Origin of the sequence: Actinoplanes utahensis, from assembly GCF_016862455.1 — a bacterium.
Taxonomy (GTDB): Bacteria; Actinomycetota; Actinomycetes; order Mycobacteriales; family Micromonosporaceae; genus Actinoplanes; species Actinoplanes utahensis.
This window is the reverse complement of sequence record NZ_BOMZ01000078.1, coordinates 54,527-110,035: the sequence shown is the minus strand read 5'-3', so window position 1 is coordinate 110,035 and position 55,509 is coordinate 54,527. Positions and strand designations below refer to the sequence as shown.

Here is a 55,509-nt window from a genome sequence, read left to right as displayed (position 1 = left end):
CCGGCCCGCATCACGGCCCTGCTGCGCCGCTACCGCGCCCAGCGAAGATAGGACCTGTGGCCCTGACCGGGCGGCCCGGGCGAACGCGAGGATCCTGGTGGGCAGCCGGTCACAATGGGGGCGGACGGTGGGAGAGGTCTTGGTCGCACGGCGGCAGCGGGACGGGTACGGGACGGACACACCGGGCGGGTCTACTCGGCCGGTGCAGAAGTCGTGGGCCGAGGCCTATGCGACCGCGCGGGACAGCGCCAAGCCACTGCCCGGTGAGCCGACCCCGGTGGGTGCGGCGGCCGGACGGGTGCTGGCGGCGGCGGTGCGGTGCGAGCGGCCGGTTCCGGCGTTCGACAACGCGGCCATGGACGGGTACGCGGTGGCCGGCGCCGGGCCGTGGACGATCCGGGGGCGGGTGCTGGCCGGTGCGGTGACGGGCGGGCCGGTCGTGACGCCCGGGTGCGCGGTGGAGATCGCGACGGGGGCGCCGGTGCCGGCGGGGACCGAGGCGGTGATCCCGTACGAGCGGTGTGCGGTGGACGGTGGCGTGGTGAGCGCGGGGCGCCCGGAGCGGGCCCACATCCGCCGGGCCGGTGACAGTCTCGCCGTCGGCGCCCTGGTCGTGCCGGCCGGGCGGACCGTGACGGCGACCGTGGTGGCGGCCGCCGAGCAGGCCGGGGCCGAGCAGGTGCTGGCTCATCGGGCGCCGACGGTGACGTTGCTGGTCACCGGGGACGAGGTGATCTCCGACGGGGTGCCGGGGCCGGGTCAGGTGCGGGACACGTTCACCGGCCTGGTCACCGCGGTCACCGCCCGTGCCGGTGGTGTTCTGGACGGGCGGCGGCTGCTGCCGGACCGGCGGGATCTCCTCGACGCCGCGCTGCGGGAGGCGGGCACCGACGTCGTCGTGGTCAGCGGATCGTCGTCGGCGGGCGCCGCGGACCACCTGCACGAGCTGCTGAGCGCGGGCGGGGCGACCTGGCTGGTCCGCGGTGTCGCCTGCCGGCCCGGGCATCCCCAGGCCCTGGCGGTGCTGCCGGACGGGCGCTGGGTGGTCAGTCTGCCCGGGAACCCGTACGCCGGCCTGGTCGCCGCCCTGACCCTCCTCGAACCGCTCCTGACCGCCTTGGCCGGGCGCCCCGCCGCCGTTCTGCCGTGCGCCCCGGTCTCCGGAAGCCCGAAGCTGATGCCCGGCGGCGTCCGCATCGTCCCCGCCGAGGCGGACGGGACGCTGATCGGCGCCGGTTCCGTCGGCCTGCACGCGGCCGCGAACGCCGACTTCCTCGCCGTCCTGCCCGGCGACTGGACGCCCGGTTCACCCGCCACCCTGCTGCGGGTGCCCTGAGAGAGCCGCCCCGCTGCGGATACCCTGAGAGAGCCGCCCCGCTGCGGATACCCTGAGGGATCCGCCCGGGAGCGGCCACCGGCATGTCGCTCGTCATCCCCTGACGCCAGGAGCGGGGTCGTGGTGACCACCGGCGCAACATCGATAGGGATACATTGCCCGGGTGACAACCCGCACCGATCTGAACATGCTCGTCGCGCTGGACGCGCTGCTGGAGACCAGCAGCGTGACCGCCGCCGCCGAGCGCCTGCACACCTCGGCGCCCGCGATGAGCCGCACGCTCGGCCGGTTACGCCGGCACTTCGGCGACCCGCTGCTGGTCCGCGCCGGGCGCCGGCTGGTGCCGACCGAGCAGGCCGTGCGGCTGCGGCCCCGGGTGCGGGCGCTGATGGAGACGGCCGGCGCGCTGCTCGCCGACGGCGCCGGCGCGGATCCCGCGTCGTGGCGGCACACGGTGACCGTGCAGATGAGCGACGTGCTCACCGCCGACCTGGTGCCCGGGCTGCTCACGGTGATGCGGGCGGAGGCGCCGGGGGTACGGCTACGGCTCGCCGCCGACCACACCGAGGGCACCGCGGCGCTGCGCGACGGACTGATCGATCTGGAGGTCGGCGCGATCGACCACACCGACCCGGAGACGCTGACCGAGAGCCTGGGGACGCTCACCCCGGCGCTCGCCGTCCGGCCCGATCATCCGCTCACCCGGGGTGACCTGACCGCGGAGCGGATCGCCGCGGCCGGGCACATCGGCGTGTCCCGCAAGGGCCTGGCCGCCGGGCCGCTCGACGAGCACCTGGCCGGGCTGGGGTTGCGGCGGGACGTGGTGATGGTCGTGCCGGCGCACGCCCCGGCGCTGCTGCTGGCGGCGTCCACGGATCTGGTCTGTCTGGTCCCGGACCGGCAACGCGACGCGGCCGGGCGGGCCGGGCTGCGGGTGCTGCCGTTGCCGTTCGCGCTGCCGGCCACGACGATCGGGATGGCGTGGCATCCGCGGACCGACACCGATCCGGTACGGCGGTGGTTGCGCGGCCATGTGCGTACGGCGGCGCGGGCGCTGCTGTGACCGGTGAAACGGGTGGACCGTGCCCGGGACGGCTCGTAGAGTGCTGGGCACGGTGGGCGGCCATCGCGGCGCTTCCTTCTCACATCCGGGAAATCCGGCTGATGACCGGGCTGATTCAGCGCGGCGGCTCCCCGCCCACCGCCACGTCGTAAAGTTCGGCGAACCGCGCCCGCCGTTCCGCGTAATGGCCGGCGTGCGCGGCTCGCGGCTCGAAGGTCACCCCGGTGGTCCGGGCCGCGCGGTCGACGCCCGGCGCCAGCACGTCCAGGGCGAGCAGCGCCGTCCCCCGCTGGGTGGCACGCCGCCGGGTCACGTGGGTGACCGGCCGGCCGAGCACGTCGGCGAGCACCTGGAGCCACTCCGGCTGGTCGTTGCTGACCCGGCCGGCCGCCGCCACCTCGAGGACCTGCGGGGCGGCCGGGTGCAGCTCCTCGGCGACCCGGGCGTAGGTCATGGCCACCCCTTCGACGATCCCGCGGAACAGCGCGTCACCGTCGGCGGCCACCGACACCCCGGCGAACATCGCGCGGACCCCGCCGGCCCAGCCGGGCGCGCGTTCCCCGGTCAGGTACGGCAGCACCAGCGGGGTGGCCGCGCTCGGTGGCGCGGACAGCACGGTTCCCAGCGCCGGGCTGAGCCGTAACGTGCTCTGCGCCCAGCTGACCGCCCGCCCGACGTCGTTGATCGCCCCGCCGAGCAGGGTGCGCCCGCCGTCGACCCGGTAGTTCCACAGGCCGAACGGCAGCGGGTCGGCCGGGCCGTCGAGCAGCACCCGCAGCGCGCCGCTGGTGGCGGTCGCCGCGGTGAGCACCGTCGCGTCGGTCGCCCCGGATCCGATGTTGCTGGCCAGACCGTCGGTGATGACCGGGAACCAGACCGCCCGGGCCAGCGCGGGCCAGCGCGCCGGAGCCACCGCCGGCGCCGGCCGGGTCACGTCGAGCGGCGGCGAGAGCTGGCCGGCGCCGATCCCGGCGGCGGCGAGCAGCTCGCCGTCGAACTCGCCGGTCCGCCGGTCGAGCAGGCCGGTCCACGCGACGGTGGACGTCCCGGCGAGCGGCTGCCCGATCAGGCGGGCCCACACGTACTCCCCCAGCGACCACCAGAACGCCGCCCGCGCCACCACCTCCGGCTGGGCGCCGGTCAGCCAGCGCAGGCGCGGGGCGTGGTAGCTGGTGTGCACCCGGGTGCCGGTGCGCTGCTGGACCGCCGCCTCGTCCACCTCGGACCGCAGCGCGGTGACGGCGGCGGCGCTGCGGGAGTCGGCGTACGTCAGGCACGGGGTCAGCGCCCGCCCGGCCGCGTCGACCGCGATCAGCGAGGCGGCGAAGGTGTCCATCGCGACGCCGGCGATCCGGGTGCCGAGCCGCGGCTCGGCGGTCACCGCGTCGAGAACCCGCTCCACCTCGGTCGCCACCTGGTCGGGGTCGATGACCGAGGTGCCGTCGGGCGCGACGGTGAACGCGTGCGCCACTTTGAACTGCCGGCCGCGGACCCGCCGCCCGGTGGCGTCGTGCACACCGCCACGGGTCGCGGTGGAACCGATGTCCAGCGCCAGGACCAGCGGGTCCTGTGCCGAGTCCAGGGTGACGTCATCGTCGGAGCGGGTCATCGGGGTCCTCGTCGTCTACGCCGGAGATCTCCGCTCGACCCTAACCGACCCGGAACCCGCCCGCCGGGACACGGATAGACTCCGGCCGCTGTCACGATCACGGGGAGAATTCATGACATCGCGATGGAGCCGTCTGCTGGCCGGGATCGCCGGGACGGTCCTGGTCGCCGGCTGCGGCACTCCCGCCACACCGGACACACCGGACGCCATGCCGGAGAAGAGCGTCGCCGCCACGAGCCCGGCGCCGGCCGCGTTCGATCCGCCGCGCACCTTCGGCCCGCTCGGCGCGCCGCTGCCGCCGAGCGTGCGACGCGGGAAGAACGGCCGGCTGCCGGTGCTGCTGGCCGGCGCCCGGGCGTACGTGGCCTCGGTGGACCAGCTGCTGGTCGTCGACCTGCCGAGCGGGGCGAGCACCGGCGCCCTGACACCGCGCAACGAGCCGGCGTTCGACACCGACATGATCGACTGGTCGGGCCGGTACGCTCCGACGCCGCCGGTGCTGGTCGACGACGGCGGGCGGGCCCGGGTCGTCACCGCGTTCGCGGCCACCGTCCGGGGCGAGGGCACGACCGCTCCGCGCCCGGTCGTCGAGGTGCTGACCGTCGACGCGGCCGGCGGTGAGGAGGTCGCCCGGGCGGAGCTTCCGGCCGATCCGGACGCCGACCGGGAGCAGCCGGCCGTCGTCGGGGCGCACGGCTCCACCGTCGTGCTGCGGATCGGTGCGGACACCACCGCGGTGGACATCACCACCGGGAAGGTGGTGTGGAAGCGGGCCGGGTTCACCGCCCAGGCGGTCGCGGACGGCCTCGTCGTGGGAGAGAACGAGGACCTCACCGTGATGCGGGCCCTCGACGTGGCCGGTGGTGGCCAGAAGTGGCAGTCGAAGCCGTACCGGCTGGTGGAGGTGGCGCCGGCCAGCCCGAAGGTGTTCACCGCCACCGGGACCGACAGCGCCGGCCGGGAGGTGTTCCAGCTGGTCGAGGCGGCTTCCGGCCGGGTGCTGGACAGCAGTGTCGCGGACAGCCCGATCGCGTACGAGGTGGACTGTGTCTGGGATCAGGCGAGCGTGACCGTCTGCCAGACCGGCCGCCCGCAGCAATGGGTCAGCGCCTTCGACGACACCGGCAAGTGGCTGTGGGAGCTGCCGGCCGACGGCCGTGTCGCGCCCCGGGTGACGACCGCCTGGCACGGCGCCGTCTACGGCACCACCGACAACGGGCCGGTGGTGCTCGACGCCCGGAGCGGCGCGGACCGGGAGACCCGGCCCGGCGCGGCCCCGGTGCTGGTCAACGAGTCGTTCGGGGTGGGCCCGCTACCCGAGACCGATGTGCAGCAGGCACACCCGGCGCTGTCCTGACGATCAGTCGCGGGTGGCTCGGCGGGCGCGTTCCTCGTACGCCTCGCGGGCGGCCGGGTCGGCCCGGCTCAGCAGCCCTCCGGCGTCGGACAGCCGGTCGAGCACGCCCGCGACCCGCCGCGGCAGGGCCTGGGTGACCTTCGTCGGCGCCTGGACCCACCGCGGCACCCACAGCTCCGGCTGCGGCTTGCGCAGGGCGGACTCGATCACCTCGGCCACCTGCTCCGGGCTGACCGAGGTGACGCCGCGGCCGGTGGGGATGCCCGCGGACAGCTCGGTGCGTACCACGGTGGGCAGGATGACCGTGACGTCGACGCCGGCGGGCGCGAGTTCGGCCCGGATCGCCTCGCTGAACCCGACGACGGCGAACTTCGACGCCGAGTAGCTGGCCGCGTTCGGGACGGCGATCCGGCCGACCGCCGAGGCGACGTTGACGATGTGGCCGCGGCCCCGTTCGACCATGCCGGGGGCGACCGCCTTGGTGCCGTTGATCGCGCCGAAGACGTTCACGTCGAAGATGGCCCGGGTGAGCTGGTCGGGTTCCTTGAGCAGCGACCCGAGCGGCATGATCCCGGCGTTGTTGATCAGCGCATCCCACGGTCCCAGGTGGCCGGTGCCGGCCAGGAAGTCGGCCCAGGAGCCGGGGTCGGTGACGTCGAGGCGGGCGGCGGTGACCCGGTCGCCGAACGGCGCGGCGACGGTGGCGGCGAGATCGGCGTCGAGGTCTCCGATGGCGACCGACGCCCCGAGCCGGGCCAGGCGTTCGGCGGTGGCCCGGCCGATGCCCCGCGCGCCGCCGGTGACGATCACGGCCATCCCGGCGATCTTACGAGTCATCGCGGTCTCCCGGGGCCAGCAGGTCGCGTACCGCCCGGCGATTGATCTTGCCGACGCTGGTCAGCGGCACCGCGTCGAGCACCCGCACCTCGCGGGGGTACTTGTACTTCGCCAGCCGGTTCCGGGCGAACTCGATCAGCTCCGCGCCGTCCACCCGCTGACCGGGCACGAGCTGCACGACGGCGACCACCTCCTCGCCGTGTTCGGTGTCCGGCCGGCCCACGCACGCGGCGATCTGCACGGCCGGGTGCTCCAGGAGCGCGTCCTCGACGTCGCGCGGGTAGACGTTGAACCCGCCCCGGATGATCAGGTCCTTGATCCGGTCCACCACGTAGAGGAAACCGTCGGCGTCGAGGTGCCCGACGTCGCCGGTGTGCAGCCATCCGTCCCGGACGGTCCGCGCGGTCAGGTCCGGATCGTTCCAGTAGCCGAGCATCACATTCGGGCCGCGTACGCAGATCTCGCCGTCCGCACCGGTCGGCAGCTCCGTGCCGGACAGGTCGACGATCGCCACCTCGGCGTGCGGCAGTGGCTTGCCGACGCTGCCGGGCCGATGGTCGGTGAGGGTCTCCGCGGAGATCACCGCGCTGCTCTCGGTGCAGCCGTACCCCTGCAGGACGGTGACGCCGAACGCCTTCTCGGCGGCGGCCCGGATCGCCGGTGGCAGGGTGGCGCCGCCGGAGCCGAAGGACCGCAGCGACGACAGGTCGTGGTCGCCGTACGGCTGGGCGAGCAGCATCTGCAGCATGGTGGGCACGAGCGGGCTGGTCTCCAGGCGGTGTTCGGCGACCAGCCGCAGCCAGCCGGCCGGGTCGAACCAGCGCTGGAGCACCGAGACGAGCCGGCGGTCGGAATGCAGGCCGCTGATCACGACGATCAGGCCGTAGGCGTGCGACAGCGGCAACGGCAGCAGCGACCGGGTGGTGTCGCTGGTCCGGGCGGCCTGCTGGAGCCCGTGACCGGACTCCCACAGTCCGCGGTGACTGAGCATGACGCCTTTGGCGCGGCCGGTGGTGCCACCGGTGTAGAGCAGTGCCGCCATGTCGTCGTCGGCGCGCGGCTCGATCCCGGCGGGTTCGCCGGCCTCCAGGTCGGCGTAGTTCTCGCCGATGACGAAGGTGGCGATGTCGAGGCCGGCGGCGGCGGCCCGGAACAGGGTGGCCAGCTCCGGGCTGATGATCGCGGCGGTGGCGCCGGAGTCGGTGAGGATGTGTCGCAGCTCCGGCTCGCTCTGCAGGAAGATCACCGGGGTGACCACGGCGCCGGCCCGCCAGATGGCCCGGTAGGCGATGAACACCTCGGGCGTGTTCATCGTCATCACGATCACCCGGTCGCCGGGGCGGACCCCGTGTGCGCGCAGACCGCCGGCGGTCCGGGTGGACCGTTCGTGGATCTCGGTGGAGGTCAGCCACCGGCCCTCGAAGAACAGCGACTCGTAGTCGCCGAGCCGTTCGTACGCCTGCTCGGCGAGGAGGCCGAGATGGTGCTCCCCCACCGAGGTCATGACGCCGCTCCCATCGCGAGCCGGGCGACCTCGTCGAAGGCCGCGGTGTCGTCGCCGAGCAGGAACCGGTCCACCTTGGCCCGCCGCCAGTACAGGTGCGCGTCGTGTTCCCAGGTGAACCCGGCGCCGCCGTGCACCTGGATCGCCGTCTCGGCCGCGTGTTCCAGGGTGGTCGCGGCGGCGGCCTTGGCGGCGGCCGCGGCCAGCGGCAGTTCGCCGGGCGCGTGGTCGGCGGCCCAGGCGGCCCACCAGACCAGCGACCGCAGCTGCTCCACCTCGACGTACACGTCCACGAGCATGTGCTTGACGGCCTGGTAGGAGCCGATGGCCCGGCCGAACGCCTGGCGCTGTCCGGCGTACGCCACGCCCATGTCGAGCAGGCAGGCGGCGGCGCCGAGGCCTTCGGCGGCGAGGATGGTACGGCCCACCCGATCGGCCCGCCGCCACCGCGCCGCCGCGTCGGGTACCAGGACCGTGGTCTCGCCCAGGGCGACGTCGCCGAGCCCGCGGGTCGCGTCGATCGGCGCCCGCACGGTGACCTCGCCCGGCCCGCAGACCAGCGCCCCGTCCCGCAGCGCCAGGAAGGTGGTGGCCCCGGCCGCGTCGAGGACCGGCCCGTCGTCGTCGACGACCGCCACGGCCAGGCTGCCGTCGGCGATCCCGGCCAGTCGCTCCTCGTCGCCGTCGAGGAGCACGGCCGCCCGCGCGTACGTCACCAGCGACGGTCCGGCGAGGACCCGGCCGGCCTGTTCGGCGACCACGGCGAGGTGCAGGACGCTGCCGCCGCTGTCCGGCCAGGTGATCGTCGCGAATCCGCTCTTGACCAGTTCCTCCCGGCCGGGCCGGACCGCGGCGCCGCCGTCGAGGGCGGCCCGGGCGGCCGCCGGTGACGCCGACGCCGACAGGAACTCCCGGGCCGCGGCGGCCAGGTCGAGGTGCTCGGTGTCCAGGTCGAAGTTCATCCGATGCTCTCCCTGAAGGTGACGCCCTTGTCGGCTCGGGGCTCGGCGGGCAGGCCGAGGACCCGCTCCCCGATGATGTTGCGCAGCACCTGGTCGCTGCCGCCGGCGATGGCCATCCCGGGCAGCACGGCCTGGGCGTTCTGCCAGATGTCACCGGCGACGCGGGCATCCTCGCCGAGCACCCGTACGGCCAGGTCGGTCAGGTCGCGGGCGGATCGGGTGCCGCTCAGTTTGCCCGCGGACGCCTCCGGGCCGGGCAGTTCGCCGCGGCTGATCCGGGACAGCTGCCGGTAGCCGGTGTAGCGGGCGCCGAGCGCGGCCACGTACCCCCGGCCGAGCTGCTGGCGGGCGAGGGCCTGCCGGTCGGCGGACAGCGCGCCGAGATGGGCGGCGACGTGCCGGGCCACCGCCTCCGGTTTGGGGCCGATCCCGGTGCCGCCGCCACCGAGCGACAGCCGTTCGCTCATCAGCGTGGTCAGCGCCACCCGCCAACCGTCGCCGGGCTCGCCGAGGCGTTCACTGTCGGGGATCGCCACGTCGTCGAAGAACACCTCGTTGAAGTGGGCATCGCCGTTCATCTGCCGCAACGGCCGCACGGTGACGCCGGGCGCCGACATGTCGACGACGAACATGGTGAGGCCGCGGTGTTTCGGGACGCCGGGATCGGTACGGGTGAGCAGGATCCCGTAATCGGCCAGGTGCGCGAGGGTCGTCCACACCTTCTGGCCGGTGATCCGCCATCCGCCGCCCGGTTCGCGTACCGCCCGGGTCCGCAGCGCGGCCAGGTCGCTGCCGGCCTCCGGCTCGCTGAACAGCTGGCACCACAGGTCGTCGGCACGCAGCAGCCGCTGGAGATAACGGCTCTTCTGATCCGCGCTGCCGTGCATGATCACGGTGGGCCCGCACATCCCGATGCCGATCAGGTTGATCAGGGCGGGCAGCCCGAGCCGGGCCATCTCCTGGTCGACGATCGCCTGCTGCATCAGGGTGCCGCCGCGGCCACCGGCCTCCACCGGCCAGGCCACCCCGACGAAGCCGGCCTCGTACAGGGCGGCCTGCCAGCCCCGCGGATCGTCCGGATCGGGTCGGCTCTGTTCGAGGAACGCGCGGACCCGGGTGCGCCAGGCCGCCTCGTCGGGAGTGTCGTCGAAATCCACACTGATCCCTTCTGCTCACCGGATACCGGGGGTCACCGGATGCCGAGCCGCCGCAGCAGCCGCAACTGTCTGTTGCCGAGGTTCACGAACGATTCCGCCGGCCGGCCCGGCGGCGGGCCGATCGGCCCGAGACGGGACACCGCCACCGTCTGCGCGTCGGTGAACCGGCGGATGCCCTCCGGGCCGTGCCGGCGGCCCAGCCCGCTGTCGCCGCGGCCGCCCATCGGCGCCTCCACCGTGCCGATGGCCAGTCCGGCCCCGTCGTTGACGTTGACGGCGCCGGCCCGGATCCGGCGGGCCATCGCCTCGGCCGCGGCGGTGTCCCGGCTGAAGACGGCGGCGGACAGGCCGTGCCGGCCGCGGTTGGCGGCGGCGATCGCGGCCGCGTCGCCGGACACCCGGTGCAGCGCCAGGACCGGCCCGAACGTCTCGCCGAGGCACAGGTCCATGTCGTCGGTGACGTCGGCCAGGACGGTGGGCTGGTAGGCGTACGGGCCGATGTCGGGGCGGGCCCGGCCACCGGCGAGCACCGTCGCGCCCTTGGCGACCGCGTCGGTCACGTGCGCGCCGACCTTCTCCAGCTGGGCGCGGGTGGCGAGCGGCCCGATGTCGTAGCCGTAGCCGAGACCCTGGCCGAGCCGTTGCCCGCTGGTGGCGGCCAGCAGCGCGGCGGTGAACGCGTCGTACACCGCGGCGTCCACGATCACCCGCTCGATGTGGACGCACATCTGGCCGCTGTTGGCGAACGCGGCCTCGACGGTGCCGCGGGCGGCCAGGTCCGGGTCGGCGTCGGCGCGGACGATCAGCGGGTTCTTGCCGCCGAGTTCCAGGGAGACACCGATGAGGCGGCGGGCGGCACGTTCGGCCACCGCCCGTCCGGTGGCGGTGGAACCGGTGAAGCACAGGTGGTCGACGGCGTCGACGACCGCCGAGCCGATGGTCGGCCCGTCCCCGGTGACGACCTGCCAGACGTTCTCCGGCAGGCCCGCCTCGGCCATCAGGGCACGGGCCCACAGCAGGGTCAGCGGGGTCTGGCCGTCGGCCTTGCCGAGCACGGCGTTACCGGCCAGCAGCGCCGGGATCAGGTCGCCGACGCCGAGGTAGAGCGGATGGTTCCAGGGCGCGATGATCCCGACGACACCCTTGGGCAGGCGCAGCTCCCGGGCCCGGGTGAGCAGCGGGACGGCCGGGCGCACGGTCCGGTCGGCCAGGTAGGAGCGGCCGTGCCGGGCGTAGTGGCGGGCCACCGTGCCCAGCAGCAGCACCTCCTGCCAGGCGTGCAGGCGGGCCTTGCCGGTCTCCCACTGGATCAGGTCGAGCACCTCGTCCTGGCGCGCGACGAGAAGATCATGGAAGCGGAGTACGACCTCCGCGCGGGCGCCGTACGACAGTCCGGCCCACGGTTCCTGCGCGGTCCGGGCCCGTGCGGCGGCGCTCTCGACGTCCTCGGGGGTGCACACCGGCACGGCGACGGTCGGCAGGGCGTCGTACGGCGCGATCGGGGTGTGCGTGGTCTTGCCGCCGGAGGCGGGCACGGCGACCCAGCGGCGCAGCGAGGCGAGCCGGGCCCCGGTCAGCCAGGCGGGCCGATGGGCGCTGACCGGTCCGGTGTCCACAGCCGGCCCCCGTTCAGTTCCGGACCAGGACGATGGGCTGGCCGTCCTTGGGGAACGGCAGCGCGTGCTGGTCCATCGGCGGCACGTAGCCGGGGTCGACGTTCCAGTGGTGGCCGCGCAGCAGCCGGTGCATGATCGCCTTGACCTCGAGGCCGGCGAAATGCAGGCCGATGCACTTGTGCACGCCGCCGCCGAACGGCTCCCACGCGAACCGGTGCGAGCGGTCCTCCCGGCGCCCGGGCCCGAACCGCTCCGGGTCGAAGACCATCGGGTTGGTCCAGTGCTCCTCCATCAGGTGGGTGAACTGGAGCCCGAGCGAGCAGAACGTGTCCGCCGGGATCCGGACGCCCTCGACCACGGTGTCCTTGACCGTGTAGCGGACCAGCACCGGCACCGGCGTGCGCAGCCGCAGCGCCTCCCGCATCACCAGGTCCAGCGAGACGAGCGACTCCAGCGCGGCCCGGTCCGGCGCCGGGCCGAGCGCCCGCGCCTCCGCCCGGCAGCGTTCCTGCCAGTCCGGATGCTGGCCCAGGTACTGCAGGATCGCGGTGGTGGTGATCGTCGACGTGTCGTGCGCCGCCATCATCAGGAAGATCATGTGGTTGATGACGTCGTCGTCGGAGAACCGGTCGCCGTCCTCGGTCTCGATGTGGCACAGCACGGAGAAGATGTCGTCGGTGGCGGTGGCCCGCTTGGCCGGCAGGTAGTGCCGCAGGAAACCTTCGAGGACCCGCCGGGCGCGATAGGCACGACCCCAGCGGGTGAACGGCACATCGGCCCGGAGCATCCCGCCGGCGGCCTGCACGCAGGCGATGAACGCCCGGTTGACCCGGGCCATCTCGGCCGCGCCGGTGTCGCGCGCGCCGCCCATGAACAGGTCCGCGGCGATGTCCAGGGTCAACTGCTTGAGCCGCCGGTACGCCGGGAACCGCCGGCCGGTCTCCCAGTCCGCGGTGCCGTGGGCGATCGCCGGGTGCAGCCGGCGGGTGTAGCCGTCCAGGCGCTGCGGGGTGAACGCCTCCTGCATGATCCGCCGGTGCCCGTGGTGGTCGTCGAAGTCGAGGAGCATCAGGCCGCGGCGGAAGAACGGGCCGACCAGCTCCGACCAGGCCGGCCCGTTGGCGAACGCCTTGTCCCGGTTCTGCAGCGCCGCGCCGCAGGCGTCCGGCCCGAGCAGCATCACCGTGGTCCGGCCGAGCATGCGGGACGGGGCGACCGGCCCGTACCGCGCCCACTGCCGCCGGTAGTAGGCGACCGGGTCCTTCTGGTAGACGAACAGGTTGCCGATCCAGGGCAGGCCACGGTCCTCGCGGCGCAACTCGGGGAGGGCTCTCGGGGTCCGCGTCTCCGCCGTCATGGGCTCACCTCGCTCGCTCATCTCGCGATGGCGTCCGTATCGGCCAGCCTGGATCTGGAAGAGAGCCCTGTCAATGTTTCGGGCCTGTTGTGGCATGGTTGCGGACATGGCGGTCTACCGTGGCGTCAGCGCCGTCGACCGGGTGGCCCGGCGCCGCGCCCGGCTGCTCGCCGCCGCCCTCACCGTCTGGGCCGACCCGCGCGCCCGCACCACGATGACCGCGGTCTGCGCCGAGGCCGGCCTCAGCGAGCGGTACCTCTACGAGAGTTTCACCGGCCTCGACCAGCTGCTCGAAGCGGTGATGGACGCGATAGCGGCCGAGATCGAGGAGACCAGCCGGGCCGCCGCCGAGGCCGCCGGCGACGACCCGGTGGCGCGGGGCCGGGCGGCGGTGCGGGCGTTCATGGAGCTGCTGCTCGCCGACCCGCGCAAGGGCCGGGTCGCGATCGTGGAGTCGGTGGCCGTGCCGGCGTTACGGCAGCGCCGCACCGCCCTGCTGCGCCACCTGGCCCATCAGTCGGCCCTCGAGTCGCGTGCGGGCCTCGGCGCCGCGGGCCGCAGCGCCGTGCAGGACGAGATCGGCGGGATGCTGTTCATCGGCGGCATGGCCGAGCTGATCACCGCCTGGCTGGACGGCGCCCTGGAGGCGACCACCGACGAGATCGTCGAGGCCGCCTCCCGGGCCCTCCTGGGCATCTACCGTTAGGCCTGGCGGGACGCCAGTTGCACGATCGTCACGTCGGACGGGGCGCCGACCCGCACCGGCGGTCCCCACGCCCCCGCGCCACGGCTGACGTAGAGCTGGGTGTCGCCGTACTGTTCCAGACCGGCCAGGGTCGGGTTCGCGGCGTCGGCGATCATCGTGGCCGGCCACATCTGGCCGCCGTGCGTGTGCCCGGACAGTTGCAGGTCGACGCCGTACCGGACCGCCTCGTCGATGAGGACCGGCTGGTGCGCCAGCAGCACCGACGCGCGCGCCGGATCCCGGTCGCCGAGCGCCTTGCCGAAGTCCGGCCCCGCGCCCGAGTCCGCGCCCGCGACGTCGTTGACCCCGGCCAGATCGAAACCGGGCAGCGGGGTCCGCGCGTTCTCCAGGGGCTGCCAGCCCAGCTCACGCACCTTGGCCACCCATTCGTCGGCGCCGGAGAAGTATTCGTGGTTGCCGGTGACGAAGAACGTGCCGTGCCGCGACCGCAGCCCCCGCAGCGGCTCCACCGACGCCCCGAGCTCGTCCACGTCGCCGTCGACCAGGTCGCCGACGACCGCGATCAGGTCCGGCTGGGTGGCGTTGACGGTGTCGGTGACCCGCTGCGCGAACCCCCGCCCCAGCACCGCGCTGAGGTGGACGTCGCTGACCACGGCGATCCGGAACCCGTGCGCGCTGCGGGGCAGCTTGGCCAGCGGCACGGTGATCCGCTTGACGGCGGGACCGTCGAGCACGCTCCAGGTGCCGAGCCCGACCGTCCCGACCGCGGCCACGGCGGCGCCGGCGCCGACCACCCGGGAGACGAACATGCGGCGGTTGAGCTGCGGCGGCGCGGGCGCGGTCGCGGGCTCTTCCTCGGGGGTACGGGTGTCGCCCACCGCCCCCACGAGCAGCGGCGCGGTTCCCGGTTCTTCCTCCGGGGTACGGGTGTCGCCCACCGCCCCGACGAGCGCCGGCGCGGCCTCCCGGCTGCGCAGCCAGCGGGTCAGCAGTGGCCGTACCAGTTCCCCGGCCAGCACCGCGAGCAGCAGGTACAGGAAGATCGCCAGCCACATGTAGCCCGGCCAGGCGAACGCGGTCTTCACCGCCAGCGGCAGCGGCGGCGACTCGCCGCCCATCGCCGCGACCGCCAGGATCGGCGCGGCGGTGAAGAGCACCGTCCCGGCCCGCCGCCACCGGCTTCCCGGCGTGGTGGTCGCCGCGACCAGGCGCCGCCACAGGTACCAGTGCAGCGCGCCGAAAACGGCGAAGACGAGAACTGCCGCCAGCACGGCTAAAACGATCATGGGTTGGTGCCCGTCCTCCGACTCGATTGACGGCGAAAACTACCAGCGGCCGCCTGTCGAAACGCTGAGAACGTCCCGCCGTAGCGTGGCTCACACCGGTAGGTTGGGCCGGTGACCCATCACGTGTATCGACTGACCGAGGTCGTCGGCAGCAGCCCGACGAGCGTCGACGACGCCATCCGGACCGCGATCAAGAAGGCCGCGGAGACGGTGCGCAACATCGAGTGGTTCGAGGCCAAGGAGATCCGTGGCCAGGTGGTGGACGGGGAGGTGGCCCACTACCAGGTGCTGGTGAAACTCGGCTTCCGCGTCGACGACTAGGCCGGACGCGCTGGATAGGGCTCGGGGACGTCCGCGGTGCGCCGCCGGTCGTACCCCGGCTCCAGCGTGCCGAAGAGCCGGTCCCACACGGTGGTGTAGAAGCCCAGGTTGTAACGGGGTTCGGCGTGGTGCCCGACGTGCATGGCGGGCGTGGCCACCCAGCGGAAGACGACATTGCGGCGCACGGCCGGCGGCAGCGGCTCCACCCCGAGGTGCCCGAGGATCCCGAAGATCAGATTCAGTGCGGTGTACGCCGCCAGCGCCCCCACCGTGAACGGGTGCACCGCCAGCACCACCAGCCACATCGCCCCGAACCCGATCGCCTCCAGCGGATGCAGCGCGAACAGGGTGATCGGCCGGGCGTCGGCGAACACGTGGTGCAGCCGGTGCACCCACGGGAACAGCGCCCGCAGGTGCACGGTGGCGTGCCCCGCGTACATCAGCACGTCCATCACCAGGACCAGCACGGCCAGCTCGACGATCGTGCCGGCGCCGGCATCCGTCCGCAGCACGATGACGCCGTCCTTCCACAGCCACCACCCGGCGACGGTGACGGCCGTGTTCAGCAGCGTGGTGCTGCCGACCAGCGCGAGCTCCAGGGGGTTCACCGGGCCGGGGTCCGGGGTGAGCCGCCGCGCGCCGGGCAGCCGCAACGCGACGTGCCCGAGCAGCGCGCCCACCCCGACGAGCAGGATGTTCTCCACCAGGGCCAGGAGGGCGAACCAGCCGGGGTGCAGCGTCGCGAGGAACTCCAGCATGCCCGCCATCCTGCCGCCGGCCGTCAACCCGCGGTGATCGAGGCGGGCCCGCGCCCGCGCAGTTCCCGGCGTTCGGACTCGGGGATCGTCATCGACTCGGCGAGCACGGCGGCGGCCGCGCCGACGTGATCGCCGTCGACGTCGGCCGGGAACGTCCAGCGCAGGTTCTCGTCCCGGGTGATCAGGTCGATCGCCGGGCGGGGCGTCTTGTCGGCGACGGTGGTCACCCGCACGTACCGCACCTGGTCGACGGGGATCTCCCGCTGGACGTCGCCCTCCTCGAGGAACGGGTTCGTCCCGGTCACCAGGATGCGGCGGTCGGTGACGGCGACCATGGTCCGCGCCGGCGCCTTCTCCTTCGCCGCCCCGAACATGCCCCGCGCGCCGCCGATGATCGTGGAGACGACGTCCGGGCTGTCGGCCGGGTCGGCGAAGGCGAGGACCTCGAGTCTCTCGTCGTCGGCGAGGAACCAGCGCAGGATCCGCAGGTACGGTTCCGGATCGAGGGAGTCGGGCGCGCAGACGACGTCCGGGACCGCGAGCGGCGAGGCCGGTGGGTGCAGGGCGTCGGCGAGCGGTTCGAGCACCGACAGCAGGCTTGCGGAGATGTCCCGGGCCGCTTTCGCGTCCTTGCGTTTCCCGGGCAGCGGCAGCGTGTCCCGGCCGGGCAGTTCGGCGAGGATGCGCAGCTCCCGGGTCAGCGCGTCGACCAGGCGCCGGGTCTCGGCGAGCGCGCTGTCCAGTTCGGTCCGGGTCTGGCGCGCGAGGACCTCGACGAGTCCGGCCTCGGCGGCGTCGTCCGCGCCGGTGGCCCGGGCCCGGGCGGCGTGCAGCGCCTGGTATCCGATCCACGCCTTCACCGACGACAGCAGGGCGTGCGCGTCGAAGACGATCGCCTCGGCGTTGGTCTCCAGGTACTCCCGGCGGGCCCGCGTGCCGAGCCGGTCGATCTGCTCGATGTGGCCGCGCACGTTGCGCTGGTACTGGTCGCGTTGTTTGAGCAGCAGCGCCTTGCTGCCGGCGACCCCCTCCCACACCGACGCGGGAACCGTCTCGACCGCGCGGGCCTGGTCGATGGCGCCGTCCACGGTGGCGACCAGGCCGGTCAGCTCGGCCCACTGCTCGTTGCGGATCTCCCGGAGCACCTGGCCGGTCAGCGCGATGTTGGTCCGGACGAACCCGGTGATCTCGCTGAGCTGCATCTGCAGGGCGACCATGGCGAGGACCGGCCCGACCGCGGCCAAGGCGCCGGCCGCGGTCACCGTCGCCGCCGGGATGAGGCGGGCCTGGTGCACGATGCGGCCGTTCAGGAAGACCGCGCCGAGGTTCGCGCCGTCCTTGACGGCGAGGGTTCCGCCCGCCCGCAGGACGGCCTGGGTCGCGTCGCTGAGCCGGTAGAGGCCCTGCGCTCCGGCGATCGCGCTGCCCAGGTTGCCGGCCACGGCCGCGGTGTTGCCGACGGCGCCGAGGACGGTGGAGATCCGGGTACGGTCGCCGGCCGGCACCAGCCCGAATTCCACCAGATCGCCTTTCAGGTCCGGCGGAACCTCACCGAAGACGATCGCGACGCCGGGAAGTGCCTCCACCAGAACCGTCGTCACCTCTTCACCGGAATGGGAATCCCCATTTCCGTCGGACTCGGCCGATTCCGTTGATTCCTGCATACGTGCCCCTCCCCCACCCGAACGCGTCACCGCCGTCGTTCGCCGCCGCAGTCTACGGTTTCCACCGGGGCGCGGGGATTCCGGATACGCCATTTCAAGAATGCACCGCGATGGCATGAATGGTTAAACTGCGCCAATGGTCCGGGATGAACTGCTGCGGCTGCGCGCGGAGGCGGAGATCGAGGTGGCGACGCTGGCCCGCGATCTGGAGGCCCTGTTCTCCGCCTCCCGCGACTCCAACGCCGACGACGAGCACGACCCGGAGGGCGCCACCGTCGGTTTCGAGCGCGCCCAGCTGACCGCCCTGCTGAACGCGGGCCGCCGGCGGGTCGCCGAGGTCGACGACGCCCTGGCGCGCCTGGACGCCGGCGCCTACGGCGTCTGCGAGTCCTGTGCCCGCCCGATTCCGCCGGAACGGCTCGCGGTCCGCCCGTTCGCCCGCCGCTGTGTGGCGTGCTCCGCCTGATCGGTCACGGCGCCGGTTGCGGCGCCAGCGCCGACACCAGCGGGTGGTCGTACGGCAGGGGGCCGATCCGGGCGGCTCCGCCGGGCGTTCCGAGGTCGGTGAAGAACTCGGCGTTGACGGCCTCGTACACCTTCCACTCGGCGGGCAGATCGTCTTCGTAGTAGATCGCCTCGGTGGGGCAGATCGGCTCGCAGGCGCCGCAGTCGATGCACTCGTCGGGCTGGATGTACAGCGTCCGTTCACCCTCGTAGATGCAGTCGACGGGGCATTCGTCGACGCAGGCCTTGTCCTTGACGTCCACGCAGGGCAGAGCGATCACATAGGTCATGCCGACGGAGGCTAGGACCTCAACCCCGCTTGACCTCAAGCGTTGTTGATCTCCCTCACTCCGCCGGCGACCCGCGCCGGGCCGGCCGGGGCGGTTGCCCTACCAGACCGTCAGGGATGCCTTCGCCCGCGGAGGGTCAGTGGGCCGGATGAGCGGCGGGCCGGCCGGTCAGCAGGGCGGGCAGGTCGGCCATGGCGGTGAAGATGTGGGTGGCGCCGGCGTCCAGCAGCACCTGCGGGGCGTTGTGCGACGGGCTGTCCGGCGGGCAGAACCCGTAGACGGTGGCGCCGGCGGCGACACCGGCCCGCACGCCGGTCGGGGTGTCCTCGACGACGGCGGAACGGGCCGGGTCGACGCCGAGAGCGGCCGCGGCGGCCAGGTAGACGTCCGGCGCCGGTTTGCTGCGCGGCGTCTCCATCCCGCTGAAGATCTTGCCGGCGAACGTGCCGTCCAGGCCGACCTTGGCCAGTTGCAACTCCACCTTGTGCCGGTCGGCGCCGCTGGCGCAGGCGATCCTGCCCCGGTACGCGAGGTCGATCTCGCGGGCCGCGCCGACCGCGCCGGGGATCGGCAGCAGGTTTCGGAGGAGAGCGTCGTTGCGGCGCAGGCGGAAGGTGTCGAGCCATTCGCCGGTCACGGTGAAGCCGGTGTGGGCGGTGATGACGGCGGTCTCGTCGCGCAGCGCCCGGCCGACGAACAGCCGGAAGCAGTCGGCTTCGGAGATCTGCCAGCCGAGTTCGTGCAGCATCGTCCGGAGCACCGTGTTGGTGATGCGTTCGGAGTCGACGAGGACGCCGTCGCAGTCGAACAGGACGGCGTCGTACGCGAGGGTGGCGGTTTCCAGCACGGCGGTGACCCTAACGGCCGGCTCGCGCCCTCCCGCGCCGCCCGGTCCGGACGGTGACGGCGATCTCCCCGGGCGCAGCGCGGGCGCGCCCGGCCCCACCTCCGGCGGTTCGGGGTGCGGGCCGGGCGGCGCCCGGTCAGCCGAAGGCCTTCACCTCCAGCAGTCCGACCGAGGCGGTTCCGCTGGTCAGCGCGACCCGCAGGCGGGTCGTGGCGACCGGGGCGAAGGTGACCTGGTTGTAGCGGTCGGCCGCGATCGGATAACCGCCGGCCGCGGGCACGTCGGCGTACGCGCTGCCGGTCCAGTACTGCAGCTTCCACGAGGCGGGCAGGTCGATGCCCTGGCCGTCGTCGAAGAAGTACACCTGGGCCGACGTCAGGGTCTGCGCGGCCGGCCAGGTCAGTTCGGCCCACTGCTGGCCCTGGTTCGGCCAGGTGCCCCAGCGCCGGTTGACGGTGTCGTTGGACGACGGCGGGTCGATGCCGTCGTTGATCGCCGCGACGCTCTCCCACGACGAGGTGGAGGAGGCGCTCGGCGTGGCCGTTCCGGCCAGGTTCACCGGTCCGGGGTCGACGCCGCCGCCGCGGCTGTACAGCTTGAGCTCGGTCAGGCCGGTCTTCGCGCTGCCGGACGGATGGGTGAACACGATCCGCAGCCGGGCCGTGCCGACCGGGGTGAACCTGACCTTGTTGTAGTTGGCCCGCGGCGTGCCGGGCGTCTTGACCTGGGCGGCGGCCGCGACCCAGGCGGAGCCGTTCCAGTACTGGACGGTGTACGCCGACGGCGGCCGGTACCGGTTGCCGGCCCGGTCGTCACGGAAGTACAGCCGCGCCTCGTCGACCGTCCGGGCCGTCCCGAAGTTCACCTCGTACCAGTCGGTCGCGTTGGGGCTGCCGTAGCTGCCCCACAGCGGCGCGTCGGTCGGCAGCCCGTCCGCCGCGCCCGCCGCCGAGGTGCCGGCGGTGGTGTACGACGCCGACACGCTGCCGCCGGCGACCAGGTTCGGCGCGGTCGAGGTGAGGTCCACGCCCGCCTTGGCCGCGATGTCGACCATCCGGGCGCTGGACTGCACGACGTTCTGCGGGGCCTGCAGCGACGGGAACGCGGTGCTCGCCGCGACCGTTCCGGTGGTGGTGACGGCCCCGGTCGCCGGGTTGTAGGTGAACGGCACGAGCTGATCGACGGTCGCCACCCGGGTCCCGTCGAGGAAGATCGAGTAACCCTGCGGGACACCGGCGTATCTGGTCACTCCGTCCGCCGGATCGTCCCACACCACCGACAGGTCGGCGTTGCGGTAGCGCAGGTTGTTGACGGCGAAGTGACTCCAGCCGATGTTGATCGGGGACAGTTCGATCTGAGTGTCGGTACGCGGCCGCAGCCCCGCCACGTCCTCGATGATCGTCCAGTTGCTGCTGCCGAGGATGTTGTGGTGGATCCACGACCGGTAGGTGATGGCGCTGCCATTCCAGTCGGCCCAGAACTCGTTGGCGTCCGGCCACGCCGTGTCACCGTTGACGTATTGCGCCCAGGCGTTCCAGTACAGCAGCTTCTTGTAGTCCTCGTTGTTCATCCACGTGTTCGGGTAGTTGCGCAGCACCGACGAGTAGAGCCGGAACTGCACCGTCGAGTTGATCGTGGAGAAGTTGTTGCTGCCCGGGTTCCCGGCGGCCGCCGCGGCCGCCTTGTCCACCTGGTTGGCGGTGTAGAACGGGAAGATCGGGTACTGGGCGGCGTCGCCGAACAGGCGCAGCGCCTGCCGGTACTGCTCGGTGTTCGGCATCAGCCCCACCGCGTACGGATAGTAGTTGTTGATCTCCTTCCACGGCACGTGCGTGTTCGTCGCCACGTGCTTGTGCTCGAGGAGCTGCCGCGCCGGGTTCCACAGGGTGCCGACCACGCCGTTGCGGATCCGGTCGGCGAGCGTCCGCATCTCGGCCGCCTTGGCGGTGTTCCCGAGCAGGGTGTACGCCTGCTGGGCGGCGATCGCGGCCGACCACACGTACGCGGTCTCGGCCCGGTCGAGGTTCCCGGCGCGCCAGTGGAACGACACGGCGTCGGCGTCGTTGCCGGTCATCGCGCCCCAGTCGTACTCGATCACGCCGTTGCCGTTGGTGTCGTACGTCGCCAGTTGCCCCTTCACGTCGCCTTCGGCGTACCGGGCGAAGTTCGTCAGCATGGCCGGCTGCCCGCCGTGGATCTGGTAGGCCCGCCACGCCGCCTCGGCGATGTACTGGGTGTACGAGTTCGACCAGTTCTCCGGGTCTCCCGGGTTGTCCTTGAACCTGCCGTTGCCCGAGTACTGCCCGACGGCCAGGTACGGACCGAACGAGTATTCCGCGCTCCGCAGATACTTGAGGTCGTCGATGTGCATCGGCTGGGTCAGCGCGATCGCGTTGTTGTACCCGGTGACGCCCTCGATCGACTGCGGGAACTGGAAGTCCTGGCCCGGGATGTCGGCGTCCAGGTGGTTGAACCGCATCAGCCACCAGCGGTAGTAGACGTTCTTCTTGATCGCAGGGTCCGGCACGTCGATGTACGGGACGTTCTCGGCCCACCAGCGGTTGTAGTCGCGGACGTGGGTGGCGAACGCGTCGGCGGCGGTCCGGGCGCGGTACGCGTCGTACTCGGTCCGTGACGCCGGGATCTCGGTGGCGACGAACCCGAGCTGCACCTTGACCGTCACCGTCTGCCCGGCCGCGACCGAGACCGATCGGCTCAGCGCCCCGTTCGCGGCGGTGAAACCGTCCCCGGACAACCGCGGGTACAGCGTCGTCAGGTTGTTCTTCACGGCCCGGGTGCCGGTGAGCTCGGTGCCGCTGACGGTGTTCGTGTACGGCGAGGTCGCGGTCAGCGTCAGCGTCGTCGCCGCGCTGCCGGTGTTGACCACCGCGACGTTGGTGACCAGCACGTTGTTGTGCGTGATGAACTTGGTGACGTCGAGCCGCACCGACCCGCCGGTGTGCACGCTGCGCCAGTGGCTCGGGGTCTGCCGGCGCTGTGCGGGCTGCTCGGTGAACGTCCCGGACGAGGCGGTGATGGCGTACGCGTTCTGGCTGGAGATGTTGTCCCAGTAGGCGGCGTTGCCACCGAAACCGATCACCGCGGGATTGTGCGTGTACATGAAGGCGGCGCGGCCGCGGGTCATCAGCCAGGGTCCGGCCGGATCGTTGCCGGTACGGGCCAGCAGCCGGTCCATCCAGAAGTCGGTGCCCCCGGCCTCCGCATCGTAGATCGCCCGCATGGTGTCCCCCGTCGAGTACCCGACCGGCGGCGCCGGGATCGACCCGGTGTTGCCGAAGGTGGGATACCCGATCGGCTGCGCGGCCCGCGCCGGCTGCTGCGCCACCACCAGCGAGGCCAGAACCAAGAGCAGGGCCATGGGGTACGCCCGGAGCCGCCTCATGCCGCGAACGCCTTCCACTCGAGAACTCCCGTCGAGAACCCGCTACGGGACGTGATCTGCATCCGGAGCCGGGTCGTGGTGATCGCGCTGGTGAACGTGGTGACGTTCGCGGTGTCGCCGGCCACGCCGCAGTCCGACGGGACGGGAACGGGCACGTATCGACTGCCGTTCCAGTACTGCAGCTGACACGACGCCGGCAGGTCGATGCCCTGGTCGTCGTCGAACCAGTACACCGAGCTCTTGTTGATCGACTTCGCGGTGGGCCACTGGTACTCGATCCACTGCACGCCCTGCTGCGGCCAGTTGCCGTAGGCCAGGTTCGACCGGTCCCGCGAGTCGGCCGGCGCGCCCCCGTTGTTGATCGCCGACAGACTCTCCCAGGACGACACGTACGAGGTGGACGCGGACGCCGACGGCGCCAGGTTCGTCCCGCCGCCACCACCGCCGCCCGGGTTCGGCGGCGGCCCGGTGGTCGTCTGCACCACCGGGCGGATCGTGCCGTCAGCGTTGAAGTACAGCCGGTCCACCGCCACCGACCTGCGGAAATTCCCGCCGCCGGGCGCGTTCGCGTTGTGGTAGACGATGTACCACTGGCCGTTGAACTCCACGATCCCGGCGTGGTTGGTGGTCGACGACACCTGCCCGAGCACGACGCCCCGGTGCGTCCACGGGCCCATCGGGTTCGTCGCTGTCGCGTACCGCTGGCAGGCGTAGTTGGAGTCGCTCACACAGCCGTCGGTGTCGTTGGCGGCGTACATCATGTAGTAGAGGCCGTTGCGTTTGAACATCCACGGCGCCTCCCAATAGTCGGTGAGGCCCTGCGGGGTGACGACCGGCCCGACCGTGTCGATCATGTTGGCGGCCAGGCGCACGGCACGCGGCCCCCAGTAGCCGCCCCAGTACAGGTAGGCCTGCCCGTCGTCGTCGACGAAGACGGTCGGGTCGATGTCGAGCCCGGACGAGTTCGGGGTGCTGTCGCTGATCAGCGGCCCGCCCTTGGCGTCGGTGAACGGCCCGAGCGGGCTGTCGCCGACCGCGACGCCGATGTCCATCCACCCGGCGCCGTTGCCGTTGACCGAGGTGTACCAGTAGTACCTGCCGTTGCGCGGCTCCACCTCGCCGGCCCAGGCGTCCGCGCCGGCCCACCGGAAGGTGCCGATGTTCGCCTTCGCGCCCTGGTCGGTCCAGGTGGCCGCGTCGGTCGACGACAGCACGTGCCATTCCCGCATGGCGAAGTCGGCACCCCCGGCGGGAGCCTCGTCCCGGCCGGCGTAGATGTACATGGTGTCCCCGACGACCAGCGGCGCCGGGTCGGCGGTGTAGATGCTGGTGATGATCGGGTTGGCGGCCTGTGCCGGCGTCCCGGCCGCCGCGACCGCGGCGACCGCCGTGACCAGCACGCACAGCGCGGCCGGCCATCTCCTCCTCGACATGCGACTCCTTCGTCGTTCCACCGGTGCCCGGCCGTCTCCGGCCGGGCACGAGAACCTGGGGATCAGTAGCCGTAGCGGCTCTTCAGGTGCCGCCACCAGTCGCGGAACATCCACGCGTCGAACTCGGTGATCCGCGCGGCGCTGCCGGCCTTCATCAGGAAGCCGCCGACACCGCTCGGGGTCCAGTCGTAGAAGTCGTCCAGGCCCCAGGTATGACCGATCTCGTGCAGCAGGATGTGCATGTCGGCGGCGTTGATGTTGTTCAGGAAGTACTCCTTGCCGACCCGCTGGCCCCAGTCGCCGCCCGCGCCGCCGCCGAACCCGTCGGTCAGCCACAGCGACTGGTCATAGTGCCGGGCCACCCCACCGGGACAGTTCGGGTACCGGCCGTTCTGGTTGAAGAACCGGCCGCACGGGACGCCGCACTGCGGCGCGTTCTCCCGGATGTCGTTGACGTAGATGTCCACGGACGTGTCGGTCCACTGCAACTGCGACCGATTCCGTACGGCCCAGCCGACCACCCTCACCGGCACCTGGGCGTACGGCCAGGCGTTGTGCCCGGTCAACTCGTCCGTCCACTTCTTGTGCTGGCGGGCCAGGGCGGCGTGGATCGCGTCGCGCTGGGCGGCGGTCACGGTCGCCGAGGAGTCCCAGCGCACGCAGTAGTTGACGTAGCCGCGGTTGGCCATCACCTGGTCCCAGCCGTAGTTGCGGAACCCGTACAGATCGCCGTTGTTGTAGGTCTGCTCCTGGTGCTGCCACACCTGGTCGAGCGGGGTGATCAGGTTCGCCGGAGGGCTCCACGTCGCCGGGGCGGCGTGTGCCCGCGCCGGGGTCAGGGCGAGCACGGTCAGGATGGCGAGGAGGGCCGAGCACAGGGCCCGGACCGGTCGTCGGGGTCTCACAGAACCTCCAGAGATAGATGAGGATCAATGCGTTACGGCGATCCCATCCCCCGCGCGACGGCATCGGTGATCATCGGGGCACCCCGCTCGCCGAACCACCCCGCCCCAGGGCTCCCGTCCGGCGAATCCGCTCCCGGCTGCCAGATTCCCTTACGAAAACGTTTTCGGCAAGATGTGAACGGTGTTACGAATAGATGTTCTTCAGCCCATCCCGATGCTGGTCGCGTCCCCGCAACCATGAACGGCCGGACCGAAAGGCGGCTCACCTCTCGTTTTGGTCCGGCCCGCCGGGCCCACCCGATCGCATTCAGCTGATCGAAACTGGTCGATCGTGCGCCGGCGACCCGCTCCCCATGGTCCGGGATTCGACACTGGCGACCTTGCGACTCACCGCCCGGCCGGGAGGGTCACCACACCCCCGGAGCACCGCGACAGTGAAAATCATGAATGAATTCATGGATCTCACCCACCGGGTCGTCTCCCTCAGTGACCGAGAACTACAGATCCTCACCCTGGTAGCCGAAGGCAAGACCAACAAGCAGATCGGCGCCCACCTGTACCTGAGCGCCGCGACCATCCACAGCCACCTGGCCAAGGTCTTCCGCAAACTCGACGCCAACGACCGCGCCCACGCGGTGGCCAAGGCCTTCCGCGCGGGCGTCCTGCAGTGACCCAGCCTTCCCCCCACCGAACAAGCCCGGCGCACGCCACCGCGCGCGCCGGGCCGGTGTCGGGTCAGCAGCGGCCCAGGTCCTGCCACTGTTCGGTCCAGCCGGGCTCGGAGCCCTGGGTCCAGTAGCGGGCCCGCCACAGGTGCACGCCCTCGCCCGACTTCGGACCGGACGGGTCGCCGTGCCGGCTCTTCTCGTGTTTCACCGTACTGCCGCCGGTGTAGACGGTTCCGTGCTGCCAGGCCGGAGCGCTGGAGCAGTCCCCGGCGGGCGGCGGCGTCGGCACCGAGACCGACGGCGTCGGCGAGGACGGCGACGGGTCGACGCACGGCCCGGAGGAGGCGACCGTGTCGGCGAACCGGGTGCCCGCCGTCCGGTACGCCGCCGTCTGTGCGCTGACCTGTGCCGGCGACAGCACCTGGTTCTTGGCGAACAGCACCCAGTCGACCTGTTCGATGTAGGTGGACAGCCCCCCGGTGTGGGCGGCCGTGTCGATGAACCACAGGTTCCAGTTGATCGTCATCGTCTGGCGCGGGAAGTACTTGCCGCCGTGGTCACCGACCCGGACTCCGTCGATCCAGTAGACGACGCGCCCGTCGGCGACCTGCGCCACCAGATCGTGCCACCCGTCCAGGCTGGAACGCTGCTCCGAGTGCAGGTTGTCGGCGTACCAGGGGTCGGCCCGGTAGGTGTACCAGGTCGTCTGATAGTTGATCGGCCCGGTCTCGCCCCACCCGCCGTTCGGCAGGTACTCGGAGATGTCGAGCTCGCTGTAGGTGGGGTCCATGTCGCCGTTGAGCGGGCTGATCGTGAAGAACGTCTGGTTGATGTGGTCGCCGTCGGCGCCGCTGACCGGTGTGTCGGTGAACCGGACCCGGCTGGCGTAGGTGCCTTCCAGGTAGCGCTTCCGGGTGGAGTACAACTCGGCGTGCCTGGTCCCGGCGGCGGTGCCGTCGGTGGACGCGGTCAGTTGCATCACCTGCTGCCCGTCGCCGGCGGGGAAGGTGATCGCGGACGGCGACCAGGTGGCGCCGGGCACCCCGGGCCCGCCCTGGTAGCTGCGGGGTGTCCAGCCGTTGGCGGTCAGGGCGGGGTCGGTGGCGGAGGTGTAGTGGAAGTCGTCGAACAGGTAGCCGCAGTCGGCGGCGGCGGCGCTGCCGGCGTTGGCAGCGACGACCCCGAATGCGGACAATGCAGACACCAGCAGGCCGGCGAAGAGCCGTCTACCCATGGTCATGGGAACTCCTAGGTGGGGTTTCTACCGGACCGCGCCGGCGGTCAGACCGGCGCGGATGTGTCTCTGGAACGCGACGTAGGCGACCAGCACCGGCAGCATGGCGATGGTCAGACCGGCGAACAGGCCGCTCCAGTCGCTGCGGTAGCCCTGGCTGACCGACAGGGCGGCCAGACCCTGCGCCAGGACGTACCGGTCCGGGTCGGGATTGAGAACCAGCGGCAGCAGGTACTGGTTCCAGAGCCCGAGGAAATTGAAGATGCCGACCGCGACCAGGCCGGGCCGGGCCAGCGGGAGCATGACGCGGAAGAACACCGCGGCGTGCGAGCACCCGTCGAGCACCGCCGCCTCGGCGACCTCACCGGGCAGGGTGCGGAAGAAGGCGTGCAGGAAGAAGACCGTGAACGGTACGGCGTACGCCGTGTAGACCAGGATCAGTCCGGGATAGGTGCCGAGCAGCCCCAGTTGCTGCACCACGAAGAACAGTGGCACGAGCGCCAGGAACACCGGAAAGAACATCGCCGCGACGAACGTGTAGTAGAGCAGCCGGTTGCCCCGGAACTGATAGCGGGCCAGGGCGTACGCGACCATCGAGCCGAGCAGCATGGTCAGTGCCAGCGCCCCGCCCACCACGATCAGGCTGTTGAAGAAGTACCGGCCGATGCTCGCCGCGGTCCATGCCCGCGACCAGTTCTCCCAGTGCGGCCGCGCCGGTGGCGACCACGGCTCGTTGAGGATCTCCTGGTCGGTCTTGAGGGAGCTCGTCACCGCCCAGAGCAGCGGCAGCGCGGTCACCACGGCCCAGGCCAGCATCGCCAGGTGCGGCAGCGGATTCCACCGTTCCCGCGGCGCCGCGGCGGTCTCCGGCCGGCGGACCGGCCGTTGCATCAAGGCCGTCATGCCGTGCCTCCTCGGGCATGCCCTCCCGGCCCTTGCTTCGCTGCGGTGCAGTCGGTCATGCCGTCTCCACAGTCGAACGGCGGCCCCAGCGGAGCGCGAACACCGCCAGGGTGAGCGCGGCGAAGAACAGCGCCACCCCCATCGCCGTGGCGTAACCGAACTTGCCGTACGTGAACGCCGTCCGGTACAGCGACAGCCCCACCACCTCGGTCGCCCCGTCCGGCCCGCCGGGCCCGACCGTCATGACCTGGACCAGCACGAACCCGTCGAGGGCGACGATGCCCAGGTACACGAACGCCACCTGCACGCTCTCGGCGACCAGCGGCAGGGTGATCCGGCGCAGCGTGGCCCACCGCCCGGCCCCGTCCAGCACCGCCGCCTCGAACATCTCCTTCGGGATGCTGTCGATCGCCGCGCTGAACAGCACCACGTAGAACCCGACCGACGACCAGACCACCACCGCCATCACCGCGATCAGGGCGAGGGACGGCTCGGCGAGCCAGCTGCGGGTCAGCCCGTCCAGGCCGATGGCCCGCAGTCCCGAGTTGAGCAGCCCGGTGTTGGGGTTGTAGACGAACCCCCACAACACCGCGATGATCACCAGGGAGAGCATCTGCGGGAAGAAATAGACGATCTGGTACGCCGACGCGCCACGCACCGGGCGGCGCCCGTGCAACATGCTCGCCAGGAACAGGGCCAGCACGACGGTCGCCGCCGGCACCACCACCAGCATCACCGCGTTGTTGCGCAGCGCGTCCAGGAAGAGCGAGTCGGCGCCGAGCCGGGCGAAGTTGTCCAGGCCGACGAAACGCGCCTGGCCGGCCACCCCGGTCCAGTCGGTCAACGACAGATAGAAGGCCTGGGCGTACGGGGAGAGCACGAACACGGCGTGCAGCACCAGCGCCGGCGCCAGTGCGGCGAGCAGGAACCGCCACCGGCCGTGTCGCATCAGCGTGTGTACTTCGTGACGGTGCCGTCCTTGGCCAGCGCGTCGGACGCCTTCTGGATGCGGGCCGACCAGTCGGCGACGCTGATCCGGCGGTTGACGAGTTCGCCGGTGGCGTCGTCGACCGCTTTGGCCAGGGGCGCGTACCACGTACGGAAGCGGAAGTTGAAAGCGTCGCCGGCGGCGGCCGTGACCGCGTCGCGGACCGATCCCAGACCGCTGCTCAGGGTCAGTCCGTCGGTGGCGCCGGCCACCGCGGGCAGGGTGTTGTTGGCCTGAGCGAACGCCGTCGCCGACTCCTTGGCGAAGAGGATCCGCAGGTATTCCAAGCCCCCGGCGACGTTGGCGGCCTTCGCCGGGACCAGGTAGGACTCGCTGCCGGCCGCCTGCACCGCGGCGCCCGGCATCCGGTCGCCGGTGGACGCGGCCGGAACGGTGCCCATCACCATGTCGAAGCCGGCCGGGGTGACGTCCTTCTGCTCGGCCTCCAGCCAGGAGCCGCACGGGATGAACGCGGCCTTCCGCTGGCACCAGGCGGCCTGCGCCTCGGTGTGCGACAGCGCCTCCGAGCCGGACATCAGGTAGCCCTTGCCGGCGAGCTCGGCGAACGCCTCGGCGGCCTGGGTGAGCCCGGGCTGCCGCCACGCCGCCGGTTCGAGGTTGTCGACCGCCTTGACCAGGTCCAGACCACCGGTCTTGGCGGCCATCGTGAGCAGCGGGTCATTGAGGTACTCGGGATATTTTCCCTGGTAGGTCCAGGGTGCGATACCGGCCTTCTTGATCGTCTCGCAGAGGGTGAGCATCTCGGCCCAGGTCTTCGGATAGGTCCAGCCGCGTTCGGCGAACAGCGCCTTCGAGTACCAGAGACCCCAGACCGTGTACGTGAAGTTCAACGTCACCGTGGACCCGTCGAACGTGCCGTCCTCGACCACGCCGGGCAGCAACGTGTCCCGGACCTTCCGGCCCGGCTGGTCGAAGGCCGGGGCGTCGAGCAGTTCCGCCAGGTCGGTGACCTGCTTGGCGCTGACCAGGGTGGCGATGTCGAGACGGCCGGCGCCGGTGTTGTCGACCACGTCGGGCGGGGTGTTCGCGACGAAGCGGGGCTGCACGGCCTCGCCGACCTTCTGCAGGCCCTGGTGCTCGACCTCGGCGTCCGGGTACTTCTCGGCGTACTTCTGTTCGGCCTTGATCGCGTACTCGTCGCCGTACCCCCCTTTGAAGACGACCACCTCGAGCGGCGCGTCCGGCTTGACGCCCAGGGGGTTCTCCGCGCTCTTGGCGCCGCCGGTGGTGGCGGGCTTGTCGTCGCCCGCGGCGGTGACGCAGGCGCCGAGCAGGGGCGCGGCCACCGTGGCGAGCCCGGCCGTGCGGAGCAGGGATCTGCGGCTGGGGTACGGTTCGGGCAGGGATGCAGGGTTCATGACGGACTCGTTTCTCTATGCGGTACGCCGGATGCGCCCGGCGTACCGCGCCTCGAGTTCTGCGTTGTGTTCCTTGCCGCCGGGCACGTTGTCCGACAGGTAGACGGGCGGGGTGATCCCCGCCGTGAGCAGGCGTTCGACCACCTCGATGACGATCTGCTGGGCCAGCAGCGCCGCGGTGATCGAGGAGACGGCCCCGACCGCGCCGCCGCCCGGCAGCGGCAGTGCCGCGTCGCCGTAGGGCGCGCCGTTGTCGAGGGTGACGTCGGCGATGTCGCCGAGTCTGCGGCCGCTCGGGTGCCGCGACGCCACGCCGGCCGAGTGCTGCGCCGAGATGATCGCGACGAGCGGGTGGCCGCGTTCCTTGACCAGCAGTGCCATCTCGACGACGGCGCCGTTGATGCCGGAGTTGGAGGCGATGACGAACGCGTCGTCCGGTTTGACCGGGGCGAGTTGGTAGAGCTTGTGGGCGATGCCGGGGTCGCGTTCCACGCCCGGGTCGGCGAGCGCTTCGAGGGGCTCGCCGCCGTAGAGGACGATGTCGCGCAGCGCGATCCGGTTGGTGGGGACCAGGCCGCCGGCCCGGCCGGCGATCTCCATGGCCAGGGCCTCGGAGTGGCCGCAGCCGAACGCCTGGATCACGCCACCGTTCGTTATCGAGCCGGCCAGCAGGGCGGCCGCCCGGGATTTCGCCTCCTGCTGCCCCCGGCCCACCCGGGCCAGCACTTCTTCGATCCTGGACAGGAAATCCGCACTCACGTCGGTCCTTTCTCCACCCGCCGTTTACGGGTCGGCAGCTTCTCCGGCAGGCGGTGCGCGTCCACGGCGCGGACCGTCAGCTCCAGGGCCTCCGCGGTCCGCTCGTAGGTGCGCTGCGCCACCGCGACATAGATCAGGTCGAGGACGAGCAGCTGCGAATGCAGAGCCGACAGCGCCGCCAGCCGGAACGTCGTCTCCAGGACGCTGGTGGTGAACACGACGTCGGCGACCTCCGCCAGCGGCGACCGGTTGAAGCTGGTCACCGCCACGGTCAGCGCGCCGTGGTCGGCGGCCTCGGCCAGGGTCTCGATCACCTCGCGGGTGCGGCCGGAGTGCGACAGGCCGATCGCTACGTCGCCGGGTCGCAGCAGCGCGGCGTTGGTCAGGGCGGTGTGGCTGTCCTGGCGGTGCCACACCGGCACCCGGATCCGTTCCAGGCGGAACGCCATCTCACGGGCCGCGGTGCCGCTGCTGCCGAAGCCGAACAGCTCGACCCGCTGCGCGCCGGCGATGGCCGCGGCGACCCGCTCGACGTCCTCCACCCTCAGCAGCGACGCGGTGCCCTGGATGGCCCGGGTGTCGGCCGCCGCGACCACGCCGAGGACCTGGTCGAGCGGGTCGTCCGGGCTGATGTCGCCGCTGATGTCGGTCTCCCACCGGGCCTGCTCGGCCCGGCCGGTCTCGGTGGCGACGGCGACGCGCAGGCTCGCGTACCCCTTGAAACCGAGCGTGCGGCTGAACCGGGTGACCGTCGCCGTGGACGTGCCGGACCGCTCGGCGAGGTCCACGATGCTGGCGTGCGCCGCGGTCTCCGGGTCGGCGAGGATCGCCTCGGCGATGCGGCTCAGCGCCTCCGGCATCCCCGGCCCCTCGATACGCAGCCGCCCCAGCAGCCCGCCGCTCTCACCCGTCATCGCATGGACATCCTTTTCATCGATTGCTCGTTGCGATGAAAATTACGACCGTGGGCGCGGCTAGTCAACAATGAATTTCTGTGTTTCGATCTCCGCCATGAGGCTCGTGGTAGGTGTCGACGCCGGCGGGACCACCTCCCGTGCGGTGGCGGCGACCCTGTCCGGCACGGTGCTCGGCCGCGGCCGCGACGGCCCCGGCAACCTGTTCACCGCCGGCCCGGCCGCCGCGCTCGCCATCGCCGGTGCCGTCCGGCAGGCACTGTCCGGCCTCGACCCCGCCACGGTCGCCGGCGGCACGCTGGGCCTCGCCGGACTGGGCGCGGGCACCGAACCGGCAAACCTCGCCGCCCTCACCCGAGCCTGGGAGTCGACCGGCCTGACCTGCCCGTTCACCGTCGTCGGCGACGCGGTGACCGCTTTCGCGGCCGGCGCGAGCGAGGCGTCCGGCACGGTCCTCATCGCGGGCACCGGCGCCGTCGCCGCCCAGATCCAAGACCATCAGGTGGTACGTACGGCGGACGGCCTCGGCTGGCTCCTCGGCGACGAGGGCTCCGGCCACTGGCTGGGCCTGCAGGCTCTGCGCTGTGCCATCCGCTCCTGGCACTCCCCGTTCGCCGACGTCATCGCCGGCCACACCGCCGCCGCCCTGCCGCCCGGCCCTTCCCCACCCTCGACCGGCTCCCCGCCCTCGACCGACTCTCTGCCCTCGACCGACTCTCCGCTCTCGGCCGACTCTCCGCCCTCCGCCGGCCCCTCCGCTCAGCCCATCGCGTGGACCGGAGTCGACGGTCGCGACCGGCTGATCGCCTGGGCGCAGACCGTGCCGCACACCCGGATCGCCGCGCTCGCCCCGGTGGTGTGTGCCTTGGCCGAAGCCGGCGATCCGCACGCGGTCGCGATCACCACCGAGGCCGTCCGCCGCCTGGCCGCGACCCTGGACGAGGTGCTCACGGACGGCCCGGTGGTGCTGGCCGGCAGCCTGCTCACCGCCGCGACCCCCCTGCGTGCCGGACTGTCCACGGCACTCCGGCGGCGCGGCATACCCCTGCTGACCAGCGGTGACCCGGCTACAGCCGCGGCCTGGCTGGCGGCCCGTCTCCTCTCCCCCGCCGATGCCGCCGAACTGCACCGGCGGCTGCTCTCCACTTAGCTCGTCGTTCGGCCTCGGGCTCCAGCCCCGTGTCGCCGTGGGCCGGTCCGCTGCCTGGTCAAGGCGGACTGCGGTGAGTTCGGGCATCGAGCCGGTGCGGGGCGACTATGAAGTGCGCTGACCTGCATGCCCGGTGGGAACAGGAAAGGAACCGAGCGCATCGCCCTGAAGCATGGGCGCGAGCAACGCTTGAGGCAGTTCGGTCGGCTTCAGGACGATCGGCAGGTCTCTATGCGACCTCCGGCCGGCGGCCCGACTCGCTGCCACTAGGTACGAGCGAGGAGGCATCAGCGCTGCGGGCGGGTCCAGATGGGCCTGCGCTGATCACCGTGTCGAGGATCCCCCGCGATATCCGCAGATCCTCGATCGCGGCGGTCATCCGGTCACGTTCTTGTTGGAGCTCGCTCACCAACTGTGGGCAGGTTGGCATGAGGCGATGGCCGTCCTCGCGGATGCATGGCAGGATCCGTGCGATCGTCGCGGTGCCGAGCCCGGCTGCAAGCAGACGGCGGATACGGCCAACGGTTCTGACATCGGCCTCGGCGTAGATGCGATAACCGCTCGGCGTCCGCATCGGATGCAGGAGCCCTTGCGATTCGTAGTAGCGCAACAGCCGTTCACTGACACCGGTCCGCCGCACCATTTCGCCCATGCGCATGTGATCCGCACCTCGTCGTTTTGACTCTGCCATCGGTGTCAGAGTTTACCGTCGCTGCATGCCTGCACCAGTTCTCCCAGCCTCGTCTCTCGCCCGGATCGTTCGCGGTACCGGCCCCGGCCTGCTCCTCGCGCACGGCGCCGGCGGCGGCATCGAGCCGAACTTCGGCCCCATCCTGGACGCTCTAGCCGAGCACCGCACCGTCGTCGGCCCCGACCTGCCGGGAACGGGCAAGACGCCTAGATCCGGCAGACCGCTCACCCTCGACGGGCTGGCCGACGAACTCGTTGCCACTGCCGTCGAGGAGGGCGTGGAACACTTCGCCATCGCCGGGTATTCGATGGGCGCCGCGCTCGCCGTGCGGGCCGCCACCCGGCATCCGGAACGGGTCACGGCACTCGTGCTCACCGCCGGGTTCATCCGGCCGAACCCGCGGTTCCGGCTCGCCGTGCGAATCTGGCGTGAGTTGCTGGTCGCCGGCGACCTCGACCGGCTCGCTGAATACCTGTCGCTGGTCGGCCTCAGCGAAGGCGCGCTCGGCGCGCTGTCGCAACGCGACCTCGACACGTCCCTGGCTGCCGTGGCCGCGACCGTCCCGCCCGGAACACCGGAGCACCTCGACCTACTCGATCGCATCGATGTACAGGACGATCTGAAGCACATGAATGTGCCCACCCTGGTGATCTCGACGACATATGACAGCCTGGTCACGCCGGAACTGCAACGGCACCTCGCCACTGCCGTCCCGGGCGCCCGGACCGCCGCGATCGCGACCGGCCACCTCCCATTCGTCGAACGGCCCGACGAGTGGCTGACCCTGCACAGACGCTTTCTCGCCGACACCTCGGTGTCATCAGCACGCTTCTGAGGAACTCCTGGCCGCCTGCCCGCAACCCGAGGTCTCCCGCCCGCGAGTCACGGCGGAGAAGGCCGCATCCGCGCCGCCCGGTTCCCGGCCCGCAAGAGTGGCTTTGCGGTGGGCGTCCTGGGTGGGCTCTACTCGGGCTGCAGGCCTTGATCCCCGCGGGAGCGTAGGTGGCCGCGGGGATCAAGGCGAAACCCCGATCAGAACCGCAGCAGGTACAGCTTGAGATGGGCGCCGGTCGCGCCGGCACTCGTCGACACCATGACCCAACCGTCCCCGATGCCGGTCAGCCAGCCACCACGGCGGGCCAGCTGCCGGCCGGTCCGCGCATCGTGAACCTGCACGTACGGCCGGTCGCCGGTCGCACTCATCACCGCGACCAGGTCGCCCGCGACAGCCGACTCCCAGCTGGCCGACGAGCTCGCCAGGCCGGGGTCCGGCACGGTCCAGAGCGGCCGGCCGTCGTCGAGGCCGAGCAGCGACACCGGGCCGGACTCGCCGTTGTCACGAACCAGCAGGGTCCGCTCGTCGCAGGCGATGGGCACACCCGGCTTCTCCGCGGTCCAGCGGACCTTTCCGGTGCGCAGATCGGTCAGTGTGGTCCGGTCGTTGCGGTCCACCGCGGCGATCGCGCCGCCGGAGCCGAACATGACGGTGCCGCCGAGCGAGTCGCTGAGCCGCCTGCGGCACTCGTCGCCGGCGCGGCGGCCGCTGTACACGACACCCTTCCAGGCCGGTCGCCCGCTGCGGCCGTCGACCGCGTCGACCGCCACCGGGCAGTCCCGGGCACCGCGCGGCGGATCGTGGTCGGTGGTGACGAGGAGGTCCCCGGCCGCCAGCACGTACCAGCCCCGCGGGCCGACCCGTCCCGGCAGCAACCGCCCGGAGGCCGCGTCCAGCAGCGCGCCCTGCGCGTTCTTCCCCGGCGACGAGGTGGTGACCGGCAGGTATGCGGCGGCGGGCGGCGCCAGCGGGGGCCGGCCGCCGATCACGTCCTCCTGAAGGAGGAACGGCGGGTCCGGCACCGACCAGGCAGTGGCGCCGTCGGCGATCCGCCGTTTCACGATGGCGCAGTCATCGGCCGGCTCGTCCCGATCCGGGCACGAATCCAGATAGAGCGCATCGTCACGGGCGACCATGCGCACCGCTCCCGGCGTGGACCAGACGATCCGCCCGGCGTCCGGCGCGACCACGTCGACCGGGCCGTCCGTGCCCCGCTGCACGGCCACCATGCCACCGGCCACGGTGAACGTCGTGCCCTCCCCCGCGAAGGGCAGGCTCCACCGCAGGTTTCCGTCGGCGGCGTTCAGGCCGAGCAGCCGCTTGCCGTCGAGGACCACTGCCGTGTCCCCGACGACATGCGCGTCCCAGGAGCCGGTGGCGGTCTCCACACTCCAGGCGACGGTGCCGCCGTCACCGTCCGGGCCGTTCGGCACCGGCCCCGGCTCGTCCCGGATGCCGGCGATCACCGCGACAGCGGCGACCGTGGCCAGGACGCTGCAGAGGAGCGCCAGCAGGACTGCCCGCCCGGCCCGATTCACCGCCACGCCCGGTCCCCCCGTCCACGCCGACGCGAAAGCAGCCACGATATCGCGCGCCGTCGATGACGGCTCATCCGCCGCGGGCGGGCGGACGGCATGACACGGACCGGCGGGCGCCCACCACTCGGTGAGCGCCCGCCGGGGACGGACTACTTGTAGGTGATGTCGCTCTTGTTGACCTTGCAGTTGGCGTCGTTCCAGCCTTCGCCCAGGTACTTGGGCTCGCTGCCCTTGGCGACGCCCTGGTACTTGCCGCAGACCGTGGCGCTGGAGGCGTTGGACAGGGTGACGCGGGTGATGGTGGCGGTGTCGCCCCAGTTGCTGTTGATGCCGGCGACCATGTCGATGTCGTTCAGCAGCACGTTGTCGATCTTCACGTGGCGCTGGTGCGACGTGGTGCAGTTGCCACAGCCGCGGTAGAGCTTGCCGGAGCCGCTGAGGTAGAAGCCGGAGATGCTCACCGTGCCGTTGCCGTTGTGCTGGAACGTCTTGTCGCTGCCGTTCCGCGCACCGCCACCGATGACGTAGCTGGTGCCGCCGCCGGTGCCCTTGAAGGTCGCGGCGTCCTCGCCGATGTCGTTCCACCACACGTTGCGGATGGTGCAGGTGCCCTCGCAGTGCACGCCGTCACCGGCGGGCGAGCCGATGATGACGTTCTGCAGGGTGCCGCCGTTGGCGATCTTGAACATCGGGTCCTGGGACTCGCTCTGCGAGCCGTCGCCGATGCAGCAGTACGTCTTCATGCCACCGTCGAAGGTGCCGGAGACGTTGACCGTGCCGGAGATCGACACGTTGCCGGCCGAGGACGGCCACGCGCCGGTCGGGGCGCCGGTGCCGCCGGTCGGGCTGGGGTTGGACGTGGGGCTCGCGGTGGGGCTGGTGGTCGGGGTGGTGCCGCCGGAGCCGTACGTCTCGAACTCGGCGATCCGCGGCGCGCCGGACGCGCCGGTGATCTCGAAGGTGACCTTCTTCAGGGCGGTCGAGGCGAAGGAGATCGTGCTCGGGCTGCCGCTGCCGGTGGCCAGGACGCCGCCGGAGTCGGCGTTGAGCAGCCGCCACGAGTTGATCGAGCCACCGCCGGAGGCCTGCTTGATGACGGCCGAGGACACCGTCGTCGCGCTGCCCCATTTGACCGAGACGTGCCCGGTGCTGCCGTTCGGCGCCCAGTAGGTGCCGGTGTTGCCGTCCTTGACGTTGCCGTAACTGGTGCCACTGGCCTTGCTGGAACCGTCCGCGCCGGCGCTGAGGCTCAAGTTGTCCGCGGCCATGGCCTGCGCCGTCGGCAGAGCGATCATGATCGCGGCGCCGGCGATCGCGGTGGCGCCGCCGGCGAGCCACCGTAGGGCGACTGGTCGTCTCATTCCTGTCTCGCCTTCATCCGGGGATTTCGGTCGCGCCTTCAAGCGGGGGGAAAGCGCTTTCCTGCGGACGATAGGCCCTGATCGATGTCAAGACAAGAAGTCGCGCGAATTACGGCCCGGCGCGGGGTGGGAGGTGCGCGACGACCAGAGCGACCGCCTCGCGCGGGTCGTCGACCTCGCCGATGTCCGCCGGTCCGTGCGGCGAACGGGTCGCCCACCAGGTCACCCGGTATCTCCCGCCCACCGGAGTGATCACCGGAGCATCGTGGGTGTACGGGAAGGTGACGCGACGACTGAAGGTCAGCGAGTGGTGGCTGTGGAAGGGGAACAACGCCCGTAGCCGCGGATCGGCGTAGGCAGCCTCGATGAGATCACGGTCGACATGCGGCGCCGCGGTCTGGCGGTAGGTCGCCCACGCAGCCTCGACCCGGTCCGGTCGAGAGGCCATGCTCCCTCCTCCACCTCGTGTCGCCGATTGATCAGCGCGGCGAATGATCGATGGGACGAAGGCTACGGCGGCGAGCCGAGGGCTGCCAGGTCAGCCGATGCCAGGCCAGCGCGGCGGCGAGCCTGGGGCTGCCCGGCCGGTCGGCGTCGGGCACCGCGGCGGCGGGCTTCCCCAGGTGGACGCGTTGTGGCTGTTCGCGGGACGTGGCGACCGCGTACGCTGGGCGGCATGAGTACCGGGGCATTGACGGCGGACCGGCGGAGCCGGCCGGGCCGGCGTGCGCTCGTGGCCACCGACCTGCGCACCCTGCGCGGCCCGGTGACCGGGGTGGTGGATCTGCCGCACCGCCTGGTGTGGGCGCCGTCTCCGGCGGGCCGGTTCGACCTCGACGATCCGTACGACCGCAAGCGGATGTATGAGATCGTCCTCCGCGAGGCGATCCAGTCCGGCGAGCTGCGGACCTGGCTGAACGGCGGTCTCCTGGCCGACCTGTGGCCCGAGCTGTACCTTCCGCGCGGTGTCCGGCAGGCGTGGGAGGCCGTGCATCCCGGGCTCGCCGCTTGACCGGCCCGATCGACGCGTTCCACCTGCAGGTCGCGCGGATCGCGCTGTCGGTCGCCGACCGGTTCGGGTTCGCGCTCGGCGGCGGTCTCGCGCTCATCCTGCACGGGATCGTGTCCCGCCCGACCGAGGACGTCGACGTGTTCGGCGACGAGGACTGCAGTGTGGTCGCGGCGACGGCCGCGGTGGTGGCGGCGCTGCGTGACGCGGGCATCAGCGTGGAGCAGGTGGAGGCGAGCTCCGAGATCGTCGACGGGCTGGACTATGTGATGTCGGAGCTGGTCGCGTACCGGCCGCAGCCGGACGCCGGCGCGGTCCGGCTCAGTCTCGGCCACCTGTCCCGCACCCGGGAGCCGGTGCTGCTCGACATCGGCCGGGTGATGGCCCTCGACGACCTGATCGCCTGGAAGGTCGCCGCCCTGGTGAACCGGGCCGAGATCCGCGATTTCGTCGACGTGGCCGCGTTCCTGCCCGGCCGCTCCCCCGGCACCCTGCTGGACCTGGCCCGCACGGTCGACCCGGGCCTCTTCGACGAGGACGTCGCCGCCGCGGGCAGGCGCCTCGACGAGACCCCGGACCGCGCGTTCACGGCCTACGGTCTCGACCCCGCGCAGGTGGCCCGCTTGCGGACCCGATTCCAGGACTGGCCGCGCTGAGGCAGACCGCCCCCTCGGCATCCCGGACAACCCGAGTCCGTTTCCGATCACCAACCTCTCAACCCTTCCTTCGGTACGGCCACCCATGCTCGAATCGACATGAGAACGCCACGCCAACCAGCGAGGAGTACGGTCCTGGCGGGCCCGGTCCACGCCCGCCGATGTGGCGATCTGCGGGCTGCGTGAGCGACGGCCGCCGATACGATGATCGGCATGGATCCGAGGCCGCTGACACCGCGGGAACGCGCCGTGCTGGACGCACTGCTCGACTCCACCGACGGCACTCTCCGGTCGCAGGCCGCTGGTGTGCGGGTGGTCGGCACGTGCGGGTGCGGCTGCCCGTCCATCGACTTCGAGCCCGGCTACGGTCTGGGCATGACGGTCCGTGCCGACGCCGTCGTCCGCGGCACCCCTGCCGGCCTGTTCCTCTACTCCGTGAAGGACCAGCGGCGGGGCGAAGTGCTCGGCGGCATCGAGTGGGACAGCGTCGAGGACACCGACCCGCCCGAGTTCCCCTCCCCCGACCTGCTCGACATCCCGCCGAGGCGATGACCGCAAGAAGCACGATCCACCGGTGAAGCTGACCGCCGACGAACTGCGCCGGCTGTTTCACGCCCTCGTCATCGAACCCGTCCGACGCGTCGCCGACGTCATTGCCTGGTCCATCTTCCGACGTCGGCATCAAGCCGGCGCCATGACCAACCACTACGACCGACGATCTCTCATAGAACCCGGAAACGGATCTTCCGCCGGGGTGTCAAGGGGCGACGACCATCGATACTGAGGCGGGGTCACCTCATCGGGTTTCCGGGCTCTCGGTCGCCCATACCGGCTGCAGGCCGTCATCAGCGGCGTAGAACAAGTGCTGCCGGAGCTCAGGAACGGATTCCAGGGCATGCTGAAGCTTGCACAGACGACCTGATGTCGCTGCCAGGAACGGCTGGGTAGTGAGCATGCTCTTCAGATCCACGACCCGCCAATCCGCACCCAGCATCTTCCGGGCGCGCATCAGCAGCGCAACTCCATCGACCGGAATCTCGTCTATGTAGACGTCGGCGATTGTCGGCAAGTCCGGCTCTGGATCGGGCGGCAGGGCGAAACCGGAACGCTGCCACGCCTCGAACGCGGGAGCGACGATCTCAGGGTCAGCAGAGCCGAGACCACCCAAGTCGACCGAGAACACCGGGCCGCCGTCGCCGTCGCACCTGAGAAGATATCCCCGATCGCCTTCTTGGGCGATCATGAGATGACCCGGGAGCCACTCGCCGACTTCGTAGGTCGTGTTGCGTTCCAGCAGGGATTCCCGGCAGAACACGAGTAGTCCACCGTCGGCGGTGGCATCGACATCGTCGTCGACTACCGCCGACCACCGCTGATAGGCGGCATCCGTCCGGGAAACCAGCCGCTCGATCATCTCCAATGCCACCCCTCCTTCCTTGCCATTACACCCCTGGTGGCACGCGGCCACACCAGTCAGAACGGATGGCAGCCGATCTCCTTGCACACCCGAACGGATCTCCTAGCTGGGATATAGATAGGCAGTGGATCGACCGAGCTGCGTGCTTTCGCCCGTCCACCGAACGCTCGGTCGGCAGTCCCTCACCGGCATGTCCAGACACTGCCGGCTTCGGAGCAGGGATCGGCGGTCGAGACTTCTTCAGGCTGCCGTGCTGCTGGGCGATAGGTCGGGGCATGCGGATCGAGCTGTACCAGGCGGAGGCCGTCGACAGCGGGAAACCCCTGGTGGTGGCCGTGGACGACGAGGAACAGGTGCTGGAGGCGCTGCGCCTGCAGCTGGGGCGGGACTACCGGCTGCTGACCGCCACCGGCGGCGACCGGGCGCTGGCGCTGCTCGGTGAGCACGGCCCGGCGGCCGTGGTGGTCAGTGACATGCGGATGCCCGGGATGAACGGGATCGAGCTGCTGCGGCGGGTGCAGATGGAGCATCCGTCGACCACGCGGATCCTGCACACCGGGTACGGCGACGTGGCCACCGCGGTCGCCGCGATCAACTCCGGCGGCGTCTACCGTTACCTGGTCAAACCCGCGGACACCGAGACGTTGCGGGCGGCGATCCGTGACTCGGTACGCCAGAACGGCGAGGCCGTCGAGGATCTGCAGCGGCTCGACCGGACACTGCGCACCAGCGTGCGGGCCATGTTCGGGGTGCTGGAACTGTCGAACCCGTCGGCATATCAGCGGGCCGGGCGGATCAGCGCGCTCGTCGGCAAGCTGTGTGCCCAGCTGGAACTCGGCGGGCTGTGGGAGATCGAAGCGGCGGCGATGGCGTCGCAGCTGGGCGCGGTGGCGGTGCCGGCTGACGTGCTGTCACGGCTGGAACGGGGGCTGCCGCTGAGCGCGGAGGACCAGGCGGCTGTCGACGACATGCCGAAGATCGGGCTGCGGCTGCTCGGCGACATCCCGGAGCTGCGCGACGTACGGGAGATCCTGGACGGGCTGAGCGGCGGGCCGGGCGACCGGTCGGCGCTGGTACAGGACGCGATCGCGGTGATCCGTACGGCCATCGGGTTCGAGACGCTCGCCGGCCGGGGAGTCAGCGCCGCCGAGGCGATCCGTGCGTGCGAGGAGCGCGACGATCAGGCCCCGCACGTGCTCGGGGCGCTGCGACGGCTCAAGGGCGTCCGGGCGGCGTCGGACACGATCCGGACCGTACGGGTGGTCGAACTCGAGGTCGGCATGCGGCTCCTCGAAGACGTGGTGGCGGTGAACGGGCTGGTCCTGATCGGCCGGGACACCGTGGTCACCGAGTCGATGCTGGACCGGCTGATCACATTCTCCCGCGCCATCGAGCTCGTCGGATCGGTGCTGGCCGCCGTCCCCGACCGCCGGGCCCCGCTCAGGGCCGGCCGCTGAACCGCCTCGCCACGGACGGGCATTCGGCGGCGTGGGCCCGTCGTCGCGCCGGACGGGCGCCGGGTCACGACGCCGCGTGCCCGGTCGTCCGGGCGCTGACATCGGACCGCAGCAGCGCGAGAGCGGCCTCGTGGGCGGGTCCGGGCGCCGGGGTGTAGGTCAGTAGCCGCTGCCCGTCGTCGTCCGGCAGGTGAAGGGCCTCGTAGTCGAGGTCGAGGTCACCGACGACCGGATGGTGCAGGTACTTGACGCCGGCGCCGCACACCCGCACCGGGTGCTCGGCCCAGAACGCCGCGAACTCCGGGCTCTTCACCACCAGCTCGCCGACCAGGGCGGTGAGGGCCGGATCGTCGGCATGGCGCCCCGCCGTCACCCGCAGCGACGCCACGGCCCGGCCGGCCTCCTCGTCCCAGCGCCGGTACAGCTCGCGGGTGTGCGGGTCGAGGAACAGCATCCGGATCAGGTTGGGACGGTCGGCCGGCCGGCTCGGCGCCGCCCGGTCGCAGTGGCCGGCGAACAGCAGATGACCGAGCTCGTTCCAGGCCAGGACCTCGCTGTGGCGGCCGAGCACGAGCGCCGGCACGTCCCGCATCGCGGTGATCAGCCGCTCGATGCCGGGCCGCGCCGTGTCCGGCCGGGGTGGCCGCCGTCGTTTCGCCGGGCGGGGGCGGGCCAGCTCGTGCAGGTAGGCGCGCTCGTCGTCGGTCAGGGCCAGCGCCCGGGCGATGGCTTCGATCACCGACTCCGAGGCGTTGGTGCTCTGCCCCTGCTCCAGGCGGGTGTAATAGATCGGGCTGACGCCGGCCAGCCGGGCGAGCTCCTCACGCCGCAGGCCGGGGACGCGACGAGAACCGTACGAGATCAAGCCGATGTCCTCGGGCCGTAACCGGGCCCGCCGGGTCCGGAGGAAGTCCGCCAACTCGTTGCGCATTCCCCCATCCTGCCCGCGCTCCGCCGAAGTTGCCTGCCCCTGCTGGTACCACTCTGGCCAGGGGTATGCCTGCTGGTACCACTCTGGCCAGGGGTATGGTTGCGCCCGCCGCGGCGGTCCACGGTCATCGCATGACAACCACACCCACAGCGCCGGCCGCGGTCCGCGGCCGGGAGCGGCTCGTCCTCGCGGTGCTGCTGACCGCGAGTTTCACCCTGGCCGTCGACTTCTCCATCCTGAACGTGGCCCTGCCGGTGATCGGCGCCGAGGTCGGGTTCGCGTTGTCCGGCCTGCAGTGGATCGCCACCTCGTTCGCGTTGTGCGCGGCCGGTTTCACGCTGCTGTTCGGCCGGGTCGCCGACATCGCCGGGCGGCGCCGGGTGTTCCTCGCCGGAGTCGCGCTGCTCGGGGTGTCGTCGCTGGCCGGTGGACTGGCCGCGGATCCGGTGGTGCTGGTCGCGGCCCGGGTGGCGCAGGGGCTGGCGACGGCGGCGGTCACCCCGGCCGCGCTCGCGCTGCTGACCACCTCGTTCCCGGACGGGCCGCGGCGTGAGCGGGCGCTCGGCCTCAACGGCGCGCTGATGGCCGCCGGTTTCACCACCGGCGCGATCCTCGGTGGGCTCCTCACCGACCTGTTGACCTGGCGGTGGGCGTTCTTCGTCAACGTGGCGGTCGCGGTGGGGGTGCTGGCGGTGGCTCCGCTGGTGCTGGCGGAGAGCCGTCCGGCCCGGCGTCCCCGGCTGGACGTGCCGGGCGCGGTCACCGTCACGGCCGGCCTGCTCGCGGTGGTCTTCGGCCTCACCAGCGCCGGGGAGCACGCGTGGGCCGACTGGCGCGCCTGGGGCGGTCTGCTGGCCGGGGCGGTGCTGCTGGCGGCGTTCCTGCTGATCGAGAGCCGGGTCGCCGCGCCGCTGGTGCCGGTACGGATTCTGCGTCGGCGCACCGTGGCCTGGGGCAATCTGGCCGGTGTCCTCGCGTTCGCGACCGAGACCTCGCTCGTCTTCGTGCTCACTATCTACCTGCAGGAGGTCTTCGGTCTCTCGCCGCTGGCGGCGGGCCTGTCGTTCGCGGTCCTCGGGCTCGGCACCGTCCTCGGCGGTGTGCTCGGCCCGAGGTTGATCGCCCGGCTCGGTGATCCGGCGCGGGCCGTGGCGCTCGGCCTCACCGTCCAGGCGGCGGCGACCCTGCTGCTGATGCTGCTCGGCGCGTCGCGGGACGGGTTGCCGCTGTTGCTGATCGCCACGTTCGTCGGCGGCGTCGCCAACCTGGTCGCCATCGTCGGGTTCATGGTGACCGCCACGTCGGGGCTGCCCGACGGCGAGCAGGGGCTCGCCGCCGGTTTGGCGACCATGAGTCAGCAGATCGGCATCACCCTCGGCATCCCGGTGATGTCGGCGGTGCTCGGCGCCGCCGCCGGTGACGCGGCCACGCTGCGCACCGCGATCGCCGTCAACGCCGCGCTCTGCCTGATCACTGCCGTCGCGGTGTGGCTCACGCTGGTCCGGCCCGGGCGCGCCCGGGCGGTGGTCAGCGATCGGGTCGGCTGACCGCGCCGGTCGGGGCGGCCGGCGTGCGGTCCCGGTTCAGGAAGGAGCCGGCGGTCTCACGGTTCCTCCCGGCGGTCTCCTCCGGCCGGGCGGTCCGACCGGCCTGCGGACGGTGCGGCGGGCTCTCGCCCGGTGGTGAGGCGCCGCTGGAGGGTCTGCCCCTTGTGCAGGGTCTCGTCGTACTCGCTGGCGGCGTCGGAGTCGTAGACGATGCCGCCGCCCACGGAGAAGACGGCCCGGCCGCCGGTGAACGTCGCCGTCCGGATCGCGATGGAGAGGTCCATCGTGCCGTCGAACCCGAGGTAGCCGATGCTGCCGGTGTAGACGTGCCGCCGGACCGGCTCCAGCTCGTCGATGATCTCCATCGCCCGGATCTTCGGGCAGCCGGTGATGGAGCCGCCGGGGAAGGTGGCCCGGAGCAGGTCGACGGCGTCCGTCTCCGGGTCGAGTTCGCCCGTCACGGTGGACACGAGGTGATGGACGTTGCGGTAGCTCTCGAGGCGTTTGTGTTCGCGTACGCGTACCGATCCGGGACGGCACACCTTGCCGATGTCGTTGCGGAGCAGGTCGACGATCATCGACAGCTCGGCGTCCTCCTTGGCGCTCTCCCGCAGCTCGGTGCGGAGGGCCTCGTCCTCGGCCGGGGTCCGGCCCCGGGGCCGGGTGCCCTTGATCGGCCGCGTCTCGGCCGTGCCGTTGCGGAGCTCGAGGAAGCGCTCCGGAGAGGTCGAGACGATCTGGTGGTCGCCCGCGTTGACGTAGGCGAAGAAGGGCGCCGGGTTCTCCGCGAACATGGCGGCGAAGCAGTCGAACGGGTCACCCGTGAACGGCGTCTGGAAGCGTTGCGACATGTTCACCTGGTAGACGTCGCCCTCGACGATGTACTTGCGGATCGCTTCGACGGCCGCGAGGTATTCGTCCCGGGAGAACCCGGACACACAGCGACCTGCCGTCTCCGGCTCCCCCTGACGGGGCGAGGGCGGGTCGGCGAGCCCATGGGGCGCGGGAGGGGCGGCGAGCGCCTCCTTGAAACGGGCCACGTGCCGGTGCACCGGGACGTCGTCGCCGTCCACCCGCATCACCAGGAGTGTCGTGGCCGCGGAGACCCGGTCCTGGATCAGGATGACGGTCGGGGCGACGAGGTGCATCAACGGCAGCCCGAGGTCGTCGGCGCTGGTCGCGGGGAGCCGTTCCAGGCAGTCCTTCAGGTCGTACGCGAGATAGCCGAGCAGTCCGCTGGACAGCGGGAGCGGTGCGGCCGGCGCCGGCAGCGCGCAGTGGCGCAGCAGCCGCTGCAAGGTGGTGAACGGGTCGTCGTCCACCTCGATCCGCCGGTCCCCGTCGGTGATCGTGGTTTGGATAAGCCCTCCGCTGAGCGAGAGCCACGGGTGGACGGCGAGGATGTGGAACCGCGCGCAGTCGGCCGTTCCCCCGCTCATCAGGGCGACGGTGCCGGGCAGGTGCGCGAAGCGGCGCGCGACCTCGGCGAACGGCTCCGCCAGCGCGATGGGCTCGGCGTGCACCCCGGTCACCTTCCGCAGTGACGTCAGCGGGTCGGCGGTCACTTCAGCGCTCCTTTCAGCGGGCCGGCGCCCAGGAAGTTCTCGATCATCGTGAACCCGTGCTCGGTGAGGAAGCTCTCCGGGTGGAACTGGACGCCGAACAGCGGGTGGCGGACGTGCTGGACGCCCATCGGCACGCCGTCGGCGGAACGTGCGTTGACCCGGAGTTCGGCGCTGATGCCCGCCGTGGCGAGCGAGTGGTAGCGGGCCACGGTGACCGGTTCGGGAACGCCGGCGAACAGGCCCGACCCGTCGTGATGCACGGCGCTCGTCCTGCCGTGCATCGGCAGGGGCGCGGGCACCGTACGGCCGCCGAACGCCTCGTTGATGCACTGCATGCCCAGGCAGACGCCGAGGATCGGGACGGTGCCGTGGTGGCGGCGGACGAGTTCGGTGGAGATCCCGGCCTCGCGCGGGCTGCGGGGGCCGGGGCTCACCAGGACGTAGTCGGGCCGCCGGTGGGTGACGTCGTCCACGGTGATCTCGTCGGCGCGGACCACCTCGATCTCGAGGGGGTGGTTCCGGAACATCTGCACGAGGTTGAAGGTGAAGGAGTCGTAGTTGTCGATGACGAGGAGCGTGGGACGCATGTGGGTGATCCCTACAACGTGGTGAAGCCGCCGTCGACCGGCAGGTACGTGCCGGTCATGAAGCGGGACAGGTCACTGGCCAGGAAGATCACGGCGCCGGCCATGTCTTCGGGGAGCCCGTTGCGGCGCATCGGGCTGCCGGCCGCGATCGACTCCTTGACGTGGGGCGCCATCGGCATCGCCGCGTCGGTCAGGGTGAGCCCGGGCGCGACCGTGTTGGCCCGGATGCCGTGCGGGCCCAGTTCGGTGGCGACGGAGCGCACGAAGGCGTCGACCGCGGCCTTGGCGGTGCTCTGCGCGAGGAACCCCTCGTTGCTGCGCTTGGAGAGGGTGCTGGAGATCGCGATGATGCTGCCGGCGCGGCGCCTGATCATCTCCGGGGCGACGGCCTGGCACGGATGGAAGACGGCCTTGAGCTCGTCGGTGACCTTGCGGTCGAGGTCGGCCCACTCGTATTCGAGGAAGGGCCGGTGGCGGAAGTGCATGTGCGCGTTCGCCACCAGCACGTCGATGCGCTCGAAGCGATCGTGGACGGCCGTCACCATGGCGGCGACGTCCTCGGCGCGGGTCACGTCGGCCCCGAAGATCTCGGCGGTCCCACCGGCGGCTTCGATCATCTCCTTGGCGCTGCGGGCCTGTGCCTCGCTGTCCCGGTAGTTGATCGCCACCGTGGCTCCCTGCTCGGCGAGCAGCAGTGCGGTGGCCAGGCCGATGCCGCGGCTGCCGCCGGTGACCAGCACCACCTTGTCGTGGAGCAGCCCGGAGCCGGCCGGCGGCTTGGAGGTCCGCGCGGCGGGGGCCTGCCCGGCGCCGATCCCTTGGTCGATCATGGCGGCGAGGGAGTCCAGCCGGGGCGCGTCGAACAGCTGCGCGAGACCAAGCTCGACCCGGAACGTGTCCTTGATCCGGGCCAGGACGCGCATCGCGGCGAGCGAGTGGCCGCCGATCTCGAAGAAGTGCGTCCGGCGGCCGACCCGGGCGGCGGGCACGTTGACGACCAGTCCCCAGATGCCCGCGAGGGTGCGCTCGGTGGCGCTCACCGGAGGCTCGTACGCGTCACTCTGCTGCGCCTCGCCCCGCGCCTCGATCAGCGCGCGGCGGTTGAGTTTGCCGTTCGGCAGTTGCGGCATCGCGTCGAGCCGGACGAACGTGTCCGGAACCATGTACGCGGGGAGCCTGTTTTGCAGGAACGCGCGCAGCTCCGCCACCGGCACGGCGTGCTGGGACCCGCTGGTGTAGTAGGCGGTCAGCCGGTCGCCGTGCCCGACGACCGCGCGGGCCCGGATGCCCTCGACGTCGCCCATCACCTGCTCGACCTGGCGCACGTCGACGCGGAAACCCCGCACCTTCACCTGGAAGTCGTGCCGGCCGATGTAGTCGAGGGTGCCGTCCGGCAGGCGCCGGACGACGTCACCGGTGTTGTAGAGGCGGGTGCCCGGCGCGGGCCCGAACGGGTTGGGCCGGAAACGTTCGGCGGTCAGGTCGTCGAGACCGTGGTAGCCGTCGGGCAGCCCGACGGAGGCGACGTGCAGTTCCCCGGCGACACCGTCGGGCACGAGCCGGCCGTGACGGTCGAGCACGTACACCCGGGTGTTCCCGATCGGTGTGCCGATCGGGACGAAGTCGGCCCGCCCGTCGAAGTCCGCGGTGTCGTAGTAGGTGATGTCGTTGACCTCGGTGCAGCCGTAGTTGTTGAACAGGCGCGCGTCCGGGAACATCCGGCGGAAGGCGAGGACCACGTCCTTGGGCAGCGGCTCGCCGGCGGTGACGCAGACCTTCAGCGCGGGCAGCCGCCGGCCGCCGGCCCGTAGATGCTCCATGACACCCGCCAGGTGCGACGGCAGGATGTTGAGACGGCTGACGTGATGCTCGGCGAGCGCGCCGGTGAAGGCCGTCACGTCCCGGACGGTGTCGTCGTCGAGGAACACCTGGGGGCATCCGTGGAGCAGGCCGGCGAACAGCTCCTTGACCCCGACCGCGAAGACGAACGTGGTCTTCTGCGCGACCACCTCCCCGGGCTGGAACGGCAGGTTCGTCTCCAGGGAGCTCAGCCAGTTGTCCAGCTGGCGGTGCGGGATCCGCACCCCCTTGGGCCGGCCGGTGGACCCGGAGGTGTACATGATGTATGCGAGCGATTCGGGGCGTACCGGCACAGGGTCCGCCTCGCCGTCCCCGGCCTCGTCGAGTCGCAGGCACTTGGCGTCGTCGGTGCCGAGCCGGGCCTGGCGTTCGGCGTCACAGACGATGACGCCCGGCCGCGCGTCGTCGAGGATCTGCCGGGCGTAGGCGGCCGGGTAGGCCGGGTCGATCGGCACGTACGCGGCGCCCGCCTGCCAGACGCCGAGCAGGGTGGCGAGGAGATCGCCGCCGCGGGGCAGGCACACCGCGACGAGGTCCCCCGGCGCGACACCGCGTGCCGCCAGCGAGTGCGCCACCCGCCGGGCGCGCCGGTCGAGGTCGCGGTAGGTCCAGGCGCCGCGGGAGTCCCAGCACGCCACCGCCTCCGGAGCGCGTTCCACCTGCGCGGCGAAACGGTCGGGGAAGGAGCGGGCCGGAGGCGCCGTCACCACGCGATCGCCTCGCCCCACCAGAGCGGCCACGTCGGAGTCGCGCAGGAGCGGCACCTCCAGCAGGAGCCGGCCGGCGTCCCGGAACATGCCTTCGAGCACGTGCTGGTGATGGGCGAGCAGACGTTCGACAGCCGCCCGGTCGTACAGGTCGGCGGCGTACACCACGTCGACCTCGAGACCGTCCACGCCGTCGGAGTACGACATCTCGATCTCGCACCGTGCCGCGACGTGCTCGCGGCCGAGCAGTTCGAGGACCGCCTCGTCGGTTTCGCCGGGTCCCGGGAACGGCTCGAAGGTCACCTCGCCCGGCAGCACGGCGCCGAGTGCCGTACGCGGGAAGTTCTGTTGCCTCATCACGATGGGCACCAGCGGATTCGCGCTGCCACGGCGGGCCGCGTCGGTCGCCTGCAGGATCCGTTCGAACGGCGCCGGATGCTCGAACGCGTCGAGGACCTGCGCTCGTACGTTCTTCAGCAGTTCGGCGACGCTGCTCTGCTCGTCGAGGCGCATCCGCAACGGCAGGATGTTGACGAAGAATCCGATCAGCGGCTCGAACGCGACGTCCGAGCGATCGGAGGTCGTGGTGCCGATGCAGAGGTCGTCCTTGTCGGCGTAGCGGCCGACCGTCACGGCCAGTGCCGCGAGCAGGCACATGAACACCGTGCTGTCGTGCTCGCGCGCGAAACGCTCGAGGTCGCGGGCGAACTCGGGCGGATAGCGGTGCACGAGGGTTCCGCTGCGGGCGCCGGACTTCGCCTGCCGCGGGTACGTCGCCGGCAGTTCGAGGCTGTCCTCGTACCCGGCCAGGGTCTCCCGCCAGAATTCCAGGTCGGCGGACATGTCCGTGGTGCGCTGCCGGCGCGCGTAGTCGGCGTACTGGACCGTCAGCGGCGGCGCGGCGGGCTGCTCGCCCCGGCAGAACGCCGCGTACGCGCTCTGCAGTTCGGCGAGCAGGATCGCCTTGAGCGACCATGCGTCCGCGGCGATGTGGTGCACGTTCAGGAGCAGCAGGTGGTGGTCGCCGGACAACCGCAGGAGACGCGCGACGAGGACCGGCCCTCGGCGCAGGTCGAAGCGGTGTTCGAGGAACTCGTCCAGTTCCGCGAGCATCTCGGTGCGGTCGACGGTCCGGACCGGCAGGCTCACGTGCCGCGGCGGCGTGACGAACTGGCGCGGCTCTCCGTCCGCGGTCTCGTCGTAGGAGGTGCGCAGGATCTCGTGCCGGGCGGTGATGGCGCCGACGGCCCGCTCGAGGGCCGCCACGTCGAGGGCGCCGCGGACGTGCAGCAGGAGCGGCAGGTTGTAGCTGGTGTCCTCCGGACTGCGCCGGTGGTGGACCCACAGCCGTTCCTGGAACCACGACAACGGGCTACCCCCGCGAACACCCTCGAAAGTCATACATGCCCCCGCATAGCCATCGGTACTTACGCGGTTAAGCTACCGATCGCTCCGCCAATTCAGTGTCTTCAATCCACCAGCGAGAGAAAGCACACACAGCATCACGCCCGTCGATAAACCGGTTCAGCTATCAGATCCAGCCGTTGGCGCGGGCCCGGTGCGCGGCCTCGATCCGATTCCGGGTGCCGGTCTTGCCGATCGCCGCCGAGAGGTAGTTGCGGACGGTGCTCTCCGACAGGTGCAGCCGCACCGCGATGTCCGCGACCGTCGTGCCGTCCGCCGCCGCGGTCAGGGCATCACGTTCCCGGTCGGTGAGCGGGTTCGGGCCGGCGGACAGGGCCGCCGCCGCGAGCGCCGGATCGATCACCCGCTCCCCCGCGAGAACCCGTCGTACGGCTGCCGCCAACTGCTCGACCGGGCCGTCCTTGACGAGGAAACCGGCCGCACCGGCTTCCATCGCCTGCCGGAGGTAACCGGGCCGGCCGAAGGTGGTCACGATCAGAACCCGGCAGTCCGGCAGTTCGTCCCGCAGTCGCGCCGCGACGTCGAGCCCACTGCCGTCGGGCATCTCGATGTCGAGCAGAGCCACGTCCGGGCGCGTGCTCGCGGCGGCCCGGAGCGCTTCCGCGGCGGTGCCCGCCTCGGCGACCACCTCGATGTCCGGCTCCAGGTTCAGCAGCAGGGCCAGGGCGCCACGCATCATGCCCTGATCCTCGGCGAGCAGCAGCCTGATCATGCGATGGCCGCCGGGGGCAGGTGTGCGGTCAGCTCGGTCCCGCCGGTGGGGGACGCGCCGCATCGCAGCGTGCCACCGGCCTGTTCGACCCGCTCGGCGAGACCCCGCAGCCCGTTGCCGGGTGACAGCTCTCGCCCCACGCCGTCGTCGCGGACGGTCAGCGTCGCCCCGCCCCGGTCGGCGGTCACCGCGATGTCGCAGCGGGATGCGGCACTGTGCCGGAGGACGTTCGTCACCGCCTCCCGCAGAACCCAGCGGAACACGTCGTCGGCCACCCCGCCGAGTGCCGGCCCGGTCTCCGGCGCGGTGACCTCGACGCCGATGTCGGCCAGCACGGCCCGGGCGTTCTCCAGTTCCCGGGCGAAGCTGTGCGAACGGTAGCCGCTGACGGCCTCGCGCACCTCCGTGAGCGCGGTCCGGCCGATCCGCTCGATGTCCGCCGCCTCCCGCGCGGCGCGCCCGGGGTCGGCCGGGGCCACCCGCCGGGCCACCTCCGCCTTCACCACGATCAAGGACAGCGTGTGCCCGAGCAGGTCGTGCAGGTCCTTGGCGAACCGGAGACGTTCCCGTTCGACAGTGGTGCGGGCGAGCTCCCGCTGGGTGCGGCGCAGTTCCTCGACCAGCCGGACGAACCGTACGAAGGCGATGGTGGACACGCCGGCCAGCCCGGTGATCAGCGCGACCGGTGTGGTGTCGGCGGCCGGGACGGAACGTGCGACACCGATGGCGAGGACAGCGGCGACACTGGCGGCGACCCAGGCGAACCCGGCGGCCGGACGGTCCAGGCACAGCGCGCCGGCCGAGCAGACGAACAGCAGGAGGATCGTCCAACCGCCGGGCCCGGAGGCGTTGGCCGCGGCCAGCGCGACACCCACCAGCGCCAGGACGGCGAGCCCGGTGTGCTGCACGGCCGGGCGCATCGGCAACGGCACCACGGGCACCGCCACCAGCACCAGATAGAGCAGCACGAAGACCGCCAACCCGAGGGCCGCCACCGGCCGGTGCGTCACCGCGGCGGCCGTGGGCAGCAGGAACCCCAGCCACGCGGTGTGCGCGAGCAACAGGGTGAGACCGCGTCGTCGGCGGTGCCGGTCACCGGACATGATCGCCACCGTATCCGCCGTCAGGGGCGCGCTGTCGATCGCCGGTACGCCCACGCCGCGAGCAGGGCCGCGACGACGGTCCACGCGGTCAGGACGGCCAGTCCCGCCCCGGTCGGCAGGTGGCCGGCGGCGGAGCGCCAGCCCAGTTCGGCGTACCGGTAGGTGGGCAGCGCGTGTGCCAGGGCACGCAGGCCCGGCGGGAAGTAGTCGGCGGGCGCCAGCAGCCCGCCGAGCACCGACATGACCAGGAAGACCAGGAGATTGACGGGTACGGCCAGCCGGGGCGACAGGCCGTAGCCGATGGCGAGCCCGAGCAGCGCGAACGGCGCGGTGCCCGCCCACAGCAGCGCCAGCAGGATCAGCCATCGGCCGGCGGGCAGGGCGACCTGGTGCTGGATCGCCGCCACCGCGCCCACCGCGATCGCCGGTGGGATCGCGGTGAGACTCCCGACGAACGCCTTCACCGTGACGACCCGCCACGCCGGCAGGGGCGTGACCCGCAGTTGACGCAGCCAGCCGGCGGCGCGTTCCTGCGAGACCGCCGATCCGACCATCAGGACCCCCGCGACGGCGCCGTACCCCGCCACCCCGATCATGACGGCGACCGGTGCGGCCAGCCCTTCGAGACGGTCGCCCGCGGACCAGCCCGAGAAGATCACGTACGTGGCCACCGGCCCGATGACCGAGAAGAACAGCAGCCGGGGGTCCCGCGCCAGGCGGCGCAGCTCGAAACCCAGATAGGCGCGCATCACTGCCCCGTCCCGCTCGCGGACGAGCTGGTGAGGGCCAGGAACGCCGCGTCCAGGGAGGCCCCGTCCGGTACACCGGCTTTCGCGCGGATCTGCGCGGATGTCCCGTCGGCCACCACCCGACCGGCGGCGAGCACCACGATGCGGTCCGCGTGGTCGTCGGCCTCGTGCAGCTGGTGGGTGCTGAACAGGACGGTTCGCCCGTGCGCGGCGTACGAGCGGACGGCTGTCCAGAACGCCTGCCGGGCCGCGACGTCCATGGCTGCCGCCGGTTCGTCGAGGACCAGCAGTTCCGGATCGCCGGCCAGGGCGAACGCGAAACGTGCCCGCTGCGCCTCACCGGCGGACAGCCGGTCCAGCCGCCGGCCGGCGAGCCCGGTCAGTCCGGCCGCGGTCAGGATCGCACCGGTGTCCATCGGGTGCGGGTACAGGGCCCGGGCCAGCTCGATCACGTCACGGACGGTCGCTCCCGGCACGAACGCGCCGTCCTGGAGCATCGCGCCGACCCGGCCGGCCCGGACCGCCTCCGCCGGGGTGCCGCCGAACAGGGTCACCGTGCCGCTGTCCGGCGGAAGGAGACCGAGCATCATCGCGATCGCGGTGGTCTTGCCCGCGCCGTTCGGGCCGAGCACGGCGACCACGCTGCCCCGCTCGACGGCCAGGTCGAGGCCGTCGACGGCCCGGACGGCGCCGAAGCTCCTGCTTGTCGCGGTGAGACGTAACGCCATGTCATCCATGACCATCACGCTAGGTTCGCGCCGGTCCCGCGAGCAGATCCGCGAATACCGGTTTCACCGTGACAAATGTCCCGGCGCCGGCCGAGCGATCACCAACGGCGGAAGCGCAGATAGTCGAAACCGGCGGTGACGGCGGGTTCGGCGCCGCCGTGGGCGATCAGGCCGATGCGCGGGGTGGTGTCGGCGGGCAGGGTCCAGACGCCGCCCCAGGTCCAGGCACGGCCGTCGCGGCTCACCCCGGCCCGGTACTCGTGCTCGCCGTTCGACGGGTCGATCCGGTGGGCGAGCCGCAGCCAGGTGGTGGTCCGGCCGGGGGTGCCGGCGATGGTGCCGCCGTACGAGGTGCCCGTCGCGTACGGCATCTCCTTGCCGAACTCGACCTGCCGGGTGTTCCAGATCGCCACCGTCGACAGGCGGGCGAAGTGGTCGTCGTCGACGTAGGCGATCAGCCCGGCCTGCTGATAGTTGCGCACCGTGTCCTCGCCGAGGTCCAGAGTCACCTTCGTCTCGGCGATCCAGTTCCCGGCGGGCGCGTCGCGCAGCAGCACCCCCGCGCTGTCGGAGTCGCCGGTCAGGTCGGCGCCCTGCACCGGCCACCGCAACTGCCCACCCGAGACGGTGACCGCCGGGTCGGGCCGGACGGAGTCCCAGGCCGGGGCGAGCCCGGTGCGGAACTCGTCGGAGTGGCCGGGCAGCAACCGGCCCGGCTGCGGCACCGGCGCGGGCCGGACGGGCCCGTACCGGCGGCCCGGTGCGGGCATCGGGGTCTCGGACGCCCAGGCGCCGGCGTTGACGGTGGGCCAGCCGCCGATCCAGTCGAGACGATCGAGAAGCATCGGGCGCTCGTTGATCCCGAACGGCTCGTCCAGGTACGGGTCGGCGCGGTCGATGGCGTGGTAGACGAGCCAGTCCTGGCCGGCACGGTCGGTGATCAGGCCGTTGTGGCCGGTGCCGACCCAGCGGTTGCCGTTCGGGGCGATCACCGGGGTGCCGCCGGCCCGGGACACGTTCAGCGACTGGCCGTCCCGGTCCAGGAACGGGCCTTGCGGGCTGCGGGAGCGGCCCACCGACACCGAGTAGCCGGTGGTGGGCCCGGCGCAGCAGTTGGCGGACGAGGCGAACAGGTAGTACCAGCCGGCACGGCGTACCACGTAGGCGCCTTCGAACTTGTTGTCGATCGCGACCCGGGTGGCCTCGCCGGTGACGCGCAGCCCGTCGGCGGTGAGACGGCTGACCCAGATGCCGCCGAAGTAGCTGCCGTAGTAGAGCCAGCGGGTGCCGTCCGGCTCGGTCACCTGGGCCGGGTCGAACGTCCACCACCAGCCGCCACCGGGGGCGGCCCGTGGCGGCACGGCCGGTTCGGGCGCGAACGTCCAGGGGCCGGTGGGGCTCGGTGCGGTGGCGACGCCGATCGCGGAGGCGCCGTCGGGTTCGGTCTCGGTGACGGTCACGTACATGATCCACCGGTCGCCGGCGCGGCGCACGTCCGGCGCCCACAGCGCGGCGGTCGGCCGGGCGTATCCCGGCAGTCGGCCCGGCCCGAAGGCGTCCCCCCCGTACGTCCAGTTCACCAGGTCGGTGGAGTGGGCCGTCGGGATGCGGTGCGGGGTGCGTTCGCCTTCACGGAGCGGATCGCTGGTGCCGTACGCGTACCAGTCATGGTTGTCGCCCGCGATGATCACCGGATCGGCGAAGGTGTCCGCGAACCCGGA

Annotated in this window: 51 protein-coding genes and 1 pseudogene (2 of these 52 only partly in view); 17 read left to right on the top strand and 35 right to left on the bottom strand. The window is 71.9% G+C overall.

All coding sequences use genetic code 11. The features are described from left to right. The 3 genes from Aut01nite_RS26490 to Aut01nite_RS26480 all read left to right on the top strand — a co-directional run. On the top strand, positions 1-51 hold the 3' end of the coding sequence (locus Aut01nite_RS26490; RefSeq protein ID WP_043527230.1) for a hypothetical protein. It extends 138 nt beyond the left edge of the window; 51 of the gene's 189 nt are visible here — the last part of the coding sequence; its start codon lies off the left edge, out of view; it ends in the stop codon at positions 49-51. A 151-nt stretch (positions 52-202) separates the two neighbouring features. Next, on the top strand, positions 203-1,336 hold the full coding sequence (locus Aut01nite_RS26485; protein WP_043527228.1) for a molybdopterin-binding protein: 1,134 nt from the start codon (positions 203-205) through the stop codon (positions 1,334-1,336). 163 nt (positions 1,337-1,499) lie between these two features. Continuing rightward, a complete protein-coding gene (locus Aut01nite_RS26480) occupies positions 1,500-2,399 on the top strand; it encodes a LysR family transcriptional regulator (protein ID WP_201775548.1) in 900 nt (299 codons plus the stop codon). A gap of 115 nt (positions 2,400-2,514) precedes the next feature. Here the strand turns inward: Aut01nite_RS26480 and Aut01nite_RS26475 are convergent, their stop codons facing one another. Then, a complete protein-coding gene (locus Aut01nite_RS26475) occupies positions 2,515-4,008 on the bottom strand; it encodes a gluconokinase (RefSeq protein ID WP_043527225.1) in 1,494 nt (497 codons plus the stop codon). A gap of 112 nt (positions 4,009-4,120) precedes the next feature. Here Aut01nite_RS26475 and Aut01nite_RS26470 point away from each other — a divergent pair, with 112 nt between their 5' ends. Further along, positions 4,121-5,365, top strand: coding sequence for a PQQ-binding-like beta-propeller repeat protein (locus Aut01nite_RS26470; protein WP_052163974.1), 1,245 nt, complete (start codon positions 4,121-4,123; stop codon positions 5,363-5,365). Positions 5,366-5,368: 3 nt separating this feature from the next. Here the strand turns inward: Aut01nite_RS26470 and Aut01nite_RS26465 are convergent, their stop codons facing one another. Genes Aut01nite_RS26465 through Aut01nite_RS26440 form a run of 6 tightly spaced genes read right to left on the bottom strand, consistent with a single transcriptional unit; the run spans position 5,369 to position 12,798 of the window. Next, entirely contained in the window at positions 5,369-6,202 is an 834-nt protein-coding gene (locus Aut01nite_RS26465; RefSeq protein WP_043527223.1) for an SDR family oxidoreductase, read from the bottom strand. Then, entirely contained in the window at positions 6,192-7,706 is a 1,515-nt protein-coding gene (locus Aut01nite_RS26460) for a class I adenylate-forming enzyme family protein (protein WP_043527222.1), read from the bottom strand. The genes Aut01nite_RS26465 and Aut01nite_RS26460 overlap by 11 nt, the downstream gene beginning before the upstream one ends. Continuing rightward, the gene (locus tag Aut01nite_RS26455; protein WP_043527220.1) at positions 7,703-8,668 is read right to left on the bottom strand and encodes an acyl-CoA dehydrogenase family protein; all 966 of its coding nucleotides are present in this window, start codon (positions 8,666-8,668) and stop codon (positions 7,703-7,705) included. Before Aut01nite_RS26455 ends, Aut01nite_RS26460 begins: the two co-directional genes overlap by 4 nt. Continuing rightward, the gene (locus Aut01nite_RS26450) at positions 8,665-9,825 is read right to left on the bottom strand and encodes an acyl-CoA dehydrogenase family protein (protein ID WP_043527218.1); all 1,161 of its coding nucleotides are present in this window, start codon (positions 9,823-9,825) and stop codon (positions 8,665-8,667) included. Before Aut01nite_RS26450 ends, Aut01nite_RS26455 begins: the two co-directional genes overlap by 4 nt. A gap of 32 nt (positions 9,826-9,857) precedes the next feature. Further along, positions 9,858-11,441 (bottom strand): succinic semialdehyde dehydrogenase, encoded by a 1,584-nt coding sequence (locus Aut01nite_RS26445; RefSeq protein ID WP_043527216.1) that lies wholly within the window; start codon positions 11,439-11,441, stop codon positions 9,858-9,860. Between the two features lie 13 nt (positions 11,442-11,454). Further along, the gene (locus Aut01nite_RS26440) at positions 11,455-12,798 is read right to left on the bottom strand and encodes a cytochrome P450 (protein ID WP_043527215.1); all 1,344 of its coding nucleotides are present in this window, start codon (positions 12,796-12,798) and stop codon (positions 11,455-11,457) included. Between the two features lie 106 nt (positions 12,799-12,904). Here Aut01nite_RS26440 and Aut01nite_RS26435 point away from each other — a divergent pair, with 106 nt between their 5' ends. Then, positions 12,905-13,504: a TetR/AcrR family transcriptional regulator gene (locus Aut01nite_RS26435; RefSeq protein WP_236642817.1), complete on the top strand. Its 600-nt coding sequence runs from the start codon at positions 12,905-12,907 to the stop codon at positions 13,502-13,504. Here Aut01nite_RS26435 and Aut01nite_RS26430 read toward each other — a convergent pair. Further along, complete coding sequence (locus tag Aut01nite_RS26430; RefSeq protein WP_043527212.1) at positions 13,501-14,790, bottom strand: metallophosphoesterase; 1,290 nt, start codon at positions 14,788-14,790, stop codon at positions 13,501-13,503. The genes Aut01nite_RS26435 and Aut01nite_RS26430 overlap by 4 nt on opposite strands. A 111-nt stretch (positions 14,791-14,901) precedes the next feature. Between Aut01nite_RS26430 and Aut01nite_RS26425 the strand changes: the two genes are divergently transcribed. After that, complete coding sequence (locus Aut01nite_RS26425) at positions 14,902-15,111, top strand: dodecin (RefSeq protein ID WP_043527210.1); 210 nt, start codon at positions 14,902-14,904, stop codon at positions 15,109-15,111. Here the strand turns inward: Aut01nite_RS26425 and Aut01nite_RS26420 are convergent. Both Aut01nite_RS26420 and Aut01nite_RS26415 read right to left on the bottom strand, forming a co-directional pair. Continuing rightward, the gene (locus tag Aut01nite_RS26420) at positions 15,108-15,869 is read right to left on the bottom strand and encodes a sterol desaturase family protein (RefSeq protein WP_043527326.1); all 762 of its coding nucleotides are present in this window, start codon (positions 15,867-15,869) and stop codon (positions 15,108-15,110) included. The two genes, Aut01nite_RS26425 and Aut01nite_RS26420, sit on opposite strands and share 4 nt — an antisense overlap. A gap of 23 nt (positions 15,870-15,892) precedes the next feature. Further along, positions 15,893-17,470 (bottom strand): hypothetical protein, encoded by a 1,578-nt coding sequence (locus Aut01nite_RS26415; RefSeq protein WP_201775547.1) that lies wholly within the window; start codon positions 17,468-17,470, stop codon positions 15,893-15,895. A 199-nt stretch (positions 17,471-17,669) separates the two neighbouring features. On the opposite strand from Aut01nite_RS26415, the gene Aut01nite_RS26410 reads away from it, so the two are divergent. Further along, positions 17,670-17,999, top strand: coding sequence for a TraR/DksA family transcriptional regulator (locus Aut01nite_RS26410; protein ID WP_043527208.1), 330 nt, complete (start codon positions 17,670-17,672; stop codon positions 17,997-17,999). Between the two features lie 4 nt (positions 18,000-18,003). Here Aut01nite_RS26410 and fdxA read toward each other — a convergent pair whose 3' ends face one another. From fdxA to Aut01nite_RS26385, 5 genes are all read right to left on the bottom strand, one after another. Continuing rightward, positions 18,004-18,327 carry a ferredoxin gene (gene fdxA, locus Aut01nite_RS26405; RefSeq protein WP_043527206.1) on the bottom strand — a complete coding sequence of 108 codons (324 nt, stop codon included), beginning with the start codon at positions 18,325-18,327 and terminating at the stop codon, positions 18,004-18,006. A 136-nt stretch (positions 18,328-18,463) separates the two neighbouring features. Then, positions 18,464-19,174 (bottom strand): HAD family hydrolase, encoded by a 711-nt coding sequence (locus tag Aut01nite_RS26400; protein WP_236642816.1) that lies wholly within the window; start codon positions 19,172-19,174, stop codon positions 18,464-18,466. A gap of 136 nt (positions 19,175-19,310) precedes the next feature. Further along, positions 19,311-22,553 (bottom strand): discoidin domain-containing protein, encoded by a 3,243-nt coding sequence (locus Aut01nite_RS26395; RefSeq protein WP_236642814.1) that lies wholly within the window; start codon positions 22,551-22,553, stop codon positions 19,311-19,313. Positions 22,554-22,573: 20 nt separating this feature from the next. Further along, on the bottom strand, positions 22,574-24,010 hold the full coding sequence (locus tag Aut01nite_RS26390) for a glycoside hydrolase family 43 protein (protein WP_043527203.1): 1,437 nt from the start codon (positions 24,008-24,010) through the stop codon (positions 22,574-22,576). A 62-nt stretch (positions 24,011-24,072) separates the two neighbouring features. Continuing rightward, the gene (locus Aut01nite_RS26385) at positions 24,073-24,915 is read right to left on the bottom strand and encodes a hypothetical protein (protein WP_052163972.1); all 843 of its coding nucleotides are present in this window, start codon (positions 24,913-24,915) and stop codon (positions 24,073-24,075) included. 443 nt (positions 24,916-25,358) lie between these two features. Between Aut01nite_RS26385 and Aut01nite_RS26380 the strand changes: the two genes are divergently transcribed. Beyond that, on the top strand, positions 25,359-25,586 hold the full coding sequence (locus tag Aut01nite_RS26380) for a helix-turn-helix domain-containing protein (protein WP_052163971.1): 228 nt from the start codon (positions 25,359-25,361) through the stop codon (positions 25,584-25,586). A 64-nt stretch (positions 25,587-25,650) separates the two neighbouring features. Here Aut01nite_RS26380 and Aut01nite_RS26375 read toward each other — a convergent pair whose 3' ends face one another. Genes Aut01nite_RS26375 through Aut01nite_RS26350 form a run of 6 tightly spaced genes read right to left on the bottom strand, consistent with a single transcriptional unit; the run spans position 25,651 to position 31,760 of the window. Continuing rightward, the gene (locus Aut01nite_RS26375; protein ID WP_043527200.1) at positions 25,651-26,823 is read right to left on the bottom strand and encodes a glycosyl hydrolase; all 1,173 of its coding nucleotides are present in this window, start codon (positions 26,821-26,823) and stop codon (positions 25,651-25,653) included. A gap of 21 nt (positions 26,824-26,844) precedes the next feature. After that, entirely contained in the window at positions 26,845-27,720 is an 876-nt protein-coding gene (locus Aut01nite_RS26370) for a carbohydrate ABC transporter permease (protein ID WP_083999282.1), read from the bottom strand. A 55-nt stretch (positions 27,721-27,775) separates the two neighbouring features. Next, positions 27,776-28,669 carry a carbohydrate ABC transporter permease gene (locus tag Aut01nite_RS26365; protein WP_043527198.1) on the bottom strand — a complete coding sequence of 298 codons (894 nt, stop codon included), beginning with the start codon at positions 28,667-28,669 and terminating at the stop codon, positions 27,776-27,778. After that, positions 28,669-30,087 (bottom strand): N-acetylglucosamine/diacetylchitobiose ABC transporter substrate-binding protein, encoded by a 1,419-nt coding sequence (gene ngcE / locus Aut01nite_RS26360; RefSeq protein WP_043527196.1) that lies wholly within the window; start codon positions 30,085-30,087, stop codon positions 28,669-28,671. Before ngcE ends, Aut01nite_RS26365 begins: the two co-directional genes overlap by 1 nt. 15 nt (positions 30,088-30,102) lie before the next feature. Continuing rightward, the gene (locus Aut01nite_RS26355) at positions 30,103-30,846 is read right to left on the bottom strand and encodes a sugar isomerase domain-containing protein (RefSeq protein ID WP_043527194.1); all 744 of its coding nucleotides are present in this window, start codon (positions 30,844-30,846) and stop codon (positions 30,103-30,105) included. Further along, positions 30,843-31,760 (bottom strand): MurR/RpiR family transcriptional regulator, encoded by a 918-nt coding sequence (locus tag Aut01nite_RS26350; RefSeq protein WP_043527192.1) that lies wholly within the window; start codon positions 31,758-31,760, stop codon positions 30,843-30,845. The genes Aut01nite_RS26355 and Aut01nite_RS26350 overlap by 4 nt, the downstream gene beginning before the upstream one ends. Before the next feature lie 97 nt (positions 31,761-31,857). Here Aut01nite_RS26350 and Aut01nite_RS26345 point away from each other — a divergent pair, with 97 nt between their 5' ends. Next, positions 31,858-32,910, top strand: coding sequence for an N-acetylglucosamine kinase (locus Aut01nite_RS26345; protein ID WP_043527191.1), 1,053 nt, complete (start codon positions 31,858-31,860; stop codon positions 32,908-32,910). 229 nt (positions 32,911-33,139) lie between these two features. Here the strand turns inward: Aut01nite_RS26345 and Aut01nite_RS26340 are convergent, their stop codons facing one another. Further along, complete coding sequence (locus tag Aut01nite_RS26340) at positions 33,140-33,568, bottom strand: MerR family transcriptional regulator (protein ID WP_043527189.1); 429 nt, start codon at positions 33,566-33,568, stop codon at positions 33,140-33,142. Between the two features lie 58 nt (positions 33,569-33,626). Between Aut01nite_RS26340 and Aut01nite_RS26335 the strand changes: the two genes are divergently transcribed. Both Aut01nite_RS26335 and Aut01nite_RS44885 read left to right on the top strand, forming a co-directional pair. Beyond that, positions 33,627-34,436, top strand: coding sequence for an alpha/beta fold hydrolase (locus tag Aut01nite_RS26335; RefSeq protein ID WP_043527188.1), 810 nt, complete (start codon positions 33,627-33,629; stop codon positions 34,434-34,436). Next, positions 34,435-34,535, top strand: a pseudogene (locus tag Aut01nite_RS44885) (IS21-like element ISAau2 family helper ATPase IstB); the annotation flags it as partial. The gene Aut01nite_RS26335 and the pseudogene Aut01nite_RS44885, both read left to right, overlap by 2 nt. Positions 34,536-34,633: 98 nt before the next feature. On the opposite strand, the gene Aut01nite_RS26325 reads toward Aut01nite_RS44885, so the two are convergent. The 3 genes from Aut01nite_RS26325 to Aut01nite_RS26315 form a co-directional block, all read right to left on the bottom strand. Next, complete coding sequence (locus tag Aut01nite_RS26325; protein ID WP_043527186.1) at positions 34,634-35,980, bottom strand: outer membrane protein assembly factor BamB family protein; 1,347 nt, start codon at positions 35,978-35,980, stop codon at positions 34,634-34,636. Between the two features lie 143 nt (positions 35,981-36,123). Beyond that, positions 36,124-37,335 (bottom strand): pectate lyase, encoded by a 1,212-nt coding sequence (locus Aut01nite_RS26320; RefSeq protein WP_043527184.1) that lies wholly within the window; start codon positions 37,333-37,335, stop codon positions 36,124-36,126. 109 nt (positions 37,336-37,444) lie between these two features. Further along, positions 37,445-37,783 (bottom strand): DUF6193 family natural product biosynthesis protein, encoded by a 339-nt coding sequence (locus Aut01nite_RS26315; RefSeq protein ID WP_052163970.1) that lies wholly within the window; start codon positions 37,781-37,783, stop codon positions 37,445-37,447. 228 nt (positions 37,784-38,011) lie between these two features. Between Aut01nite_RS26315 and Aut01nite_RS26310 the strand changes: the two genes are divergently transcribed. From Aut01nite_RS26310 to Aut01nite_RS26295, 4 genes are all read left to right on the top strand, one after another. Beyond that, positions 38,012-38,347 carry a hypothetical protein gene (locus tag Aut01nite_RS26310; RefSeq protein ID WP_043527182.1) on the top strand — a complete coding sequence of 112 codons (336 nt, stop codon included), beginning with the start codon at positions 38,012-38,014 and terminating at the stop codon, positions 38,345-38,347. Next, on the top strand, positions 38,344-39,000 hold the full coding sequence (locus Aut01nite_RS26305) for a nucleotidyl transferase AbiEii/AbiGii toxin family protein (protein ID WP_043527181.1): 657 nt from the start codon (positions 38,344-38,346) through the stop codon (positions 38,998-39,000). Before Aut01nite_RS26310 ends, Aut01nite_RS26305 begins: the two co-directional genes overlap by 4 nt. Before the next feature lie 213 nt (positions 39,001-39,213). After that, positions 39,214-39,552 carry a hypothetical protein gene (locus Aut01nite_RS26300; protein ID WP_043527316.1) on the top strand — a complete coding sequence of 113 codons (339 nt, stop codon included), beginning with the start codon at positions 39,214-39,216 and terminating at the stop codon, positions 39,550-39,552. Positions 39,553-39,574: 22 nt separating this feature from the next. Beyond that, positions 39,575-39,784 carry a hypothetical protein gene (locus Aut01nite_RS26295; protein WP_236642812.1) on the top strand — a complete coding sequence of 70 codons (210 nt, stop codon included), beginning with the start codon at positions 39,575-39,577 and terminating at the stop codon, positions 39,782-39,784. A gap of 12 nt (positions 39,785-39,796) precedes the next feature. On the opposite strand, the gene Aut01nite_RS26290 is transcribed toward Aut01nite_RS26295, so the two are convergent. Further along, the gene (locus Aut01nite_RS26290) at positions 39,797-40,426 is read right to left on the bottom strand and encodes a hypothetical protein (RefSeq protein WP_043527179.1); all 630 of its coding nucleotides are present in this window, start codon (positions 40,424-40,426) and stop codon (positions 39,797-39,799) included. A 266-nt stretch (positions 40,427-40,692) separates the two neighbouring features. Between Aut01nite_RS26290 and Aut01nite_RS26285 the strand changes: the two genes are divergently transcribed. After that, positions 40,693-41,874, top strand: coding sequence for a response regulator (locus tag Aut01nite_RS26285; protein ID WP_052163969.1), 1,182 nt, complete (start codon positions 40,693-40,695; stop codon positions 41,872-41,874). A 64-nt stretch (positions 41,875-41,938) separates the two neighbouring features. Here Aut01nite_RS26285 and Aut01nite_RS26280 read toward each other — a convergent pair whose 3' ends face one another. Beyond that, positions 41,939-42,805, bottom strand: coding sequence for a helix-turn-helix transcriptional regulator (locus Aut01nite_RS26280; protein WP_043527178.1), 867 nt, complete (start codon positions 42,803-42,805; stop codon positions 41,939-41,941). A 131-nt stretch (positions 42,806-42,936) separates the two neighbouring features. Here Aut01nite_RS26280 and Aut01nite_RS26275 point away from each other — a divergent pair, with 131 nt between their 5' ends. Continuing rightward, positions 42,937-44,352 (top strand): MFS transporter, encoded by a 1,416-nt coding sequence (locus Aut01nite_RS26275; RefSeq protein WP_052163968.1) that lies wholly within the window; start codon positions 42,937-42,939, stop codon positions 44,350-44,352. A gap of 56 nt (positions 44,353-44,408) precedes the next feature. Here Aut01nite_RS26275 and pabB read toward each other — a convergent pair whose 3' ends face one another. The 8 genes from pabB to Aut01nite_RS26235 all read right to left on the bottom strand — a co-directional run. Further along, the gene (gene pabB, locus Aut01nite_RS26270; RefSeq protein WP_083999280.1) at positions 44,409-45,917 is read right to left on the bottom strand and encodes an aminodeoxychorismate synthase component I; all 1,509 of its coding nucleotides are present in this window, start codon (positions 45,915-45,917) and stop codon (positions 44,409-44,411) included. Next, a complete protein-coding gene (locus Aut01nite_RS26265; RefSeq protein ID WP_043527175.1) occupies positions 45,914-46,504 on the bottom strand; it encodes an anthranilate synthase component II in 591 nt (196 codons plus the stop codon). Before Aut01nite_RS26265 ends, pabB begins: the two co-directional genes overlap by 4 nt. An 11-nt stretch (positions 46,505-46,515) precedes the next feature. Further along, positions 46,516-50,439, bottom strand: coding sequence for a hybrid non-ribosomal peptide synthetase/SDR family oxidoreductase (locus Aut01nite_RS26260; protein WP_043527173.1), 3,924 nt, complete (start codon positions 50,437-50,439; stop codon positions 46,516-46,518). A 163-nt stretch (positions 50,440-50,602) separates the two neighbouring features. Further along, on the bottom strand, positions 50,603-51,208 hold the full coding sequence (locus Aut01nite_RS26255) for a response regulator transcription factor (protein ID WP_043527172.1): 606 nt from the start codon (positions 51,206-51,208) through the stop codon (positions 50,603-50,605). Beyond that, positions 51,205-52,311, bottom strand: coding sequence for a sensor histidine kinase (locus tag Aut01nite_RS26250; RefSeq protein ID WP_152628825.1), 1,107 nt, complete (start codon positions 52,309-52,311; stop codon positions 51,205-51,207). Before Aut01nite_RS26250 ends, Aut01nite_RS26255 begins: the two co-directional genes overlap by 4 nt. A 20-nt stretch (positions 52,312-52,331) precedes the next feature. Continuing rightward, on the bottom strand, positions 52,332-53,060 hold the full coding sequence (locus Aut01nite_RS26245; RefSeq protein WP_043527170.1) for an ABC transporter permease: 729 nt from the start codon (positions 53,058-53,060) through the stop codon (positions 52,332-52,334). Then, a complete protein-coding gene (locus Aut01nite_RS26240; protein WP_043527308.1) occupies positions 53,060-53,797 on the bottom strand; it encodes an ABC transporter ATP-binding protein in 738 nt (245 codons plus the stop codon). Before Aut01nite_RS26240 ends, Aut01nite_RS26245 begins: the two co-directional genes overlap by 1 nt. 89 nt (positions 53,798-53,886) lie before the next feature. Continuing rightward, positions 53,887-55,509, bottom strand: partial view of a glycoside hydrolase family 43 protein gene (locus tag Aut01nite_RS26235; RefSeq protein ID WP_043527169.1) — the 3' portion only. It continues 93 nt past the right edge of the window; only the last 1,623 of its 1,716 coding nucleotides appear in the window; its start codon lies beyond the right edge, outside the window — the gene reads right to left on this strand; the stop codon is at positions 53,887-53,889.

Bases quoted from the DNA above. Each gene is read 5' to 3' on its own strand.
- Aut01nite_RS26345 (WP_043527191.1), top strand. From the start codon at position 31,858: ATGAGGCTCGTGGTAGGTGTCGACGCCGGCGGGACCACCTCCCGTGCG.
- Aut01nite_RS26250 (WP_152628825.1), bottom strand. From the start codon at position 52,311: ATGTCCGGTGACCGGCACCGCCGACGACGCGGTCTCACCCTGTTGCTC.
- Aut01nite_RS26420 (WP_043527326.1), bottom strand. From the start codon at position 15,869: ATGCTGGAGTTCCTCGCGACGCTGCACCCCGGCTGGTTCGCCCTCCTG.
- Aut01nite_RS26315 (WP_052163970.1), bottom strand. From the start codon at position 37,783: ATGGCCTCTCGACCGGACCGGGTCGAGGCTGCGTGGGCGACCTACCGC.
- Aut01nite_RS26430 (WP_043527212.1), bottom strand. From the start codon at position 14,790: ATGATCGTTTTAGCCGTGCTGGCGGCAGTTCTCGTCTTCGCCGTTTTC.
- Aut01nite_RS26245 (WP_043527170.1), bottom strand. From the start codon at position 53,060: ATGCGCGCCTATCTGGGTTTCGAGCTGCGCCGCCTGGCGCGGGACCCC.
- Aut01nite_RS26300 (WP_043527316.1), top strand. From the start codon at position 39,214: ATGGATCCGAGGCCGCTGACACCGCGGGAACGCGCCGTGCTGGACGCA.
- Aut01nite_RS26470 (WP_052163974.1), top strand. From the start codon at position 4,121: ATGACATCGCGATGGAGCCGTCTGCTGGCCGGGATCGCCGGGACGGTC.
- Aut01nite_RS26410 (WP_043527208.1), top strand. From the start codon at position 17,670: ATGGTCCGGGATGAACTGCTGCGGCTGCGCGCGGAGGCGGAGATCGAG.
- Aut01nite_RS26380 (WP_052163971.1), top strand. From the start codon at position 25,359: ATGAATGAATTCATGGATCTCACCCACCGGGTCGTCTCCCTCAGTGAC.
- Aut01nite_RS26365 (WP_043527198.1), bottom strand. From the start codon at position 28,669: ATGCGACACGGCCGGTGGCGGTTCCTGCTCGCCGCACTGGCGCCGGCG.
- Aut01nite_RS26455 (WP_043527220.1), bottom strand. From the start codon at position 8,668: ATGAACTTCGACCTGGACACCGAGCACCTCGACCTGGCCGCCGCGGCC.
- Aut01nite_RS26310 (WP_043527182.1), top strand. From the start codon at position 38,012: ATGAGTACCGGGGCATTGACGGCGGACCGGCGGAGCCGGCCGGGCCGG.
- Aut01nite_RS26340 (WP_043527189.1), bottom strand. From the start codon at position 33,568: ATGCGCATGGGCGAAATGGTGCGGCGGACCGGTGTCAGTGAACGGCTG.
- ngcE (WP_043527196.1), bottom strand. From the start codon at position 30,087: ATGAACCCTGCATCCCTGCCCGAACCGTACCCCAGCCGCAGATCCCTG.
- Aut01nite_RS26465 (WP_043527223.1), bottom strand. From the start codon at position 6,202: ATGACTCGTAAGATCGCCGGGATGGCCGTGATCGTCACCGGCGGCGCG.
- Aut01nite_RS26275 (WP_052163968.1), top strand. From the start codon at position 42,937: ATGACAACCACACCCACAGCGCCGGCCGCGGTCCGCGGCCGGGAGCGG.
- Aut01nite_RS26285 (WP_052163969.1), top strand. From the start codon at position 40,693: ATGCGGATCGAGCTGTACCAGGCGGAGGCCGTCGACAGCGGGAAACCC.
- Aut01nite_RS26475 (WP_043527225.1), bottom strand. From the start codon at position 4,008: ATGACCCGCTCCGACGATGACGTCACCCTGGACTCGGCACAGGACCCG.
- Aut01nite_RS26240 (WP_043527308.1), bottom strand. From the start codon at position 53,797: ATGGATGACATGGCGTTACGTCTCACCGCGACAAGCAGGAGCTTCGGC.
- Aut01nite_RS26440 (WP_043527215.1), bottom strand. From the start codon at position 12,798: ATGACGGCGGAGACGCGGACCCCGAGAGCCCTCCCCGAGTTGCGCCGC.
- Aut01nite_RS26395 (WP_236642814.1), bottom strand. From the start codon at position 22,553: ATGGCCCTGCTCTTGGTTCTGGCCTCGCTGGTGGTGGCGCAGCAGCCG.
- Aut01nite_RS26435 (WP_236642817.1), top strand. From the start codon at position 12,905: ATGGCGGTCTACCGTGGCGTCAGCGCCGTCGACCGGGTGGCCCGGCGC.
- Aut01nite_RS26320 (WP_043527184.1), bottom strand. From the start codon at position 37,335: ATGAGACGACCAGTCGCCCTACGGTGGCTCGCCGGCGGCGCCACCGCG.
- Aut01nite_RS26460 (WP_043527222.1), bottom strand. From the start codon at position 7,706: ATGACCTCGGTGGGGGAGCACCATCTCGGCCTCCTCGCCGAGCAGGCG.
- Aut01nite_RS26390 (WP_043527203.1), bottom strand. From the start codon at position 24,010: ATGTCGAGGAGGAGATGGCCGGCCGCGCTGTGCGTGCTGGTCACGGCG.
- Aut01nite_RS26375 (WP_043527200.1), bottom strand. From the start codon at position 26,823: ATGACCATGGGTAGACGGCTCTTCGCCGGCCTGCTGGTGTCTGCATTG.
- Aut01nite_RS26255 (WP_043527172.1), bottom strand. From the start codon at position 51,208: ATGATCAGGCTGCTGCTCGCCGAGGATCAGGGCATGATGCGTGGCGCC.
- Aut01nite_RS26370 (WP_083999282.1), bottom strand. From the start codon at position 27,720: ATGACGGCCTTGATGCAACGGCCGGTCCGCCGGCCGGAGACCGCCGCG.
- Aut01nite_RS26280 (WP_043527178.1), bottom strand. From the start codon at position 42,805: ATGCGCAACGAGTTGGCGGACTTCCTCCGGACCCGGCGGGCCCGGTTA.
- Aut01nite_RS26350 (WP_043527192.1), bottom strand. From the start codon at position 31,760: ATGACGGGTGAGAGCGGCGGGCTGCTGGGGCGGCTGCGTATCGAGGGG.
- Aut01nite_RS26335 (WP_043527188.1), top strand. From the start codon at position 33,627: ATGCCTGCACCAGTTCTCCCAGCCTCGTCTCTCGCCCGGATCGTTCGC.
- Aut01nite_RS26265 (WP_043527175.1), bottom strand. From the start codon at position 46,504: ATGCGTCCCACGCTCCTCGTCATCGACAACTACGACTCCTTCACCTTC.
- fdxA (WP_043527206.1), bottom strand. From the start codon at position 18,327: ATGACCTATGTGATCGCTCTGCCCTGCGTGGACGTCAAGGACAAGGCC.